Origin of the sequence: Myxococcus sp. AS-1-15, from assembly GCF_020037055.1 — a bacterium.
Taxonomy (GTDB): Bacteria; Myxococcota; Myxococcia; order Myxococcales; family Myxococcaceae; genus Myxococcus; species Myxococcus fulvus.
This window is the reverse complement of sequence record NZ_JAIQDF010000001.1, coordinates 173,015-230,685: the sequence shown is the minus strand read 5'-3', so window position 1 is coordinate 230,685 and position 57,671 is coordinate 173,015. Positions and strand designations below refer to the sequence as shown.

Sequence of the window (57,671 nt, the reverse complement as noted above, 5' to 3'; positions counted from 1 at the left end):
CGAGGCGCTGCGCGGGTGGATGGTCTCCCTGGGACGGACGATGAAGCGCCTGTCCTTCGTGTACACCGTGCCCGGCTACGCCGGAGAGGACCGCGTCTACATCCTGCGACGAGGCAGCGTGCGCGATGAGCGCCCCGCGCCCCGCACACCCCAGGAACACGAAGCGCTCGCCGCGCGCGCGCGGGAGGTGTTCGAGCGCCCCGAGCCCGAGACGCTCGGCCTCAAGGCCCACGAGGCGCAGGAGGTGATGCTCATCGCGCGCTGGTTCCACCTGCACCCCGAGGAGCTGGAGCACGGCGCCGCGCCTGGGGCCTGAGCACCGCCCATCGCGCCACGTCGGTTCGTATGCCCCCGTAGGACTCCACCCGCGGGATGGTGAGCACCGCCATCCCGGGTGTGGCGTTCACACGTCACGAGCGCGCGTCAGTCCCAGCGGCTATGACTGCGCCACTCCACACCCCTTGGGGGACTCATGAAGGCCCGACTCTCGATTGCCACCCTCGTGGCCGGCTTGCTGGTGTCGTCCACCGCCTCGGCGGCCATCACCGTGCGCTACTCCAACCGCGACTCGCGCGACTACACGTGGAGCGCGGTGTGCAGCGGCGTGAAGACCCACGTGTCCTTCGGCAAGAACCAGACGGCCTCCCTCACCATCCCGGGCTCCGGCCCCTGCACCATCCAGACGGACAAGGGCAAGGTCGTCCTCAAGGGCGGCGAGGACCTGGACATCAAGGACGGCGGCATCGTCGTGAAGTAGCCAGGCCTGTCTCGGAGGCCCAGGCCCCATAGCCTTTAGCTTAAATATCCGCATATTTACCCCCTAGAACCCACAATTAATCCCTGTGGAATTGAAATCAGCGGCCGCCCTACCCATACTGCATCGCGTCAGTCCTTGCTGGGGAGGCGCGATGAAGAAGTGGTTGGCAGTGGCCCTGCTGGTGGGTGTGGGCGTGGCGGGCATGCTGGTGACGCCGGCGGCGCAGACCCGGCAAGGGGGGCCCATCAACCCGGCGGACACGGCGTGGATCCTCACCGCCACGGCGCTGGTGCTGCTGATGACGCCGGGGTTGTCGTTCTTCTACGGCGGCATGGTGCGGCTGAAGAACGTCGTGTCCACGCTCCTGCAGAGCTACATCGCGATGGCGGTCATCAGCCTGCTCTGGGTGGTGGTGGGCTTCAGCCTCTGCTTCGGTGACAGCTTCCACGGCCTCATCGGCGACCCGCGCACCTTCTTCATGTTCAGCGGCGTGGGGGGCGAGACGCATCCGGACCTGGCGCCCACCATCCCCCTGCTGCTGTTCGCGCTGTTCCAGCTCAAGTTCGCCATCATCACCCCGGCGCTCATCACCGGCGCCTTCGCGGAGCGGGTGCGCTTCAAGGCGTACGTGCTCTTCATGGTGCTCTTCACGCTCTTCATCTACGCGCCGCTGGCGCACTGGACGTGGCACCCGGAGGGCTTCCTGCGCACGTGGGGGGTGCTGGACTTCGCGGGCGGCACGGTGGTGCACATGTCCGCGGGCTTCGCGGCGCTGGCGGGCGCGCTGGTGCTGGGCCGCCGGCACACGCACCTGGAGAACGCCGCGCACACGCCGGCCAACCTGCCCTTCGTGATGCTGGGCACGGGCATGCTGTGGTTCGGCTGGTTCGGCTTCAACGCGGGCTCGGCGCTGTCGGCCTCGTCGCTCGCCACGCTGGCCTTCGCCACCACCAACACGGCGTCCGCGGCGGCGATGCTTGGGTGGATTGCGTTCGATTGGCTGCGCGGCCGGAAGCCCAGCGCCCTGGGCGCGTGCGTGGGCGCGGTGGTGGGCCTGGTGGCGGTGACGCCCGCGGCGGGCTTCATCACCGTGGGCCAAAGCATCATGGTGGGCCTGGTCTCCAGTTTCGTGAGCAACTGGGCGGTGCACTTCAAGAACCGCACCTCGCTCGATGACACGCTGGACGTCTTCCCCTGCCACGGGCTGGGCGGCGTGGTGGGCATGGTGCTCACGGGCGTGCTGGCCAAGGACGTGGGCCTGGTGCACGGCGAGACGACGACGTTCCTCAAGCACCTGGCCGCGCTGGTGCTGGTGTCCGTCTTCTCCTTCGTCGGCTCGTACGTGCTCTACAAGCTGGTGGACCGCATCGTCCCTCTGCGGGTCCCCCGTGAGCACGAGGAGCTGGGCCTGGACCTGAGCCAGCACGGCGAGACGATGGGCGAGTCCACCGGGTTCGCCGCGCCGCAGGCCACGCCCGCGAGCACGCCGGCTGTCGTGGAGCCCTCGGCGGCGGCGCCCCGGGACACGACGCAGCCGCTGCCCGCCTGACGGGCTCCCACCGGGGACCGGGCCCTCGCGCCCGGTGCCCGACGGGACTGTTGACCACCGGCTGCGCCAACGCGCGGGTGTCCACCGCCGACCACGCATCCGTACGCTGTCCGACGCTCCCCTCGCCCGCCTCGCGATGGGCCAAAGCGCGGCTCCTAGTCTCCCCGCCGTTCGCGCGCGCCCTTCGTGGGTCGGGAGCCGCGCCAGTCCCGGGGGGACACCATGCGCCGAGGTATCGCGGTCCACGCCGCTCGAGTGCTGCTGCTCGTGGGACTCATCACGAGCCCCTCGGGCGCGAGCGCCTCCGGCCCGCCGACGCGAGAGGAGTACTTCCGCTTCGTCCCGCTCTCCTACCCGCGCATCGTCCGCCAGACGAGCGCGAGCCAGGCGCTCGCGCTCTACGGCGACCCGGCGGACCCCGGCTATCGCGACGAGGCGCCGCGCGACGGCATCGACGACGAGCGCTTCCGGGTGCTGCAAGCTCTGGCGGTGCGCTTCGCGCCCATCCTGGTGAAGAACACGTACACCTTCCCCATGGACCACAAGGTGTTCCGGGACCTGCCGGGGGGCCTCCTGCTGAGCCTGGACACGTGGGACCTCGCCAAGCCCGGCTCGGTGCTGATGCGCAGCGACTCCATCAACTTCTCCACGCTCGGCCACCCGTGTCCCGAGGACGGCGCGCCGGAGAGCCTGTTGAGGACCGAGTCGTCCGGCCGCGACGCGCGCGACGACTGCCGCCTCATCGCGCTCCTGAAGGAGTTCCACCCGGACCACCCCACCATCCCCCGCCTGCGCCAGGACGCGGTGGCCGCCGAGCAGGCGCCCTTCACCGTCATGTACCTGGACTTCCCCGGGTATGACCCGGACACGTGGCACGAGGCCTACGCGAGCCCGCAGCCGGGACAGATGGCACGGCGCTACCTGGGCACGGAGAAGGTCTACGCCCACCCGTTCCTCGCGGAGGTCCGCGACGCGGAGCGCGGCCTGCTCGGCTACGAGCTGTTCATCCAGTACTGGTTCTTCTACCCATTCAACGCGGGCGGCAACAACCACGAGGGCGACTGGGAGCACGTGAGCGCCGTCGTCACGCCGCTGTCCGCCGTGGAGCGCGTGCTCACCGCGGAGGAGCTGCAGCGCATCCTCTCGGGAGGCTGGCCGGCCGACGGCGCGGACCCGCTGGTGCTCAAGCGCACCGAGTACTTCTTCCACCACAACGCGATGGTCTTCGACTTCGCCCGGCCCAACGCGTACCTGCCCCGCAAGCGCTGGGAGGAGCTGATGGAGCTGCGCGGCGAGGACCGGCCCGGCGAGAAGAAGCTGCTGGCGCGGGTGCGCAGCTACGTCTGGGCGGACGAGGCGGAGACGCGCATCAACACGCACCCCATCGGCTACATCGGCGCGGACTCGAAGGGCCTGGAGCAGCTGCTCGCCTCGCCCGGCCCGCATGCGCGCGAGTCTCACGCCACCTATCCCTTGCCCGGCGTGTTCAAGGGCGTGGGGCCCGCGGGCTCCACGGAGGCGGTGCCCAAGCGCTTCGACCACCAGGAGTACCTCGGCGACCCGAAGCGGCCGCTCCCCGAGGGCGTGGTGCGCTACGACATGGCCGAGCGCATCGACCTGGTGCCCGACTGGGAGCGCGTCTACGACCTGGCCATCGAGGACCCGTCCGTCCGCCGCGAGTGGTCCTGGCTCATCCTCCCGCTGCGCTGGGGCTACCCGTCCGCGAAGTCGCCGCTGGCGGGAATCATCTCGCACTCGGACATGGGCAACCTGTCCATCACCGGCCCGGCCTTCAGCGAGGGCTGGAACCGGCCCGCGCCCAACGCGGGCTTCATCGGCTACGCGCCCGGAGAGCTGCCCTGGTTCTTCCCGCTCGACGTGCAGGACAACTTCTCCAACAACCTGGGCTTCCTCAACGGGCCGGTGGCCGTGCTCATCAGCCTGCCGCCGTTCGACTTCGTCTACCGCGTGCTGGGGTTGCCCGTGCGCGCGGTGGTGGAGAAGCACGAGCCCGTCTACACGCCCCAGGCGAAGCTGCCCCGGCGACGCGCGAGCGTGGAGGCCGGCGTCAGCGTGGGCCTGCTCGACAAGGACTTCGCGGGCCTGCTCCTCAATGACCGCCAGCTCGCCGAGTGGGCCCCGCAGCTGCTCGCCCTGGACCCGAGCATCGAGAACGCCTCGTCCGACTTCATCCAGCCGGTGGTGGACACGGCCGTGTCCGCCACGCTGAAGGTGAGCTTCTATCTGGGCGACCGCTTCACGTCGGAGAACACGCTGCTGCACTCGCGCAGCACGGTGGGACTCGACGTCCCGCTGGCGGACCGGCAGACCCTCTTCCAGCTGCGCTCCAAGCTGAACATGTGGGAGTACGCGGGCAGCATCCGCTACAACATCCTGCCCGGCGGCTTCCAGCCGTACGTCAAGCTGGGCTACGGGTTGACGTGGTACCGGCTCGAGGACGGCGCCATCAACGGCGAGCGGATGGCCAACCCCAACTCCTATTGGGTCCGCCTGCCCGGCTTCTTCCGCAACCTGTGGCCCAACACGTTCCACCTGGGCGCGGGCCTGGACATCATCCTGGTGCGAGGCTTCTTCCCCGGGCTGCGAGGCCTGGACGGTGGCATCCGCGCGGGCTACGTGCTGTCGCGCCACGAGCTGGGCATCCGGGACCTCGCGCCCCCCGTCGCGCTCGCAGGCCCCCTGAACGAGCCCGTGCACGTGCTGCGCAACACCTTCGAGCTGCTCGGCACGCTGAGCTTCTGAGCGCCGCGCGCGACTAGGGGAGCTCGGCCTCCGCATCGGAACGCGTGGAGGTGTCCTCGGTGTTCCGCCCGAGGCCCAGCGTGATTCCGACGATGAGGGTGGCGTGGAAGACGTGCAGTCGCTGCGTCTCGCTCGGAGGGGGCAGCCCCGTCAGCGCCAGCAACTCCGAGAAGCGCTGCGTGGACTGACGGCCCCACCCCAGGTCGGTGCCCACGGTGACGCGCGTGGTGCGCACGGGGAAATGCAGGCCAGTGGCCACGTGGTACAGGTCACTGGTCGCAAGCAGCGTGCTGGTGTTGGGCAGCTTGATGGCGGCGCTGAAGTCGGTGTGGACGCTCAGGAAGATGCGCAGCCGGTCCCCCACGCGGTGCTCGACGCCCAGCGCCGTGTTCACCACCGGCTCGGAGCCGTAGAAGATGTCGCTGTCGAGCACACGCTCCGGTCCCTCCACGGGGATGGGGTCGCTGTCGAGCAGGCGGAACACCGGCACGCGCGCGAACACCTCCACCGCCGCGTGCAGCGTGGTGCCGCCGAGCAGGACGTTGCCGCCCAGGCCCACCGACAGCGGGCTCTGGAAGCGCGCGCGGACGCTCGACTGGAAGTCGGAGATGCGCGCGGGTCCCTGGATGGGGAGCCCCTGCTGGCTCAGCGCGCGCTCCAGCCCCACCTCGCCCTTGCCCAACAGGCCCAGCCCTGGCGTCGTCACCGTCAGGCCCAGGGCCCAGCGCTCACGCTGGTAGCACACGCCCACCTTGGCGAGCAGGCGCAGGTGCTGGACGCGATAGTCGCGGTTCACCGCGGCGAGCACGGAGCCACCGTCCGCGCCGCTGCCCTGGGAGATGGCCAGGAAGTCCCCATGCTGCTGACGCCCGGCGAGGAACGGGGTGATTCCCACGCCCAGCGTCTTGCTCAACGGATAGGCCCAGCTCACGCCGGCCCACAGCTCCTTCACGCCGTGCTCCAGCCGCACGTCGGAGGACAGCTGCTCCAGCCCCTGGACGCCCAGCAGGTTGCTCCCGGAGAAGTCGTCACGACGCGTGAGCAGCGTCTCGAAGCCCTGGCGCGTCAGCAGCGCGTAGCCCATGCGCGCGCGGCCCAGCCACTTGAAGCGCAGGGGGCCCGCGATGAAGGCGGGCAGCGCGTCGAAGCGCGACGTCGTCAAATCACGGCCGGGCCCCAGGCCGTTGACCAGTGCCAGGCGCGAGTACTCGAAGACGTTCCCCGTCAGCTCCAGCTCCAGGTTGCTGACGAGCACCAGCGCGCCGGGGTTGTAATAGACGGCGCTGATGTCCGCGGGGTCACCCAGCAGCGCGCCGCCGAGCAGCCACGCGCGGTTGCCGAACTGCCGCGTCCAGTAGTGCGCGTCCTGCGCCCACACAGGGCTCGCGAGGAGGAAGGCGATGAGCAGCCATCCCCCACGCCATCGCGTCTTCATCCGAGCAAGCCCCGAGGTCCGCTCCCGCGAAGGGGAGACACGGCCCGCGAGCATGCGGTCCACGTGGGCCCGGGCCCATGGCCCCCGGGTCCCACGCACCTGTCATCCAGCGGGGCTCAGCCCTTCTTCGCGGCGGCGCGGCCCTTGCGCGCACCGCCCCCACGCGCCGACGTGGCCGCGGGCGCGGGGCCGGTCGTGGGAGAGGTCGGCTCCTCGCCCTCCGCCGCCTTCACGCGGCGCTTGAGTCGGCGAGGAGGCAAGAGGTCCGGCTCTCCCGGCACCTTCTGCGCGAGGAAGATGGCGGCATCCAGCTTGTAGAACGTCCTCGCCCGGTACCACGCCAGCGCGGACTCGTTGTTCTCCGCCACCTCCAACACCAGGTGCGTGCAGCCCCGCGTGCGCGCCAGGTGCTGGAGTTGATCCAACATGAAGCTGCCCACGCCGCGGCCCTGGTAGTCCGGGTGCACCGCGAGCTCCTCCACGAAGAGCGGCCGCATGCCGCGCTTCTCGAACCAGCGCGGGTTCACCCAGTTGTCGTCGCCGGTGGCCTCGAAGGCGCACTCGGAGTAGCCGACAATCTCGCCGTCCACCTCGTAGAGGAGCTGTTCGATCCACTCGGAGGTGTAGACCTCCATGAAGCGGCGCTTGGAGCGGGGACGCTGGTACTCCACCGTCTCGCGATTGACGTCGCGGAAGACGAGCTTCAGGAACTCCCAGGTCCGGTTGAGGTCACGGCGGTGGATGCGGCGGACCCGGACCTCAAGCGACTGCTGGGGCGCGACTTTCGTCATACAGGCTGCTTCCTTAGCAGGCTGGCGGAAAGCCACCAGTGCTTCTCATGGGCCGAGAGGCCCTCCGTCCGGAATCACGCCCCGGGAGGGTTGCCTCGCGGTGGGGTGGGAGGATGGAATGGGGTGGAAACTCCCCATTGAATCCCGTGCGAGCCACAACCCCATGAACCGACCGTCCGACGGTGACCTGTCCATCGATACGGTCCTGCGCAACACCTACAAGGTCGTCTCCATCCTCGGACGCGGCGGAATGGGCTCGGTGTACCTGGCCCAACACCTGCGACTGCCCGGCAAGCAGGTCGCGGTGAAGGTGCTGCGCGGCGGAGACCACCTGACGCCGGAGATCTTCGCGCGCTTCCGCCGCGAGGCCGAAATCGCCTCCCGGCTGGGCCACCCCAACATCGTCGAGGTGCTCGACTACGACACGCTGGAGGACGACACCCCGTTCCTGGTGTTGGAGTACCTGCGCGGCGAGAGCCTCCAGGCCCGACTGGAGCGGGGGCGGCTGCCGTTGTCGGACGTCTACTCGTTCACGCGGCAGATGGGCTCGGCGCTCCAGGCCGCGCACGGCGCGGGCATCGTCCACCGCGACCTGAAGCCCGCCAACGTCTTCCTGGTCCCCACCGACTCGGGCGGCGTGGTGGGCGAGCGGCTCAAGCTGCTCGACTTCGGCATCTCCAAGGTCCTCGACTCCGGCACGGTGCAGACCCAGGAGGCGATGCTCATCGGCACCCCGCAGTACATGTCGCCGGAGCAGGCCCAGGGCCGCAACAGTGAGATCGACGCGCGCACGGACATCTTCGCGCTGGGCGCCATCGTCTACGAGATGATGACGGGCACGCCCGCCTTCGGCGCGGGGGGCATCGCGCAGATGATCTTCCGCGTCGTCTACGAGCCGCCCCCGCCGCTCGCTCCGCTGTGTCCGGAGGCCCCGCCCCACGCCATCGCCGCGGTGGACAAGGCCCTGGCCAAGCGCGCCCAGGACCGCTTCCAGGACGTCGCGTCCTTCGTGGAGGCGCTCACCGGCAGCCCGCTGCACACGCTCTCCTCCGCCACCGGCTCCCACGCCGCGCTGCCGCGTCCCTCCGGCACGCCCTCCGGCGTCGCGCTGCCCTCGGAGGGGCCGCCGTCGCTGTCCAACACCCTGCCGCCGGGCAGCCTCCAGAAGGGCCCCGATACGGGCCGCCTCGCCTTCGACGACACCCTGGCCCCGGGCTCCTCGGGCAACCAGGGCGTGGTGCAGCCCGTGCGCGGCTTCGCGTCCGGCGGCACCGGACAGATGGGCGTCGCCCAGGCGCAGGCCGGCTTCGCCAGCGGCGGCACCGGGCAGATGGGCGTCGCCCAGGCGCAGGCTCCCGCTGGAGGCTTCGCGGCGGGCGGCACCGGACAGATGGGCGTCGCCCAGGCGCAGGCTCCCTCTGGAGGCTTCGCGGCGGGTGGCACCGGACAGATGGGCGTCGCCCAGGCGCAGGCCGCCACGCCCAAGGTCCCGCTGATGGACCCGCCGGGCCTGGACCCCACGCTCATCTCCCAGCAGGCCCCGTCGCTCCCTCCGCCCGTCGCGGGTCAGAGCCTGGTCGCCCCCGCGCCGGTGCCCTCCGCCGTGGCCCCGAGCACTGCGAGCCAGCCCGCGAAGAGTCGCGCGCCCCTGGCCGCCATCGCCGTGGCGGCGCTCGTCGTCGTCATCGCGGGCGGCTGGTGGGTGACCCGCCCCAAGGACGGCCCTCAGCCCACGCCGCCCGTCGCCACGGGCACGCAGGCCGTCACGCCGACGGCGAACACCGGCGCGCAGGGCACCACCCCGACGTCCCCGAACACGGGCACGCAGGGCACCACCCCGACACCTCCGCCCAACACCGGCACGCTAGCCCAGGGCACCGACACGCCCACCGGGACGACTCCCGTGCCGACGGGCACCACCCCGACGCCGGTGGACCCGCCTCCGGACGACCCCACGGGGGTGGCGACGAAGAACCCGCCCCCCTCCACACGTCCTTCCACCCGACCCGAGACTCCCGAAAAGCTGTCGGACGAGCTTCGCCAGCTTTTGGCGGACGCGGAGCGTGCTTTAAACGGGGGAGACACCGCGGAGGCCATCCGTCTGGCTCGGAGCAGCCAGCGGCGGGAACCCAAGGTCATCCCACTGGCGTCCTACTCGCTGCTCACCCGGGCCTTCTGCCGTCAGGGAGACCTCAGCAACGCCAAGGCCCAGTGGCCGAAGGTCTCCCGGGCGGAGCAGGCCCGGGTCCGGAAGTTCTGCAAGCAGCACGACATCGAGCTCTGACACACGGCGCCGTCCAGGAGACGGCCCCTTGATTCCCGAGGTGAATTTCTTGAGAAACCTGGTCGCGGTATTCGTCACCACGCTCGTGCTGGGGTCCACCGCCAGCCTCGCGGCGTCCCCCGTGGAGGCCGGCAAGGTGTTCGTCGGCCCCGAGGGCGAGGAGGTCGCCGTCGTTCCCCTCGCCCCGCGCTCCAACAAGAAGTACCTGCTGCGCGTGCAGGGCACCGGCTCCGAGATTGACGGCAAGGTGCTGCCGTTCGACCTGAACGACAGCAGCTCCATGAGCAGCGAGCAGCACAGCTACAAGACCCAGTGGCGCGGCCGTGGCTACACGGTGCTGTACATGCGCAACTCCAAGTACGAGCTCTACGTCCCGGGCCGCTCCAAGGAGATTCGCGTCACCTTCGACGAGAAGCGCAGCAAGGCGCTCGACGCCGAGGACGTCTATGACCTGCACCAGAAGCAGAAGAAGGACGGCACCGTCGCGAAGCTGATGGCGTTCGACCGCAAGGGGGAGATCGCCAAGCAGGAGAAGGACTACGTCACCCACGTGCAGGACGCGAACACCGCGTGCGGCACGTCGCTCTCCGCCGCCATCGACTGGACGTCCATCAACGACGAGCAGCTCAAGGAGCTGAGCATCAGCAGCTACTGTGAGGCGCCGCTCGCGTCGCTCAAGCAGCTGTGCACCGTCTCCAACGTCGCGAAGCAGACCGTCAAGGAGAAGCTCAAGCAGGTCAGCTGCCGCTTCGGCGATGCCCTGGAGCCGAAGGTGGAGGGCGACAAGCTCATCTGGACCACCTCCCGCGACGCGTCGAATCAGCAGGAATTCGCCACGAAGTTCTTCAAGACGAACCTTTAGTCCATGAGATTTGAGATGAACTTCCAGCGTATCGCCGCCGTGGCGGTGTCCTTCGCCTGTAGCGCGTCCCTGGCCTCCGAGAGCATCCAGCCCCCCTGGGGCAAGGAGGAGAACCTGGGCCAGAAGATGGTCATGGAGTCCACCGCCGTCTGCACCGACGGCAAGGGCCACTACGTCGTCGTCACCCCCGAGGAGGAGCGCGGCGGAGACCAGCTCTTCTACGGCGACGGCAAGCAGTTCGTGCAGGTCCCGTCCATGCCCTGGACCTCTGGCACCAGCTTCGTGGACCCGCGCTTCTTCAACAAGTCCGCCAACCCGAACTTCCGCGGCCAGGACTGGCGCGTGGTGTCGGAGGTGGAGTTCGACCGCAAGGAGAAGAAGTGCACCATGCGGTGTGGTGAGAAGAACATCCCGCTCACCGTGGTGGAGACGGCCCAGGGCGCGGACATCCTGCGCAAGGCCAGCTACGCCCCCAACCCGCAGGAGTTCGCCCCGTACGCGCTCCTGCGCGACACCAAGGGCAACTACTACTTCGTCGACAAGGGCATCAAGACGCCGGAGCAGAAGAACTACCGCGTCTTCATCGGTCCTCGCGGCGGCCTGAAGGCGCAGAAGATGACCAACGTCATCGCCGACTCCGAGGGCGAGATCTTCTCCACCAAGAAGGGCGACCTCCGCCTGGTGTTGGACAAGGCGAAGAGCTCGGTGTGGATCGAGAACAAGAAGAAGTCGCTCGAGCTGCGCCAGGTGCCCGTCGAGGAGAACCTGCCGCTCATCTACAACGACCTGGGTGTGTACGAGGGCATCCGCCTGGGCACGCCCTGCGACGACCAGTAGTCGTGCCTTCGGGGCCTGGACTCGTTCGGAGCCCAGGCCCCGGCAGCACCTCGGGTCGAGCGGCGGACATCCCGCCATCCCCGAGGAACCGTGGCGCCCCACGTGACGCGTCGTTAGGTTGCCGGCCCCGAACAGGAGGCCGCCCATGCGTCCGGATGAGATTCGATTCCTTCAGCAGTCCATCGAGGCCGCGCGTCGCGCGAGCAGCCGGGGTGACCAGCCGTTCGGAGCGGTGCTGGTGGATGCCCAGGGCCAGGTGCTGCTCGAGGGTGAGAACACCGTGGTGACGCAGCGCGACTGCACGGGGCACGCGGAGTCGAACCTGATGCGGGACGCGACGAAGCGCTTCACGCCGGAGGTGCTCGCGGGCTGCACGATGTACGCGAGCACGGAGCCATGCGCGATGTGCGCGGGCGCCATCTTCTGGGGCGGCGTGCGGCGGGTGGTGTTCTCGCTGTCGTCGGCGGAGTTCGCGCAGCTGGTGGGCACGGCCCGGGGAGGGCTGGCCATGTCGTGCCGCGAGGTGTTCGAGCGCGGCAGCAGCCCCACGCAGGTGGAGGGTCCCATCCCCCTGCAGGAGGCTCGCGACGTGCACACGGCCTTCTGGCGCTGAGCGGGGGGCGCTTGCGTGGCTCGTGGGGTTTGCGCGAGCCTCACGCCACCCTCGTGATACTGCCCCGCTACTTCGTTCCCCATGCCACCACGCCGCCGGTGCCAGTCCTGTCGGACGCGGCCTCGGTGGTCCACGTGGTGGACACGTTCCTGTTGGACTTCCACCACATGGCGCGGTCGGAGTGGGTCGTCGGACTCGACGCGTTGGGGGCGGTGCACTTCATCCCCGCGAGCGAGCGGAGCCGGCTGCCCGCCTCGGCGCTCGCGCAGCTCGCGCACCATGAGGTCGCCACGGGCCGCACGCCGCACAGCATCGCGGCGTCGACGGTGTATTTCTTCGAGGTGGAGCTGGTCGAACACCCCGCCGACGCGGAGGGGTTCAACGACCCGGTGTACCTGTACGGGCACCTGTCCGGTCCCTGGCCGAACACGTCCCCAAAGCGCGTGCCGGGGCAGCTCACCGTGACGCGCGGGGATGTGCTCGCGGGGCTGACGCGGCAGGCCCCGTACGCCTTCGAGTACGCACAGACGCCGGAGAGCACCGCCGCGCCGCGTGGCTATCACGCGCTGTTGCCGGGAGACCGTCCTGAGGAACTCGAGGAGGGCGGCGGAGCGGTGCTCGCGTGGCCCGTGGTGCCGCCGGAGCTGCAGGTAGGCAACGCCTCCAACGGGCCGATGGTGGCGCGCATCCTCCATGACGTGCTCACGCAGCTGAAGGAGGACGCGGAGGCGAACGGAGGGCCCGCGGCGCTGGCGAAGCTGGAGCTGCCGGTGCCGAGTCGGGCCATGGCCGTCGCGGAGCTGGAGCTGCGCGGCTACGAGGTGAAGGGCGACGTGGCGGTGCTGCGCCGTCAGCACCCGGGAGTGCTCACGCGCATGGCCGAGTGGCTGCGCGCGGAGAAGGTGCGGATTCCTCCCGAGGCGGGCGCGCCCGAGTTCCTGGAGCTGGCGAGCCAGGCGCTGGCGGTGCTTCCCGGCTGGCCCACGAAGACGGAGCGAGTGCTGCGCTCACAGGTCGGCGCCGGGGACCGGCTGCCCCCGGTCTCCGCGCCGGTGCCGGTGGCGCAGGTGCCGGCACGTCCCCTGCCCCCTCGGGCTCCAGCGCCGCCCGCGCGCCCGGATGAGTGGATGCGGGACTTCCTGTCCGCGCATGCCGCGCAGAAGCCCCAGGCGGCGAAGCCCCGGCTGACGAGGACGCGGCCCGTGGCGCCGCCGCCCGCGAGGGCTGGGACGCCTGCCTGGATGGAGGACTTTGGAGCTGCTCCGGCGCCGTCCGCCGCGCAAGGTTTGCGTGAGCCGGGCGAGTCCCCCGCGCCGACGAAGAAGCCCGACTGGATGACCGACTTCGAGGACTGAGCCCCCGCTTGCGCTGGACCTTCCGGCCCGTTGGAAGGTGATAGCGTTCGGCGCATCCAGCAGGGGGAACGATGGGTCACGAGAAGCCAGTCGAGCCGTTTTCGGATCTCCACGTCGAGGAGGGGAAGGTCCGCGCGGTGTTGCTGCATGACCCGACGGTGGAGGGTCTGGACGTCGCCATCTACATGGACGCGTCCGGCAGCATGGAGGAGGAGTACAAGTACGAGCGCCCCAAGCGCTCCTTCCTGGAGTGGCTGCGAGGCGCGCCGCTGAAGGACCCGGCCAACCAGGTGGAGCCGCAGGTCCAGTGGATGCTGGAGTACCTGGCCACCAAGGACCGCAACGGCCTCTTGCGCGTCGCCTACTGGGCGGCGGGCGCGTCGGGCAAGGACGTGGAGGTGGTGGGCGAGCTCAAGGGCGTGGACGTCCAGCAGTACCGGTTCCCGGGCGCGAAGAAGCCCGGCGGGCACACCTTCATGACGCCGGCGCTGAAGGACTACGTGCGCTACCTCAAGGAGCAGGTGAAGCACGGGGCGCGGCGCGGCTGCGCGGTCATCGTCACGGACGGCAAGCTGCATGACGCGGAGGAGGTGGAGCGCTTCTCCGCGCAGGTGGCGAAGGACATCGTCGCGGGGCGGCTGCCCCGGATGAACTTCGTGCTGGTGGGCGTGGGGGACGGCGTGGACGAGGAGCAGCTCGAGCGGATTGCCCATCTGGAGTACCCGGGCGTGGGGCACCTGTGGTGCCACCGCATCGCCGAGGAGATTGGCCAGGTCGCCGAGCTGGTCGCGGTGCTGGTGGACGAGAACATGACGGTGGCCGCGGGCGGCACGGTGTACGACGACCAGGGCCGGGTGCTGAAGACGTACGAGGGCCGGCTGCCGGCGGTGCTGGAGTTCGACGTGCCGGAGGGCGCGGAGAGCTTCACGCTGGAGGTGAATGGCCAGCGCTTCACGCAGCCGTTGCCGGACGAGGACCACCACTGATGGCCGGGCACGAGGTGGTGGTGCGTCCGTTCTCGGACGTGCATCGGATGGGGAACAAGGTGGTGGCCACGCTGCTGCATGACCCGACGGTGGAGGGGCTGGATGTCGCCCTCTACATGGATGGCTCGGCCAGCATGGAGGACGAGTACGGTCCTCGGGGTGTGCTGGCGAAGCTGGCGCCGGTGAAGAACCTGGTCGAGCCGCAGATGCGGTGGATGCTGGAGTACCTGGCGAGCAAGGACCGGGACGGGCAGGTGCGCGTGGCGTACTGGGCCACGGGGGACGGCAGCCAGTTGGAGGAGGTGGGGCTGTTGTCGGCGGTGCAGGCGAAGGACTTCCGCTTCCCGGGGCCGCGCGCCTACGGCAAGGCGACGGTGATGCTGCCGGTGTTGCGCGACTTCGTGGCGCACATGAAGCAGCAGGTGGCGAAGGGGGCGCGGCGGGGGCTGGCGGTCATCATCACGGACTCGCAGCTCTCGGATGGGGATGACGTGCGGGCGTATGCGACGCAGGTGGCGAAGGAGATTGCCGCGGGTCGCCTGCCGAGGATGAGCTTCGTCTTCGTGGGAGTGGGCGACCAGGTGGACGAAGAGCAGATGGAGGAGATCTCCCACGAGACGTACCCGGGCGTGGGCCATCTGTGGTGTCACCGCATCGCGGACCGCATGGAGGAGATGGCGGAGCTGGTGGCGGTGCTGGTGGACGAGACGATGACGGTGGCCGCGGGCGGCACGGTGTACGACGAGCAGGGGAACACGCTGAAGTCGTACGAGGGACGGTTGCCGGCGGTGCTCGAGTTCGACGTGCCAGCGGAGTGCAAGGCGTTCACCCTGGAGGTCGCGGGGCAGCGCTTCACGCAGCCGATTCCGGAGGAGCACGGGGACGAGGAGGAAGCGGCGCCCGAGCCGACGCGAGCGCCCGAGCCGGCTCCCCGGCGCAAGCACGGTGGTCATCGTCACTAGGGTTTCGAGCTTCAGGTTTCAGGATTCACGGTTCAGGAAGAACACGCCATGTCCGAGCAGAAGAAGAGCGGTGAGACAAGCGAGCACGTCCACGGTCCGGGCTGCGAGCACGACGCCGGACATGGCGACGCACCGTCCCGCGCGGTGGGCAGGCCCGCCGCGAAGCCCGTGTTCAAGTCGCTGAAGCTCGGGGGGACGAAGGACGCGGGGAAGCACGTCCACGGGCCTGGGTGTACGCATGACCACGGGGACACGCACTCGCACGGAGGCGAGTATCAACACGGCCCTGCACAAGGCGGGCATGACCACGTGCATGGCGCTGGCTGCACACATGACCACGGCCACCAGCACGGGGCGGGCAGTCGGCACAGCGACGGCCCTGCACACACGCACGGGGACACGCATCAACACGGACCGGGCTGCGACCATGACCATGCGCACGGCGGAGACAGCCACGCGCATGGCGACGGCCACGCACACGCGGACGGCGCCGCGTGCGACCACGACCACGGTGACGGGCATCATCACCACCACCCGAAGCCGAAGAAGATCCGCCCGCCGGGCTATCGCGCGGCGGAGGGTGGTGGCGTCGCGCTCCAGCTCGACCTGGAGGGGGCGCTGCCGGGAGAGATGAACGACCAGGGTCGCTTCCAGAAGCTGGAGGAGGCGCTGGAGGCGCATCACGGCATCCTCGATGTGCACATCCGCCGCGACCAGGGCTACGCGGAGGTCTGCCTCCACTACAACCCGAAGCTGGTGAACTCGACAGCCCTGCTCGCGACGGCACAGCGCACGAGCGCGCAGGTGGCGAAGCGATACAAGGACCACACCTGGTTCGTGCGAGGGATGAGTTCGGCGGACTCGGCCACGACCATCGAGCACGGGCTCACCAAGGTGAAGGGGGTGCTGTCCGCGAACGTGGCGTACGCAAGCGAGCGGCTCGTCGTCGAGTACGACAGCGAAGAGGTCTCGCTGAAGGACATCGAGTCCCGGGCGAAGTCCTTGGGCTACACGCTGGAGGTGCCGAGCCACGGGCACGCGTGTTCGCACCATGCGCACGGAGGTGGACTGGCGCCGCTCCTGGAGATGCCGCTGGTGGTGGCCTCGGGAGTGCTGCTGGTCGGGGGCTGGTTGCTCGGGCGCTTTGCCCCTGTGCCCGAGATGGTGCCGACAGTGCTGTGGGCACTGTCCATCCTGAGTGGCGGGTTCTTCGCCATCCGGGGCTCGGTGAAGTCACTGCTCCAGTTGCGCATCGACATCGAGACGATGATGGTGGTGGCGGCGCTGGGAGCGGCGGTGCTGGGCTCCTGGTTCGAGGGTGCGTTCCTGCTCTTCCTCTTCAGCGCGGGCCATGCACTGGAGCATCGGGCGATGGACCGGGCGCGACGCTCCATCGAGTCACTCGGGGCCCTGCGTCCCGAAGTGGCGCGAGTGCGCCGAGGCGCCGAGCTGGTCGAGGTCCCCGTGGCGCAGGTGCAGCGAGGAGACCGCGTCGTGGTGCGCCCGGGAGACCGGGTGCCACTGGACGGCATCATTCGGGAAGGAAAGAGCTCACTGGAGCAGGCCGCCATCACAGGCGAGTCGATGCCGGTCGCCAAGGTGCCAGGGGACGAGGTGTTCTCGGGCACGGTGAACTGCGAGGCCTTGCTGGAGGTAGAGGTCACCCGGCTGTCATCCGAGTCCGTGCTCGCGCGAGTGGTGGACATGGTGGCGGAGGCCGAAGCGCAGAAGGGCCCGAACCAGCGCTTCGCGCAGCGACTGGAGCGCACCGTCGCGCCGCTGGTGATGATTGGCGCGGTGGTGTTCCCGGTGGTGCTGGTGTTGCTGGGTACACCGTTGAAGGAAGCCATCCTCCGCGCGGTGTCCCTGCTGGTCGCCGCGTCGCCGTGTGCATTGGCCATCTCGACACCGTCCGCGGTGCTGTCCGCGGTGGCGGCCGCGGCGCGAGGCGGTGTGCTCATCAAGGGAGGCATCTACCTGGAGCTGCTCGGCAAGGTGAACGCCATCGCCTTCGACAAAACGGGCACACTGACGATGGGCAAGCCGAAGCTGCTGAGCACGGCGCCCGTGGCCGGAGTGACGGAGGAAGAACTGCTCGGCACTGCGGCGGCAGTGGAGGCCCTCTCAGCACATCCCCTGGCCCACGCGGTGGTGGAAGCGGCGGCTTCACGGAACATCAAGCCACCAGCTGGCAGTGACATGGAGGCCATCCACGGCAAGGGCTTGCGAGCCCGGATTGGCACGGATTGGGTGGACGTGGGTAGCCTCGCGCTCTTCGCAGGAGACGCCGTGCCGGCCGAAATCCAGACATTGGTGGACCGACTGGAGGAGGCAGGCCAGACGACGATGGTGGTGCGCAAGGCGAGCCGATACCTCGGCGTACTCGGGGTGGCGGACACGGTGCGAGCCGGAGCGCGGCAAGTCATCTCCACGCTCAAGCAGCAGGGCATCAGTCGCACGGTGATGCTGTCGGGAGACAACTCAAGGGTGGCGAAGTCCATCGCGGAGCAAGTGGGGCTCGACGAAGCCCGGGCACCGCTGATGCCGGCCGACAAGGTGACAGCAGTCCGAGAGATGGGGCGCACGGGCTCTGTGGCGATGGTGGGCGACGGTGTCAACGATGCACCCGCGCTGGCAGCGGCATCGGTGGGCGTGGCGATGGGCGGAGCAGGCTCGGACGCAGCGCTGGAGACGGCGGACGTGGTGCTGATGAGCGATGACCTGTCCCGCCTGCCCTTCGCGCTGAGCCTCGCCCGTCAGGCGACCTCGGTGATGAAGCAGAACCTGGTCATCTCCCTGGGCATCAGCGCGGTGCTCATCGTCGCATCCATCTTCGGGCTGACGAGCATCAGCTCCGCGGTGGTGTTGCACGAAGGCAGCACCCTGCTCGTCGTGGCGAACGGCCTCAGGCTGCTCGCCGTTCGCCCCAAGGTCCTGGGCTCCACGCCCCTGCCCTCGATGGGAATCGAGCCAACTCACTGAAGCTAGTACCTCGACACAGAGGCTTTGAAGGGTTCAGGCGGCAGCAGCGACCGCCGCCTGAGCCTGGGGATACGCCCGCCCAAGCTTGGCGCGGGCGCTCTCGACAGTGAAGCGCCAGCGGATGCGAGCACCCTCCTTGTTTCGCGTCCGCGTCCAGCGAGCCACCTCCCGCTTGAGAGCAGCTTTATCGGGAATGCGTCTGTCGAGACATTGGCGGTTGAGCACGCCGATTTCGATTTCCACCATGTTCAGCCAGCTGGCGTGCTTGGGGACGAAGTGGAACTCCAGCCGCTTCAGAATCCTGCGGGCCTCCTGGGGCGGGAAGGCTTCGTAGAGAGCGCCCGGGCTGTGCGTGGAGAGGTTGTCGAGCACCACTCGGATGGTGTCTGCCTGGGGGTAGTGCACGTCCACCAGCTCGCGCATGCGCGCAGCGAAGTCCTTGGCGGCTCGGTGGTCGGTGACCTCGACGTGGCGCCAGGGGCGGTGCGCATCCAGAAAGACGAAGAGGTTGGCGGTGCCGTTGCGCTGGTACTCGTAATCGTAGCGGCATGACTTGCCACGCTCGGCGGGCAGTGGCGCGCGCACTTCGCCAATGAGCTGGGTGGGCGTCTCGTCGAAAACCAACGTCTGGGCCCCTGACGCCCAGCCGCAGGCGCCCCAGCGGGTGCCGCACCAGAGGGGCCGCCCTCGGACGCGCTACTTCGATGCCAACGGGCAGCGCCCAGTGCTCATCGCTCAACTGGCGGCGCAACTGCCTCGGTCCGCATTCCACCGCGTGCAGTGGCGGCAGGGCAGCCGGGGCGTGCAGTCGTCGCGATTTGCCGCGCTGCGCGTACGCACCGCGGAGCGACATATGGAGCGGGCAGCGCCCAGCGAGGAAGTCTGGTTGCTGGTGGAGTGGCCGCGAGGGGAGGCAGGCCCGACGAAGTACTACCTCTCCTCGCTGCCGGAGGACACCCTGCTGAAGGAGTTGGTGCGCATGGCCAGGCTGCGCTGGCGGGTGGAGCGCGACTACCAGGAGATGAAGGGCGAGGTCGGCCTGGACCACTTCGAGGGCAGAAGCTGGCGAGGCTTCCATCACCACGCCACGCTCTGCATGGTGGCCCATGGCTTCCTCGCTCTGCGTCGGGCGCTTTCCCCGCGGAGGAAGCTGCGATGGACACTGCCCCAGGTGCGGCGGCAACTCCAACTCTTGCTGCTGCGCCGCATCGGCCACTGTCCTCTATGCTTGCGCCCGCTCCGCGCTCGCGCGGCTCCGCGTGGGCCGTCGCGCATGTGACCGGGTAGCACTAGAGACAGCATCAGAAGAAATCCAGCGCTTTTCCAACAAACCTCAACCTTCTCGACGACCTAAATGGCCACGTGAGGTATGACAGCAGCGTCTCCGATGCTCACGCTGCGCGGAATCGCATCAGTCTATTCAGAACACTCGTAAAAACTACCTTCCTACGCAAGCACTCATTACCACAATACGACTCATCAGTGCCCCATCAAATCGCCGACAACAAACACGCCCCAAAACCAAAAGACAAACGAAACAGGATGCGCGACCCCTGAACCACAAGCGCACGAATCACCACATCCTGTCTCATTCACCACCTCACGCACTCCCCCCCAGATTCACGCGCCTGGATATTCGACTGAAATTCCCACAAACCTCAGGGTAAGACCCTCAGGAAGCGTCGAAAAAATCAGCACATTCGCCCCCGCATCCCCTTCATCGCGAAGGAGCACCCTCCTGTTGGCCACCAGCGTCATACCACTTATAAAACTACAATCGCGGAGATAGACATGCGCCCTCACATCATGAACAGACTCTCCAGTAAGGAGAAGATGAGCGTAACCATGAACAATTCGATACTCAGAGAGATAAACATTAACAACCCCAACTTCCTCCAACTGCCGCCCTATTCTGCACAAATCCACCGTCATTTCATCCCCTCAAGAATAGCACTCCGATCGAGACCGGTCACCTTGCGCCCGTGAAGATAAAACTCCGCCCTATCAAAAAACGTCTGATTCAAAAGGACATGCGATATCTCAACCTCCGTAATAGCCTTATACCGCTCCCGAAGCACCGCGGACAACCCGCGCTCAACATCTTCCTTTCGCGGCAATTTCCCCTTCATGCCCCCCGCAGGAAACTGCTCAAGCCCACTGAGATTCACTTTGATATCTCTTTTCTCGAATTGAGAAACCATTCGCTGAACAATCTCCCCTTCAGGAGGCAGCGCCCCCGGATACTCATCCCAGTAAGTCGTCGCCCCCACTTTATCAGCAAATCGGCCAACTAGACCTGGATTATGGTTGAGCGACTTCGAAAGTCCCACAGCAATCGGTTTGGGCTTCGACGTAAGTGGCGTCAATAAGGCAGAGCCACCGGCTAGCATTCCCTCCAGGGCCTTCCCTTTAACGTACTCCTCTCCGGCAGACAGAGCAAACTGAGCCTCAAGTTCAGCTGCCTCCCCCATTGCGCTCGCAAACCTATCTCCAATGCGAGAGGCCTGCTTTGAGGCAATGGCGTCAGTGACAGCAAACCTAGCAGTCTCACCAGCGCTCTGTTTGAAAGATTCAACGACTTCTTCCACCTGGCTTCCAGCAGACCTTAGCTTTCGGACAATTGGCAGCCCAGACAAGTACTTACTCGTCCGACTTCCAGCATTTCCAAGAGCACGCCGCGCCTGTTCAACACGCCACTCCGTCGCACTGGTGTTGCACGCAAGCCAAAAACAAACCGTAGATTCTAGCTGCCCACGATCTTGAACAAGCTCCTGCAGTTTCGATGAAGCAGAAGCCCCTCTGTACACCTGAGAACTCTCGTGCAGCATATCTACGAGTTGCTCATCGCTAAGCTGCGCAAGTTCGGCACTGTAGAACTGCCCTTGGGCTTGCTTACCGAAGTCCGTCAACGACGTCGCCTCATGCCCATTCAGGTCAACGTAGCCCAAAGGGTTTGCACGGGCGTACACGTGCCGGTGCAGACTCGGAGCATCGCCCACATCACCCTCAAAACTATCTCGACTAATGAACCGCCCCACCTTGCCGTTGTAGTACCGGGCCCGGGCATAGGTAAGCCCCGTCTCCACGTCGTACTGATGTCCCGTGAAGCCAAGTTTGAACTCACCGGCCGTGGGCGTCGAATCCCCCCGGTAATTACCCCACGCGTCGTACCGTCGGACCTCCGTAACGAAGCCGCCCGTTCTGGCAGAGATGCCATCTGTCACACTACCCAAAACATCTGAGAGCAAGAAAGTCGGGATCCCATTCGGAGCATCACTGTCTTTGACCGCCAGCGGTCCCTTTGCATAGTGATAACGGCGCTGTGGCGCCCACGGACTCTGGCTTCCATCCACCTCCTGCAACACGAATCCATCATCCAGGACGTATGCGACGTTCTCGGAAGCCGTCTTCCGCCGGATGCGCTGAAGGTCCGTGTCGTAGTCGTATCGACCGAGTTCCACCCCGTTGTCGAACACCGCCGTCAACGTGTTCCGGACGTCCCACGCGAAGGTGCGCTCATTGTCCGGAATCTGCCCCTCAGCGGGACGCGTTGTCATTTTCGCCAGGTTGCCCGCCAGGTCGTACTCGTGCAGGACATCCAGCGCGGAGTTCTTCAAGTCCACGGACCAGCGTGGCCAGTCGACCCGATTGAACGTTGTGGCTACATCCCGAGTCAGCGCCGATTCCGGCACCGACTCGAATGCCTCGGGCCCAAGTCCGAGGCTCGCCACTGCCGACGTCGGAGCCTCGCGCTCGCCCGTGCGGTTTCCCACGAAATCCAACTGATAGAGCGTGGTCTTCCCGTCAGGCCCTGCAATCCCCGTGAGGCGGTTCAAGACGTCATAGCCATATGACGTCACTTCGACAGGGCCGCTCGTGTTCGTTTGAAGCGACTGGCGCGACTCGGCCTGTGTAAGGCGGTTCCCATTCGCGTCATACGTATACGCATAGTGACTGATCGTTCCCGACGAGCAACTCCCGCTACCAAAGCCACGCACCACCGACATCTGGGTGAGACGCCCAGCCACGTCATAGCAGCGGTGCTCTGTCACACCACTGGACCACTCAGTCCTCTTCAACAGTGAGTCGGGCCAGTAGTAGTAGTACACACCTCCGCTCGAAGGAAGCCCCGCGCTCTTCAACCGCCCCAGCGCATCGTACCCGTACACTGTCGCGACTCCATCCGGGTCCACCACACGTGTGCGGTGCCCCATGGCGTCGTACTCATACGCAATCTGCTTCCCGTCGAACTGGCGCAGTCGTGTCTTGACCCGGTCGAGCGCATCGAACGTAAACGTCGTCACTTCACTGACGTCGCCATTCGAGGTCTTCTTGAGCTGATTCACCTGCGTCGTATTGCCTTCGCCGTCGTACAGGAAGTTCTCGACCTCCAACGAGGGTAGTTCTCGAGGCAACGTATGCTGCGAGTAGGCCTTTTCTGTCAGCTGATTCAGCAACCCATGCGTGTAGACTGTCCGCTGCCCCTTAGGGTCAACCGTTGACGCCAGGTTCCCGTTCGCATCGTACGTGTACCGCCAGGTGAGGGTTCCCACATTGCTGAAGGGCGCGGCTCCGGCCTCGAACAGAGGAATGACGTTCTGGCGCCCACCCGTGATGGGCCTGTGGAGGTCGAGATGCTGATGCTCTGCCGTACGGAGATTCCGCGCATCATACTCGTAGGTCGTGAGATGCCCGTTGGCATCTTGCTTCGCTATGAGATTTCGCGCGGGATCATACATGAAAATATGGACAAGCGAGTTCTCGTCGTAGACCGTCAGCCTCTTTCCGAACTCGTCGCTCGAGAAAAGAGCAGACGGCACGCTCGATCGACATTCCTCGAACAGCGAGTCAATACTCATGCCTGCTGCGCCACCATGAGGCAGCGTGGGCTGAGCATTAGGCTTCACCTCGCATTCCAGGTTGCCCATCCCATCGAAAGTACGGATGGTGACTTCGTTGAGCGCATTCTCCTCACGAACCCGACGACCCAGGTCATCGTAGGAGTAACGCATATCGAAGGCGAACCCGATCACACGGGGGCCCTTCTTCTCAATCAGCTGCCCAGCAGCGTCATACTGGAATGTCGACGTCGCCGAATCCGCAGTCCCCGCGCCTGTCGTCTCAGCGAGCACACGCCCCGCGCCGTCATGGAGGCGCTCCGTCGCGTATCCGTTCGCATCCACGGAGCGCACGACATTGCTCCCCGCGTCATAGTTCCAGGACTCCTCGGCAACCGCGTCCCCTTGCCCTCGGACCACGCGAACCTTGCGACCAAGGCCATCGGAATGACTCACCGTGGGCACGTTCCGACGATTCACATACGTCTGCTTGCGCTCCGCGTCGCTGTAGCTCCAGGACTGGCTGTAGGCCGCGGACTGTCCGACGGACTCGTGATCGGTTTGGCTCACCAATCGCCCCACAGCATCGTACGAGAACCGCGTCACCTGTCCCTTCGCGTCCTTCTCCTGTCGCTTGTAGAGCGCGTCGAAGCGCGTCTCCCAGGCGTACCCTCCCGCGTCGATTCGGCGAACCTCTCGCTTGAGACCATCACGATAGAAAACATTCGGATTGTTCCGGGCGTCCAGCACCTCCTCCCGGACAAGACCGTCGAGCCCCGGGACATCCTGATAGTCCCTCTGGCTCCAGATCAGCCAGAAGCTGGCTTTGGAGAACTTCTCCTTGATCTCCTCGGTCCGCACACGTCCCAGCGCATCAAAGTTGAAGCGCCGCTCCAGACCGCGCGGGTCCGACGAGCCAATGACGTTTCCTTCGCCGTCGAAGGTCTGGGACTCCGACACATCCATCGGGCGAAGCACCATCGTCCGACGCCCCAGGGCATCATGAACCGTCTCTGTACGGCGCCCGAGCGCGTCGACCTGCGCCGCCACACGCCCGTAGGAGTCGTACTCCACCGTGCTCGTCAGATTGAGCGCGGGCCCAATCCCAGTCACGTCAGGCTGGCGAGACAACGGACCGCCGCTCGCGTCCTCCACCGTCTGGATGACTCGGCCCAATCCATCGAAGTACCTGGCCTGCAGGAAGCCTCGAGCATTGCGCGTCCACTCGACATGCGCGCCGTCATCGTGGACCGTCTGGGTCGTGTAGACGTGCTGACCCGACTCCTTCGCCACCGTCTCCACCGACGAGAGCACGCGGCTCAGACCATCATACGTCGCGCTTCGCATGCGGTGCTGGACACCACCGGCCTCCCACCGAACCTCCGTCACATTACCGCGGCCGTCGTAGCGCCGGCGCTCCACGCGCCCGGCCGCATCCGTCAGGACCGTGGCACGCCCCAACAGGTCGTATTCGACCGTGCTCGCGTGCCCGTTCCCATCCACCTGCCGAACCCGCTGGCCCTTCAGGTCATACGCGGACGTCAGCGTATACCGCACCGCCCCCGAGGACTCCGCCGCCCCCGGCACCTCGGGCGTCTTCTCCTCGATGACCCGATAGAGCGAGTCCAGCTGGTACGTCCGGTCATGGCCAGACAGGTCCGACTCCCACACCTTGTTGCCCACGGCGTCGTAAGCGAACCGAGCCACCGTCCGCGTACGCCCCACCTCGTCGGCACTCCCTCGATTGGCGAGAAATCGAGGCTCATCCTCGACCGACACCCTGACCCTCACCGGACGGTCTGCGAAGTCGTACTCAGTGGACGTCTGGACACCTCGTCTGTCCGTCACCGACGTGCGATTTCCCGCCTCGTCGTAGGCGAACCAGGTCTCCAGTGGAGCCGTCAGCCCACCACCGGACTCCCGCGTGACCACCCGTCGACCTGCCGCATCCAGATCGTGCGTCCGGACAAAGTCTTCTCCAATCTCCTCCCGCCAGAGCACGCCCCCCGGAGTGAACGACATCGCGCGAACCGTCCCTGGTCCCTGGGTGTTGAGCTGCTCCTCCCGAACCACGCGGTCAAGCCCATCCCATTCCTGGGTACGATGGCGACCCAGTCCGTCCCACTCCGCCAGCAAGCGACCCCGGGCGTCGTGCGAATAGTCCACCGACACCGTGGAGGCGCCATTCACCTGGAGCGTCTTCGACTGCACCTGCCCATAGACGTCGTAGGCGGTTGCGCGCTCCACGTGTCCATCCGCGCCAACCGATTCGACCCAGTCACCCGTGAGCGCGCGTGTCGGACACGACGCGTTCTCGACACCGCAATACTTCCACCGCAACACCACATCCTGAGGAGACTCCGACAGCGAGGACACCGCGTCCGCACACGTCCCCACGGAGGACAGGACCTGACGCGAAACCCGATTCACATAGCGACGCGTCTCCAGGATTCGCCCCGTGCCGAACGGCAGGAGGTCCTCGGGTGCGTCCCCTGTGGAGTCGACGCGAGACACCGTCGCATACCCCTCTGGATCCACATGACAGACGAGCACATTGAAGCTCGCGTCATAGCCCCACTTCTCCACCACTTCGGAGACCACCTGCCCCTGGGCATCCTTCACGCCCGCCGTGGCCGCCACACCGGCAGAAGACGCGAGAGCACTCCCCTCGATACGACGGGCAATCAGGTTGCCCTTCTCGTCATAGGCAAAGCGCGTCACCCGCCCCCGAGCGTCTTGCTCCACTTCTCGCGTCCGATGCTGGCGGTCCCACAGCGAAGCCGTCGTTGCCACCACTCCGTCGGACACCGGCCGCTCCAGCTCCGAGACACCACCCGTGGCAATCATCCGATATCGCGTCGCGGGTACCTCCGGTCGAGGCCCCTTCACCTCCGTGGAGAAGGTGGTGAGCGACTGCCCCAGCACGGTCCGCGATTCGGGCACGATGCTGTACGTGAACAGGGTCGTGGCCTCCTGCGGCGGCTGCGTTGAGAGCGTCTCCTGCACGGCCCTCACCCGCGTGTCCTTGTTCGTCAGGAACAGGTAGTCGCTCTCACCCGCCATCGGGGCGCTGGCATCATGGTAGGTGTAGCGAACCACCTGACCATCCGGCCCCGTGTATTGAGACATCCGCGTCCGCCCCACCTCGGCAACGCCGGTCTCGTAGGCATATGACTCCACCCTGGCCGGCGAGAAAGCCCCACAGCCCTCGTCGTAGCGCGCCACCTCAGTCAGCCGCTGCTGGTCGTCGTATTTGTACTGGACACAGACATTCAATGAGGTCAGCGCCGTGGCGTCCACGCTGGTCGCGTGATGCAACTGCACGCGATGGAGCTGAATGCGGCCCGACTGCCGCTGATGGCTCAACTGGAGCAAGCGGCCACTCGACTCGTCGTAGATGCGAGTCAGCGCCCTGTCCACGGAAGCATCGCCGTAGCGCAACGAGACCTTGTGTCCCGTCGGAGCGACGATGGACGTCAGCCGGTACCTGGCCGGGAACACCGAGGTGTCGAAGTAACCATGCCGATACTCCACGCCCGTCTTCGAGCGGAAGATGAACTCGCGACCAGCCCCCATCCCCTCGACACGCAAGGTTCCGTGGAAGCCGCGCTGGGGCACACACCCCACGCCCTCCCCCGTGCAGTTGAACGTTTGACCGCTGCCTTCACCTCCCACGACCACGTAGCGGAATCCGCCCCCCACGGGCAGCACGGCGCCCTCGTAGCCGTGAGACCAGCCCGGCCCCAGCAGCCCCTCCTCGGCCACACCCGAGGAGTACGTTCGCGTCCACGCCAGCCCGACACCTCGGCTCGGGGACTCGACATCCGTTGCCTGTCGCACCAGATGCCCATCCACGACACTGACGCCCTTGACGAAGGTATGGGAGACGGGAAGCTTGCCCATGCTCCCCACGAGCGTCGTCAGCGGCACGGCTTTGTGGAGGGGCTCCTGATTCGGATTCTCCGGAGCCAGTGTGACGTCCACGTCCTCGGTCCCCACCGAGCCCGGAGGCACATCCACCCATGCGAAGCCATCGAGCCCCTGGGTCACAGAACCGCTCAGGGGAATCACCTCGGTGATGCCCGAGAAATTCGTGCGCACCCTCGCCGAGGCCAGTTCCGTCCCCATCCGAGAAACCACGAGGCGCCCATCGATGTAGACCTTCACCCCCATCTTCGCGGGGAAGGCCATGGGGGACTGTGCATCCTCATCGGGAGGCTGACCCGGCGCGGGCTTCTGGGCCGAGACGAAATCCCAGGCGGGCAACATCCATTTCGCCGCCAGCGGAAGGCCCGCGACAATGAGGTCGGAGTCGGGCCGATGGACTTCGACCTCCTCGCTGGACTGCAGAACCTTCACGGGTTGAGCTCCGACGTAGTCCTTCGCGAAGACCTCGAAGCGAACCCGTCCACCTTGAGTTCCGGTCAAGATTGGAAGAATGAACTGAAAATTGCTCGCCTCGGGCAGCACGATGTCGTTGTCGGCATCTCGCTCATAACTCCCGACAGCCAACACAGCGTCTCCAGCAGCATGAGGCTGCACCGAAACTCGGACATAGACTCGGTCGGAGGTGCGATTCACTACCAACGCCCCCAAACCCGAGTCCGAGGTCAGCGACAGTCCCCCCGTCGGAACAATCTGGCCGCCAGGAAGGACGCGACGCGATGCGAGCGAGGGAGTCGTGGACGAGTTGACGCCATAGAGCGGACGGTTGCAGCACACCTGCTCAACCTGATTGTTGGCACGACGCTCGTAGACGAACCCATACGAGATGACCCGCTGCCAACCCTCAGGCAGCAGGTAGCGCTGACGAAAGACCACCGTCTTGTCGTCATCCAATGGATCCGAACCGACCTGACTGGGCGGCACGTCAACCGATGCCACCTGGACACTGCCCAGTTCGTCCAAGGTCTGGATGCGAACCATGACACCGAGCAGGTCGGGCTCATTGCCGGTCACAGGGACCCAGTCAGGAGTATTCAAGGGCCTCCGCAGGATCTGACTGACCATCTTCAGAGGAGAAGTCGTTTCGTAGGCTCCGTTGAAGTGGTGGTTGCTCGTGACCCGGTATGTATACGTCGCAGTGCTATTGACGTTGATCGAGATGGTCTTGCTGAGGGTGCCCACGGCCGCGGTGACGTAGTAGATCCCCCGGGTGGGCCCTGGGATGTAGCCGGGCCCCGCCAAACCATCGATGTCTGCCCAGTCATCCATCGCCATGAGCTGTAGCGGGCTGGTGGTATCCAGCATCTGGGGGCTCATCACCCCCTGAAACCGGAAGAAGCGCCCCGTCGTCATCGATTGGGTCCAGGACACCTTCTGATTCGTGCAGGGATTTCCGTAGCGATCGAGGATGCGCGCGAAGAGCGGCGTCCAAAGCTGAATCGCGGTTTCATGCAGGTCATTGAGGTTCGCCAGGCGATCGATGACCGCCGGAACGTCGGGCCGACCGACATGACCGAAGGGGGTTGACAGAGCGAAGGTCTCGGTGCCGTTCGTGGTCTCCGCCGTCACCAGGGTGTACCCAAGCCGCTGCATGTGGGGCGTACCCTGTCGACGAATGTGGTACCGGGCGATGTTCGTATCCGGGAGGACCCGGACCGATGCCAGGCCGTTCTCATCGGTGAGGACCGTGAGCTGCGTGGCAGGGGTCGTTCCCCCCGACACCGAGAGGAACCCTGGCACCGAAGGAGCGCCCCCCTTGAACGTCACCGGAGCCCCCAACACCGGCTCTCCGTTGGCGGTCGTCACGCGCACAGTGACGGGCTGCGGAAGTGGCTGACCGACAACACCTTCCTGAAAGTCGGTGGCGGAGAGCTTCTCGATGCGAGCGACCTGGCTCACATCATCGACAGTGAGTTGGGTCTCCCAGGCCAAGGACTTCGACCTCAACGCAAGAACTCCATCATGCGGATCTCCGTCCCGCAGCAGGAGCCATGCACGTGCGTAGCCGCCTTGCATGCGCTTCTCGAGGTCGTGGAGCCGCCGCTCGATCGACGCTTGAACGTCCGCGCGATAGGCACGCGTGGCCGCATCTCCGTCGCGCTTGGAATGGAGCTGCTGCAGGACCTCCTGCAACACTTCGCGCGACTTCTTGAGCGCACTCCTCTCGGAGTCCGACGGCCATGGAGAGTGCCAGAATCGCGTCCACCAAGGAGCCCGTTCGCCAAGGGCGTCATGGGACCTGGTCAATGCTTCGGAGAGTTCGGATTGAGCAACGTCTCGCTGCGACTCCCATACCGCACGAGCATCTTCATAGGCTCGCGTCCCGTCTTCCCCCAACTCCCTCGCTTCGGACCGCAGAAGCGGACTGGAAAGCTCGAACGGCGCGTCCTCTGCGACCGGCGGATAGGTCTTCACCCACGTCGGAGCCCTCTGCTCGGCGCGTGCGGTCATTCCCCCAAGGAGCACCAACGCTACAAGTACCCAGAGACCCGACATCATCGAGCCCCCCTGCCTATCTCTCGGTCCCAATGTCCACCCCAATCACTGACGTCTAGATTTCACACACCAGGTCCAGGCGGGCCATTCCGCACACACACCGATAGAGGCCCTGTCCTGGGTCATCAATTCGCGAAGGCGCAGAGAAGTGCGGAGCACTCCCAAGCTGACGACCCCCTTGCAATTGGCTTTCCAGGGAAGCAGAGGCATGTCGCCTCCAATCCCACACACAAGATAGGGGTCTTGCCCCTTGCTGCCGAGAGGCCCGGTCCAGCTCCGCACGCGCTCAATCGCCAGAGTGAGCAGCCACCGAATCGGTGTCCCGCAGCATGGACAGCCGTCTACCGCGAGAGACTTCGAACCAAGGCTCCTGGACGGATGGGGCCTCCCGCCTCATCCCCCCAGGGGTGGGGACGCATACAGTTCGATGCTCATGGTGGACGGGATTCATAGGCCCCTACGAGGGACCCGCATCCTTCCCACTCAGGACTGCAGGGCCTGGAGGATGGCCTCCCGCGAGCAGTGCGCATCACAGAGCTCTCGAAACGCAGCCGGGTCGGGAACCGCGCGGACGTAGACCTCCTCGGCAACGGGACTGAGGGTGTTGTACTGGGCGGAGAGAATCGTCGGCTCCACATCCGTGAGCAGGTCGGTCCCTCGCTCGAAGACTCGGATCTGGGGAGCATGACGGAAGCGGGCTTCCACGGTGGCATTGGGGAATACCACCCGGGTGTGATTCCCCTGGCCGCCCCACAGGCGCACAGTGGGTCACCTCCGCGGACCTTGGACGCGGGGACTTCACGGGGGATACCTGCATGCAACCTGTCGTCTGGGTCCTGGCACTCTCGAGCCTGCTGTCCCTGGGGCTCCTGGTTCGCACCACGCTGCGCCTGCGCGCCCTCCAGGCGCGCTTCAAGCCCATCCTCGACGTGGAGGCCGAGCGCCAGCGGGTCCTCTCCGCGCTGGAGCGCACCCAGGCCGAGTCCGAGCACATGCTCGCCACCGAGCGGACCCGCGTGGCGGCGGAACTGGCCCGGGAGCGCGAGTTCGCGGACACCGCCATCCGTGACGCCAGGGAGGAGGTGGAGCGCATCAACTCCTCCACGAACCACGCCATCCGGCTGGAGCGCACGCGCCTCGATGCCGAGGTCACCCAGGTCCGCGAGGAGAAGGCACGCCTGGAGACCCTCATCGTCACGCTGCGGGCCGAGCTGCAACCGCTCGAGGAAGAAGCTGTCCTGCGCTCCTACGGCCTCTACAAGCCCATCTACAACCTCTCCTCCTCGGAGAAGTACGAGCAGCGACTCGACCGCCTCCGCGAGGAACAGAAAGCCCTGCTCAAGAACAAACAGGCCGCGTCCTGTCGCATCCAATGGGAGGTCAATGGCAGCAAGGCCGAAGGCAAGAAACAGACGGACCGAACCCTCAGGCTCATCCTGCGAGCCTTCAACGGCGAGGCCGACGCCTGTGTCGCCAAGGTCACCTACAAGAACATCAAGGCCATGGAGGCCCGCATCCAGAAGTCCGCCGAGGCCATCAACGCCCTCACCGAGATTCAGCAGTGCTCCATCGCCGAGCCCTACGTGAAGCTGAAGCTCGCGGAGCTCCGCCTCGCCCACGAGTACGATGAGAAGCGCCAGGAGGAGAAGGAGGAGCAGCGCCGCATCCGAGAGCAGATGCGAGAGGAGGAGGCCGCCCAGCGCGAGCTGGAGCGCGCCAAGTTGGAGGCCGAACGCGAGGCCCAGCGCGACGAAGAGGCCCTGCGCAAGGCCCGCGAGGAGCTGGAGAAGAGCCAGGGCTCGGCGCAAGCGAAGCTCCTGGAGCGCATCGCCGAGCTGGAACGGCGCGTCGTCGAGGACCAGGAGCGCCAGCGCGCCATCTCCCAGGCCCAGCTCACCCGCACCGGCCACGTCTACGTCATCTCCAACATCGGCTCCTTCGGCGAAAACATCTACAAGGTCGGCATGACTCGACGGCTCGTCCCCCAGGACCGCATCGACGAGCTCGGCGACGCCTCCGTCCCCTTCGAGTTCGACGTCCACGCCATCATCCGCACCGCGGATGCGCCCTCGCTCGAAGCCGCCCTGCACAAGACCTTCGCCCAACGCCGCGTCAACCGCGTCAACGAGCGCAAGGAGTTCTTCCGCGCCACCCTCGACGAAATCGCCCAGGCCGTGCGCAAGCACCACGGCGACTTCGAGCTGACCCGACTCGCAGAGGCCGCCGAGTACCGCAAGTCACTCGCCATGAACGAAGAGGAGCGCGGCGGTGAAGCCACCGTCATCGCCCTCCCCGAACGCTCCGTCGCCTGACGCCCGACACGCGGGTTCCAGTCCCCCAGGAACACTCCGTCCACCACAGCCGCCGCACAGCCCGCAGTCGCGACGCAGTGCGTCCTCCACGGTGACGCGCGTCATTCCACCGCGCATGCCTGCTCGGTGTCCCGACAACCCCGTGCTCCTTGGCACGCCAAGAAGTCACGCGCCACACAGGGAACCGCGACGTCACAGTGGGACGGAAGTGGAAACGTGGCATGTTGCGCCCGCGATGGCTGTCAGCGTCTTCGACCTCTTCAAGATTGGTATCGGTCCCTCGAGCTCCCACACGGTGGGGCCCATGCGCGCGGCGCGCTCGTTCGTCGTGCGCCTGGCGGAAGGGGGGCATCTGGAAAAACTCACCCGCCTGAAGGTCGAGCTGTTCGGCTCGCTCGGCGCCACCGGCAAGGGCCACGGCAGCGACAAGGCCGTGGTGCTCGGCCTCCGCGGTGACACCCCAGAGGCCGTCGACGTCGAGGGCATTCCCGCCATCGTCGCCCGCTGGCGCACCGAGGGCCGCATCAGCGTGCTCGGCCAGCGCGACATCACCTTCCGCGACGGCGAACACCTGGTCATGCACCGCCGCCGCACCCTGCCCTTCCACCCGAACGGCATGCGCTTCTCCGCGTTCGGCGCCGACGGCGTGGAGCTGGCCTCGCGCGTCTACTACTCCGTCGGCGGCGGCTTCGTCGTCGACGAGACCGCCACCTCCGGACAGGACCCCCTCCGCCCGGACGCCACCCCGCTGCCCTTTCCCTTCCAGTCCGCCGCCACCCTGCTGGAGCTGTGCGAGCGCGAGCGCATGCCCATCAGCGCCCTCATGATGGCCAACGAGAAGACCTGGCGCTCCGAGGCGGACATCCGCTCGGGCCTCCTGCGCATCTGGGAGGTCATGCAGGCCTGCGTGCGCCGCGGCTGCGCGTCCACCGGCATCCTCCCCGGAGGACTCAAGGTCGAGCGCCGCGCGGGCTCCATGTACCAGCGCCTGCTCAGCCGCCCCGAGGCCGGCCTCACCAACCCGCTCACCGTGCTCGACTGGGTCAACCTCTACGCGCTCGCCGTCAACGAGGAGAACGCCGCCGGAGGCCGCGTCGTCACCGCCCCCACCAACGGCGCCGCCGGCATCATCCCCGCCGTGCTCCACTACTACTGGCGCTTCTCCCCCGGCGCGAACGAGGACGGCGTCGTGCGCTTCCTCCTCACCGCCGGCGCCATCGGCGTGCTCTACAAGGAGAACGCCTCCATCAGCGGCGCCGAGGTCGGCTGCCAGGGCGAGGTCGGCAGCGCCTGCTCCATGGCCGCCGGCGCCCTCACCGAGGTGCTCGGCGGCACCCCGCTCCAGGTCGAGAACGCCGCCGAGATCGCCATGGAGCACAACCTGGGCCTCACGTGCGACCCCATCGGCGGGCTCGTCCAGGTGCCCTGCATCGAGCGCAACGCCATGGCCTCCGTGAAGGCCATCAACGCCGCCCGCATGGCCCTCTCCGGCGACGGCCGCCACTTCGTCAGCCTGGACAAGGTCATCAAGACCATGCGCGACACCGGCCGCGACATGAAGGACAAGTACAAGGAGACCGCCCGCGGCGGCCTCGCCGTCAACGTGCTCGAGGTGGCCAACCTCAGCGTCGGCCTCCCCGAGTGCTGATCCACGCCCCCTGGTGAGGCCGAACATCGGCCTGATGTCTGCCGTCACCAGGGCGTGAGCCGCCCGCGCTCGCGCCTCCCAGCAACATCCAGGGTTTGCCCGCCGCCCTCCTCCCCGGAGGCGCTGGCACACGCGCTGCTATGGCCTCCCGGGTCGCCACACTCCTTCCCCCGAGGCCTCCGCCATGAGCATCGCGCCCCTGCAGAAGACCGCCGTGTCCGCCCCCCAGACCTCCGCGCTGCGCGGCGCGGAGACTGGCGGCTGCATCCGCCCCACCACGCCCCAGCGGTGCGGCACGGGCGGCCCCGGGCTCCAGCAGGACGGCTTCGACCTGGGCTCCCCCAACAAGGCCCACCTGGGCAAGCTGCTCGAGAGCACCCTCTCGGTGATGAACACGCTGGTCCAGGTCGTCTCCCAGCTGTCCGCCCAGGGCGGCGCGCAGGGACTCCAGGGGGGGCTGCAAGGCACCAAGCCCGGCACGTCCCCGTTCGACACCAGCGGCTTCTCCGCCGCGCCCGCGTCGAGCGGCCGTCCCCCGCTGGACCTCAACCCCACGCCGACGGGCGCCCCGGTCCTCCCGCCTCCGCCTCCCAGCATCGGCGACGCCTCCACGCCGCCCTCCAGCTTCGGCGCCTCCAACCCGCTGACGTCGTCCGGTTCCACCTCCGTGCCCACCGAGGGCTCGGGCAAGCTCGGCGGCAACCTGCCCCCGGGCCTGGAGAAGTTCCGGAGCGCCATCGAGTCCGCCGCCGCCAAGACGGGCGTGCCCGCGGAGATGCTCGCCGCGCAGATCTGGCAGGAGTCGCGCGGTGACCTCGCCGCCGTCACCACCAACGGCGGCAACGGGCTGACGGACACCGGCCTGATGCAGGTCAACCCCAACACGTTCAAGGAGCTGCAGGCGAAGCACCCGGAGCTGGCCGGCAAGGACCTGTCCGACCCCGCCACCAACATCCTCGCGGGCGCCTGCTACATGAAGGACATGAAGGAGCAGTTCGGCGGCTGGGACCTGGCGCTGCGCGCCTACAACTCCGGCCCCAACGGCGTGGACAAGAGCAACCCGGATGCAATCCCCGCCGGCACCGGTGACGCCACCTACGTGCGCAAGGTGAAGGACTTCATGAACATCCTCTCCACCGGCGAGGGCTCGCTGCCGGCCTGATTCCACGCGGCTCCCCGAGCGACCCGAGACACACGGGTCGCTCGTCACCAGGTCGAGACACGGCTCGGGGCCGCTCGTTCTACAGCAAGCGTCTGACATGCCCTGAGACCCCCACCTGGAGCACCCCGCACCTCCATTGTCCGACGTGGTTTCCCATCTCAGCGCGCGCTCGATACAGACGAAAAATCGCGCGAGATGGCAATGAATCGCGAACGTTCAGTCAGCGACTTCGATTGGAAATGAGCACGATGTCTGGGTTAGACATGGCGCCGCCGTGCCTGCCTTGCCCTGTCGTGCCATCCCCCCAAGGAGAAGTCCGAATGACACCCCCGAAGTCACGACCCGCGCGGGTCGCGAGCGTGCCGCGTGTCCCCACGCTGGCGCTCCTGGCCGCGGTGCTGCTCGTGCTGCCCGCCGCCGCCCGAGCCCAGCCGACCTTCACCCTGTTCACGCCCGGCTCCACCCCCGCCGTCGCGTCCGTCACCAATGACTTCTCCGCCGTGGAGCTCGGCGTGAAGTTCCGCTCGGATGTCGAGGGAGACATCCTGGGCATCCGCTTCTTCAAGGGCACCACCAACACCGGCACCCACGTGGGCAGCCTGTGGAGCGCCACCGGTCAGCGCCTGGCCTTCGCCACCTTCACGGGTGAGACGGCCACCGGCTGGCAGCAGGTGCTCTTCTCCACGCCGGTGCGCATCAGCGCCAACACGACGTACGTGGCCTCGTACCACGCGCCCAACGGCGCCTACGCGTTCAACAACGGCGGCCTGGCCGCGGGCCACGACGCCCCGCCGCTGCACGCGCTCGCCGGCCCCGCGAACGGCGGCAACGGCGTGTTCACCTACGGCGCCGCGGGCTCCTTCCCCGCCACCGCGTTCGGCAACTCCAACTACTGGGTGGACGTGGTCTTCCGCCCGGCCGAGCCCGTCACGCTCTGGCCCTCCAACCCCACGCCTCCCGTCGCCTCCGTCACCAATGACTCCGCCCCGGTGGAGCTGGGCGTGAAGTTCAAGACGAACATCACCGGCGACGTGCTGGGTGTGCGCTTCTACAAGGGCGCGGGCAACACCGGCACCCACGTGGGCAGCCTGTGGAGCGTCAATGGCCAGCGCCTGGCGTTCGCCACCTTCACCGGTGAGACGGCCACCGGCTGGCAGCAGGTCCTCTTCTCCACGCCGGTCACCATCGCCGCGGACACGACGTACATCGCGTCCTACCACGCGCCCGTGGGCGCCTACGCCTTCGAGCAGGGCGGCCTCTCCACCGGGCAGGACACCCCGCCCCTGTTCGCCCTGCCGGGCGCCACCAGCGGCGGCAACGGCATCTTCGCCTACGGCGCCGCGGGCACCTTCCCCGTCAACAGCTTCGAGAACTCGAACTACTGGGTGGACGTGGTCTTCCAGGCCACCGGCGCGCCGCCCCCGACGCAGCCGCAGGACGACGCCTACCGCATCTTCCCGCCCAACGCGCTGCCCGCCAACGCCACCTCCACCGAGACGCTGCCCGTGGAGCTGGGCGTGAAGTTCCGCTCGGACGTGGATGGACAGGTCAAGGGCGTGCGCTTCTACAAGGGCGCCGGCAACAACGGCACCCACGTGGGCAACCTGTGGAGCGCCACCGGCCTGAACCTGGCCACCGCCACCTTCACCAACGAGACGGCGGTGGGCTGGCAGGAGGTGACGTTCGCCTCGCCCGTGGCCATCACCGCCGGCACCACGTATGTGGCGTCGTACTTCGCGCCGCTCGGCGGCTACTCGTTCAACAACAACGGCCTGGCCAACGGTGTGGACGCGCCTCCCCTGCACGCCCTGCCCGGCGCCACCACCTCCGGCGGCAACGGCGTCTACACCTACGCCTCCGCGTCCACCTTCCCCAGCGGCAGCCACCAGAACACCAACTACTGGGTGGACGTCATCTTCGAGTCCTACGGCCCGCCGCCCCGTCCGGGCGTCCAGGGCGCCGGCCCCGTGCTCGTGGCCACCGCGCCGGGCAATCCCTTCACGGACTACCTGCGCGAAATCCTGGAGGCCGAGGGCATCGCGTCCTTCGCCACCACCGACGCGGGCAATCTGGGCGTCAGCGTGTCGCTCAATGACTACAAGGTCCTCATCCTCGGCGAGCAGCCGCTGGGCGCCGCCCAGGTGACGCTCATCACGAACTGGGTGAACGCGGGCGGCAGCCTCATCGCGCTGCGCCCCGCCGCCAACCTCCAGTCGCTGCTCGGGCTCAATGCCTCGCAGGGCACGCTGAGCAATGGCTACCTCCTGGTGAACGCCACCCAGGCGCCGGGCACGGGCATCACCGCGGAGACGATGCAGTACCACGGCCCCGCGGACCGCCGCACCGTCACCACCGGCACGCGCACCGTGGCCACGCTCTACTCGGACGCCGCCACCCCGACGACGTACACCGCCATCAGCCAGCGCACCGTGGGCAGCGGCACCGCCACCGCCTTCATGTACGACCTGGCGAAGTCCGTGGTCCTCACCCGCCAGGGCAACCCGGCGTGGCAGGGGCAGAACCGGGACGGCTCCACCATCGGCCCGGGCGCTCGCGCCAACGACATGTTCTACGGCAACGCGGCGTTCGACCCGCAGCCGGACTGGGTGAACATGGACAAGGTCCAGATTCCCCAGGCGGACGAGCAGCAGCGCCTGCTGGCCAACGTGCTGCATCAGACGAGCTCCGTGCCGCTGCCGCGCCTGTGGTACTTCCCGCGCTCGCACAAGGCCGTGGTGGTGATGACGGGCGACGGACACCCCAGCGGCCTCACCACCACGCGGTGGAACCAGTACCTGGCCGACAGCGCCCCGGGCTGCAGCGTGGCGGATTGGGAGTGCATCCGCGGCACCGTCTACGACTACGTCGGCGGGCTGACGGCCACCCAGGCCAACAGCTACGTGGCCCAGGGCTTCGAGTACGCCCTGCATGTGAATACCGGCTGCGCGGACTACACGGCCAACACGCTGGACCCGGCCTTCTTCACCCCGCAGCTCCAGGGCTTCTCGCAGGCCTATCCGCTGGTGCCCGCGCCCACCACCAATCGCACGCACTGCATCGCGTTCAGCGACTGGTCCACCCAGCCCAAGGTGTCGCGCCTGCACGGCATCCGCCTGGACACGAACTACTACTACTGGCCCCACGAGTGGGTGCTCGACCGGCCGGGCCTCTTCACCGGCACCGGTCTGCCCATGCGCTTCGCGGACCTGGACGGCACGCCGCTGGACGTCTACCAGCTCGCCACGCAGCTGACGGACGAGTCCGGTCAGACGCTCTCCACGCACATCGACACGCTGCTGGCCAACGCGCTCGGCACCAAGGGCTACTACGCCGCCATCAACGCCAACATGCACGTGGACTCGCACTCGTCCGTGGGCACCGCGGGCTCGGCGACCATCATCGCCGCCGCCAAGCGTGACGGCGTGCCCGTCATCACCGCGCGCCAGCTGCTCGACTGGGTCGACGCGCGCGAGGCGACGCAGGTGTCGTCGCTGGCCTTCACCGGGACGCAGCTGACGTTCAACGTCATCAACCCGGCGCGCAACCTGTCGCTGATGGTGCCCACGCGCGCCGCCAACGGCCGCAACCTGACGTCCGTCACCCGCGCCGGCGCCCCCGTCACCACCGTGATTCGCACCATCAAGGGCGTGAGCTTCGCGTTCATCGACGCCGCTCCCGCCGGCACGTACACGGCCACCTACAACTGATTCCTCGCGCCCTCCAAGGCGCCCGGGGCATGCGGGGCTCGACACGGTACGTCCGGGTCGGGCCCCGCTTCGTTTCCACCCCAGAGAAGCCCTGCGTTCGACACGGGGTGCCTTGTGCCGGCCGGCGGGGAGCCTCTATGACGCGCCCCCGGGTCGGCGCCCTGCTGGCGGCCGCCCGGACACAAGGACCGCACACCCCATGCTCAAGAAGCTGCTCGTCGGCCTCGCCGCCACCATCCTCATCCTGGTGGGCGTCATCGCCTCCCGCCCCGCCGAGTTCACCATCCAGCGCACCGCGACGCTGCCCGGCCCCTCGGACGTGGCCTTCGCGCAGGTGAACGACTTCCACCAGTGGAACGCGTGGTCGCCCTGGGCGGCGCTGGACCCGAACATGAAGACCACCTACTCCGGCCCCCAGAGCGGCGTCGGCGCGGGCTACGCGTGGACCGGCAACGAGCAGGTGGGCGAGGGCCGGATGACCATCGAGCAGAGCCGCGCCCCCGAGCACGTGCGCGTCAAGCTGGAGTTCATCAAGCCCTGGGCGGCCACGAACCTCACGGACTTCCACTTCAAGCCGGTGGCCGGCGGCACCGAGGTCACCTGGGCCATGAGCGGCACCAACGACTTCATGGGCAAGGCCTTCGGCCTGCTCATGGACATGGATGCGATGGTGGGGAAGGACTTCGAGAAGGGGCTCGCCAACCTGAAGGGCGTCGTGGAGGCGGAGGTGAAGAAGCGCGCCGAGGCCGAGACCGCGCGCGTGGCCGCCGTGAAGGCCGCCGAGGAGAAGGCCGCCGCCGAGGCCGCTGCCGCCGCGCCGGTCGTCGCCCAGCCCACGCCGTGAACGGCGAGGGCCGAGCGCGCCTCGGCCACGCTGACTCCCGACGCCTCCGTGCCCCCAGCGCGGAGGCGTCGTCGCGTCTGGCGTCCGGAGTGTCGACCTCTCGGCCCTCCTGAAGGCAGACATGGCGGGTGGTGAACGCTCGCGTGCCACGGGGCACGCGCCGTTCCCCTCTCATGCGGCGCGAGGCGTAGACCGCGAGCGCGCCAGGTGCCGGCGCGTTCCTCGCCGTCCGGGAGTTCTCATGCCGCCGCGAAAGACTCCGTCGAAGCCGAAACCGCCGCCTCCCAGCAAGAACGAGCAGTTGGAGCCCTACCGCATGCACCAGGAGGACACGGTGCTGACGACGGACCAGGGCATCCCCATCTCGGAGACGGACAACTCGCTGAAGGCGGGCCTGCGCGGCCCCACGCTCCTGGAGGACTTCCACTTCCGCGAGAAGATGATGCGCTTCGACCACGAGCGCATCCCCGAGCGCGCCGTGCACGCCCGGGGCGCCGGCGCGCATGGCTACTTCCAGGTCTATGAGTCCCTGGAGCGCTACACCCAGGCGCGCTTCCTCACGGACCCCAGCCTCAAGACGCCCGTCTTCGTGCGCTTCTCCACCGTGGGCGGCTCGCGCGGCTCGGCGGACACCGTGCGCGACGTGCGCGGCTTCGCCACCAAGTTCTACACGCCCGAGGGGAACTACGACCTGGTCGGCAACAACATGCCCGTCTTCTTCATCCAGGACGGCATCAAGTTCCCCGACTTCGTCCACTCGGTGAAGCCCGAGCCGCACAACGAGATTCCGCAGGCGTCCTCGGCGCACGACTCGCTGTGGGACTTCGTGTCGCTCGTCCCGGAGACGGCGCACATGGTGATGTGGCTGATGTCGGACCGGGCCATCCCCCGCTCCTTCCGACACATGGAGGGCTTCGGCGTCCACACCTACCGGCTGGTCAACGCCAAGGGGAAGGCGACGCTGGTGAAGTTCCATTGGAAGCCGGTGCTGGGGACGCACTCGCTCGTCTGGGACGAGGCGCAGAAGGTGTCCGGCAAGGACCCGGACTTCCACCGGCGTGACTTGTGGGACACCATCGAGTCCGGGAACTTCCCCGAGTACGAGCTGGGCCTGCAGCTCATCCCCGAGGGCGACGAGCTGAAGTACGGCTTCGACCTGCTGGACGCGACGAAGCTGCTGCCCGAGGAGCTGGTGCCGGTGCAGAAGGTCGGCAAGCTGGTGCTGGACCGCAACCCGGACAACTTCTTCGCCGAGACGGAGCAGGTGGCCTTCTGCGTGTCCAACGTCGTGCCGGGCATCGACTTCACCAATGACCCGCTGCTGCAGGCGCGCATCTTCTCGTACCTGGACACGCAGCTGACACGCCTGGGTGGACCCAACTTCGCGGAGCTGCCCATCAACAAGCCCGTCTGCCCGGTGAACAACCACCAGCAGGACGGCTTCGGGCGCCAGAGCATCAACACCAGCCGCGCGAACTACCACCCCAACTCGCTGGGCGGCGGCTGCCCCATGCTGGCCAACCCCAAGTCCGCCTTCGTCCACCGCCAGGAGCGCGTGGAGGGGCACAAGATTCGCGCGCGCAGCGGCAGCTTCGCGGACCACTTCAGCCAGGCCACGCTCTTCTACAACAGCCTGTCCAAGCCCGAGCGCGAGCACCTGGTGGCCGCGCTCGAGTTCGAGCTTGGCAAGGTGGAGCGCGAGGAGATTCGCGAGCGCGTGGTGAACAAGGTCCTGGTGAACATCGACCGGGACATGGCCGTGCGCGTGGCGAACGCGGTGGGCGTCGCGCCGCCCAGGCTCGGCAAGCAGCCGGAGAGCAAGCCCGTCTCCAAGCTGACGGCGTCACCGGCGTTGAGCCAGCTGAACACGCCGCATGACTCCATCATGACGCGCAAGGTGGCGGTGCTCGTCGCGGACGGGTTCGCCGGACGGGAGCTGTCGCAGGTGCGCAAGACGCTCGAGGGGCTGGGCGCCATCGTGGAGGTGGTGGGCCCCACGCTCGGCCCCGTCGCCAGCGCGGACGGCGGCGAGGAGAAGCCGGTGAAGACGTACCTGACGGCGTCCTCCGTCCTGTACGACGCCGTCTACGTGCCCGGCGGCGAGCGCAGCGTGGCCACGCTGAAGAAGGTGCCGCTCGCGGTGGACTTCGTGCGCGAGGCGTACGTGCACTGCAAGGCGCTGGCGCTGTCGGGCGCGGCCACCTCCATGCTGGACGCCGCGGGGTTCTCCACTCCGATGGCAAAGGGGCTGGATGACTCGCTGGGCGTCATCCGCAGCGCGAAGAACGAGACGCGGGGCTTCGGGCAGATGTTCGCCAAGGCCATCGCCGCGCACCGCCACTGGGCGCGCGAGGCGCCTCCGCCGGCCTGAGCCGCGTCTCAGCCCGGCGTCTTCCCGACGAACATGCCGAGCCCGAAGGCGAGCCCCATGAGCACGAGTACCAGCAGCATGGGGACGCCGCCCTTCGCGCGGGCCTGGACGGCCGGAGCCACCATCCGGGCCCCGGCCTGCTCCTCGGGGACGATGAGGCGGACCTTGATGACGGCCTTGGCGAGCACCTCCTCGACGTCGTTGAGGAAGCGCTCGTACTCCTCGGCCACCAGCTCCAGCGGCTCGCCGTGGTGGGACTCGTAGCGCTTCGCCACGGCTTCGTGGTTGCGCAGCTGGGCCTCGCGCTTGGAGACGTCCACCCAGCCGCAGACCAGGGACGGGCCGGAGCCCTTGCGCGGCACCAGGGAGATGTTCTGCCGCGCCAGCTTGCCGCCCGCGGTGCTGGGGCCCTCGGGCTCGTCGATGCGCAGCACGCGGTGCGGTCCGCGTCCGTACATCTTCTTGGACAGGGCCTCGCGCAGCTGCTCCGCGAGCAGCGCGGAGTGGTTGGCGAACATCGTCCGCAGCGCGGGGCCGTCCTCGGCCGCGGCGGCCACCTTGCCCGCCGCGGGCTCCAGGGGACTGAGACGTACGACGCCCGCCGCGAGCCCGCCGGAGGCCTGCGGCTTCTCGCTCCCGCGTGACAGCCAGTTGCTCGCGGGGACCTTCACCCGCTCCACGCGGGGAGGGCCACCGGGGACCTCTGTTTCGGGGGCTGGACCTCCGCGCACCTCCGTCGCGGGTGCCGAGCCTCCGCGCACCTCCGTCGCTGGCGCCGAGCCACCTCGCCCCTCCCCCGCCGAGCCTCCTCGCATCCCCACGGGAGCCGAGCCACCTCGCGCCGCCGGGGCCGCGCCCTCTCGCACTTCCGTCGCCGAGCCTCCGCGCATCCCCGCTGCCGGGGCCGAGCCTCCTCGCATCCCCGCCGCCGGGGCCGAGCCTCCGCCTCGAAGCTCCGTGGCGAAGGGCAGGTGCTCGTCCTCGACACCGCCGCTGGTGAAGAGCTGGAACTCCTCGTCGTCACCTCCGGCGTGAGCGGCGGACGCGTTGGTGTCCTCGTCCTCATCCAGGTCCAACTCCTGGATGCGCTCCCGCGCGCCGCGTGCATCCGCGCGGCCCCTGGGGTCCTCCGGTGGTGCACGGCCAGCGGTGCGTCCCTTCGGTGGCAGGTCACTCTCCGCGCCTCCTCGCGCGGGAGGTCGGCTGGGCCGGGCCTCGGTGACGATGGCCTCCTGGCCCCGGCCCGCGCGTGCATCGCCCGTGGAGGGGCTCCGATGGGAGCGGGCCTCGGTGACGATGACCTCCTGGCCCCGGGCCGCGCCACGGGCCTCGGGGCCTCGACCGGCGACACCTCGCGGCGGCGGTACGCTCTGCCCCTTGCGCGCCTCGGTGACGATGTCCTCCTGCTCGTCGACCAGGTCCTGGGGACCGATTCGAGTCTCGGAAGCGGGCGGGTCCGGAGGCGCCACGCGGGTCTCCTCCGGGGCGTAGGACATCGGGATGTCGCGCGTCGCGTCCTCGTCCTCGGGCGCGATGCGGGGCTCCTCGTTCCGGCCGGGCCCCGCGCCCCGCCTCTGTCCATTCGCCATGGGCCGCTCCTCGTCCGGGCGAAGATAGCCCGGCCGGGGCCGCTTGCGTCAGCGCGCGTCCTGCGTCTTTCGTCGATACACGTCCGGGTCCACGCGCTCCATGATTCGCTCCGGTGCCGTCAGCGCCGTGAAACCGTATTGCGCGTACAGCCCATGTGCATCTCTCGTCGCCAGCATGAAACGGCGCAGCCCCTGGAGGTCCGGGTGGGAGAAGACGACCCGCATCAGCCACTTGCTCAGGCCCTTGCCACGCTGTGACTCCAGGACGAACACGTCGGCCAGGTAGGCAAAGGTCGCCCGGTCCGTCACCACGCGGCAGCCGCCCACCTGCGCGCCATCCGCCGCGTACAGGCCGAAGGCCAGCGAGTGACGCCAGGCCCGCTCCACCGTCTCCCGGGGAATCTCCGGGCTCCAGTACGTCTTCGTCAGGAAGCCGTGCACCAGGTCCAGGTCGAGGCGGGAGAAGTCGTCGGAGATGACATGGCCATCCTCGCCCTTCACTTCGAAGACAGCGGAAGAGGACGGTACGGCGGAGTCCAACATGGGAAACGTGCCTCCCTGCGCGCGGGCAGCGCGTGCGACGGCGGTGGGAGCGCAGACCTAACGCATTCGCGTGCGCGCGACCATGTTTCACACTCGCGCCATGGCGGACCTGCACAGTTGGGTGCGAGGTGTTGCGACACAGATTGTCCAGCCGGCGGCAGGAGGACAAACCGCCCGGGACGCCCGGGATGTCATGCCATTGGCTTCCCTGGGAGGCCCCATCCGGTTGACGTGGGAGACCGGGGTGGGGACACTGCGTGCTTTCGTCCCACACCCTTCAGAGACAGGAACACACCATGGGTCTCGCAGAGCGTCGTCGCATCGTGGCCATCCGGGATTCTCATTCCCCGCGCTTCCAGTCGGAGCTCAATGCCGCCATCGGCTTCGAGATGCCATTCGAGATCGACACCGCCAGCTTCCCCGAGGACAAGACCGTCCTCGATTGCTACGACTACTATTACGAGTCGTACGGCCCGGGCCTCGTCGTCACCGTGATGAAGAGCATCTGCGCGGATGACCTCGGGAAGGAGGCCGCGAAGGCGAAGTTCAGCAAGATCGTCTTCCAGAACGTCGCCAAGAGCGCGGAGAACCCGGGCGACAAGAGCGTGGAGATCAAGGACAACACCCTCTTCGTGCGCGAGAGCTTCTACGGCTACTCGGACAAGCTCTACGGAGAGGACGACCTGCGCGGCGCCATCGAGGCGATTCTCTAGAGCGCCGCCCATGACCGAGGACGAACGCAAGCTCCGTGCGCTGTCGGCGCGGCCGCTCGCGGAGGTGCTGGATGACCTCGCGGCGCTCCAGAAGCGCGAGCTGCGCGGGGAGCAGGTCCGGCTGCCCCGCGTCACCCTGCATCTGCGCAGCGGGCGGGAGCTGAGCGGCACCATCCTGGCGCTCGCGCAGCTGCGCCAGGAGGTGTTCGTCCTCGTTCGCGGCGGCGCACCGTCGCGGAATGACGCGGGCACGGATGCGACGTACGTCGCGCTGGGGTCCATCGAGGCGCTCACCGTGCATGACGCCGCGGGCTTTGTCGGGACGCTGGCGCCCGAGGGCCTGTCCCCGCTCGCCGAGCCCGCACCCACGCGCCTTGGAGCGCGCCGATTGATGGAGGCCCAGCGCAAGGAGCTGGTGGCCCTGTTGGGCGGCGAGCTGAGCTGGGAGCCCGCCATCGACAAGACCGCGGACGGTGAGCCGCTCCGGGGGCTGGTCTTGCTCGCCAATGCCGTGGCTGGGGCACTCAAGGCGACAGCACAGGCCGAGCTCGGCCGCGAGACAGTGAAGGCGGGCATCCAGCGCGTCATCATCGAGGGAGGGCCCAGGCGCCTGGGGCTCGAAGGCGGCACCCTCCACGTCAGCGCGCCGCTCGAGGAGGACGACGTGCCCTCCGTGGAGGCGTTGACGACCGAAATCGAGACGTTGCTCTGACGTCGCGCTGACGCGGCACGCCAATCCACCTGGGACTGCGGGTGTGTCAGGCCATTGGCGTCCTGTCGGAGGACTGCGTGAAGATGTCGCCATGACTCCACCTACCGTGCATCCCGCGCAGCGCATCGTCGACCTGGGTTTTGGCTTCATCCTCTCCGGCGCGCTGTCCACGGCGGCGGAGCTGGGCGTCGCGGACCGCCTGGTCCAGGGGCCTCGGAGCGCGGCATCGCTCGCGGAGGAGCTGGGCGTGCATGCGCAGTCGCTCTATCGGGTCCTCCGGCTGCTCGCGAGCGTGGAGGTCTTCGCCGAGGATGAAGCAGGACGCTTCTCACTGACGCCCGCCGCGGAGTACCTGCGCACGGATGCGCCCGGCTCCCTGCACAGCGCGGTGCGCATGCTGACGCAGAGAATCTTCTGGGCCCCCACCGGCGAGCTGACGCAGACGGTGCGCACGGGGCAGACGCCGTTCGACCGCATCTTCGGCAAGCCCTTCTTCGACTACCTGACGAGCGACCCGGTCCAGGGGGACATCTTCCACCAGGGCATGTCCAGCCTCTCCGACATGGAGAACAAGGCCATCGCGGGCAGCTACGACTTCACGCCGCTGCGGCGCGTGGTCGACGTGGGCGGTGGGCACGGCGGATTCCTCATCGAGGTGCTCCAGGCGGCGCCCCAGGTGCGAGGTGTGCTCTTCGACCATGCGCACGTGCTCTCGGGATCGCGAGTCGCGCGGGCGGGGCTCGCGGAGCGGTGCGAGTTGGTGGAGGGGGACTTCTTCCAGTCCGTGCCCGCGGGGGCGGATGCGTACGTGCTCAAGCGCATCCTCCACGACTGGAGCGACGAGACGTGCGTCACGCTGCTGCGCCACTGCCGGTCGGCGATGGCGGAGGGAGGCCGCGTGCTCGTGGTGGACACCGTCATTCCTCCGGGCAATGGGCCGCACGGGGGCAAGGTGCTGGACGTGATGATGCTGGCCTCGCTTCCGGGGCGCGAGCGGACGGAAGAGGACTTCCGCGAGCTCTTCGCCCAGGCGGACTTGAAGCTCTCGCGCATCCTGCCCACGCCGACGGCGATGAGCATCACGGAGGCCGTGGCGGCTTGAGCCGACTCCGCGGACCGCGACGGCTCAGCGAGTGCGCAGCTCGCGGAACGCGAGGCCGTCCAGTTCCAGGGGATGTCTTCTATTGAAAGCCCGTTGCGCTCGAATGCATCCATCCGGATAGGCTCACGCCATGCCCCGGTCCACACAGGTCCACCCATGAGCCAACGGCCTTGGCTTCTCATCGCCATCCTGAGCAGCGCGGTCTTCGGAGTGGCCTACGTCGGCTTCGCGGACATCGGCACCGTGTGCGCCTGTCACGACGGAACCTTCTCGGATGGCCTGCGACTCCCGCTCGACGACAAGGACGCCTTCTGCGCCAGCAGATGCAAGGGCCCGGGCGGAGGCCGCTGGTTCCGCGATGGAGGTATGTCCCTCGCGGAAATCGAGGCAACCCGGGCCTCGCTCGGCTACGCGCCGTAGCCCGCGCCCTGCTCAGGCCCCCGGAGCCGGAGCGGCCTCCGGTCCACGCGGCAGCACCGACTGCGCCACCAGACTCAGCGCCACGACGAGCGCGCAGCCGATGACGTTGTACCAGAGGTAACCGATGTCACTGAGCATGAAGAGCCCAATCACTGTCGCCTGCGAGATGACCGCCGCGGTGAACACCGCATGCCCTCGCACGAACTTGAGGAAGAACGCGACCAGGAAGATGCCCAGCACCGTCCCGTAGAAAATCGAGCCCAGGATGTTCACCGCCTGGATGAGATTGTCGAGCAGCGACGCGAAGGTCGCGAACCCCACCGCCACCAATCCCCAGAACACCGTGAACAGCTTCGACGCGATGAGCACGTGCCGGTCCGACGCCTCCGGACGGAACACCCGCCGGTAGAAGTCCACCGTCGTCGTCGCCCCCAGCGCGGTGAGCTCACTCGCGATGGAGCTCATCGCCGCGGACAGGATGACCGCGATGAGCAGACCGAACAGCCCGCTGGGCAGCCACCGCTTCACGAAGCTGATGAAGATGTAGTCCGAGTCCTTCGTCTCCGCCCCCGGCAGCGCCCGCGTCACCAGCGCCTTGGCGTCCTTGCGGACCTGGCTCGCCTCTCCCGCCGCGGCACGCAGCGCCTCACGCACACCCGTGCGCGAAGCCTCGTCCTCCGCCGACAGGTACCGCTCCACCTGCGCGCGCTTGCTCGACTGCACCTCTTCCCACTTCGTCTCCAGCGCCGCGTACTCCGCCGCCTGCCCGGAGCCTCGCATCCGCTCGCCCAGCGTCTCGTTGAACAGCAGGGGCGGCGTGCTGAACTGGTAGAAGACGAAGACCAGGATTCCGACGAAGAGAATCAGGAACTGCATCGGAATCTTCAGCACGCCGTTGAACAACAACCCCAGCCGGCTCTCCGTGATGGAGCGCCCCGTGAGATAGCGCCCCACCTGTGACTGGTCCGTGCCGAAGTACGACAGCGCCAGGAAGAAGCCGCCCGTGAGTCCGGACCAGAAGTTGTAACGGTCCTGCACGTTGAAATCGAAGCTCACCACGTTCATCCGACCGAACGCGCCCGCCACGTCCACCGCGTCACCGAACGACACGTGCGAGGGCAGCCGCCAGAGGATGACCAGCGCGGCCACCACCATGCCGCCCATCATCACCACCATCTGCTGCTTCTGCGTCTGGCTGACGGCGGTGGAGCCGCCCGTCACCGTGTAGAGGATGACCAGCGCCCCCATCGCCACCACCGTGGGCTCCAGCGCCCAGCCCAGAATCGTGGAGAGGATGATGGACGGCGCGTAGATGGTGATGCCCGCCGCCAGCCCCCGCTGCACCAGGAACAGGAAGGCGCCGAACAGGCGCGTCTTCAGGTCGAAGCGCGACTCCAGGTACTGGTACGCCGTGATGACGTTCAGCCGGTAGTAGATGGGGACGAACACCGCGCTGATGAGAATCATCGCGAACGGCAGCCCGAAGTAGAACTGCACGAAGCGCATGCCGTCTTCGTAGGCCTGTCCCGGAACGGAGAGGAACGTGATGGCGCTGGCCTGCGTGGCCATCACCGCCAGGCCGATGGTGGGCCACTTCAGCTCACGAGTCCCCCGCAGGTACTCCTCCGTGCTCTTCGAGCCCCGCGACTTCCACAACCCCCACGAGACGATGAACACAATCGTCCCGACCAACACCCCCCAGTCGAGCAAGGTCACGAGTACACCCAGGTGAGCGCCGCCGACAGGACGACGAAGAGGACGAAGGAGCCGACCACCAGCAGGTAGATGTTGCGCCACGAGCCGAGCAGCGGCGGCGCGTCATCCAGCTCCGGCCGCTTCTCGACGGGCGCGGGTGACGAGGAGGGATTCACGGGAGGGCTCATTGCGCGAGGACGTTCGCCAGGAGGCGGTAGGCGCCGGGGACCCCGGCGGGGAGCTGACGGAAGAAGGCCAGGCCCGTGTAGACGAACACGCCCTTGCCATGACGCGCGACGAGCAACGAGCCCTTCAGCGGCTCCTCGCCCGCGTCGTTCATCGCGAACACCGGGCGGTACTTGTCGTCCCACTTCGACGCGAAGTACAGCCCGCGCTCCTGCACCCAGCCGTCGAAGTCCGCGGACGTCAGCCGGTTGGGCGCGCGCAAGAGCGGCTCGTCCGCCGACACCGGCGTCATCACCGCCGTCTCGTCCGTCACACGCTCGCGGCCAATCTCCAGCGGGTACGGCCCGACGAACGCCGACAGCGGTCCCACGCGGCTGTTGGTGTTGTACTGCACCACCAGGCGCCCACCCTGCTTCACGTAGTCGAGCAGTCGCTCGCGGTGCACCGCGAGGCGCGGGTTCGCGTTGAAGGCCCGCACGCCGACGAGGATGGCGTCGAAGCGCTCCAGCTTCTCCGCGTCCAGCCGCTCCTCGGGCAGCACCGTCACCTCGTAGCCCACCGCCGCCAGGCTCTCGGCCACCTTGTCCCCGGGGCCGGGGATGTAGCCCAGCCGCTTCACCTTCGTCGCCAGCGAGAAGGGAACCAGCGTGGCCTCCGAGTCCTGCCGCACCGCCAGGGGAGGCAGGTGCTCGTACGACACGGTCCGCACCCGCCACGACTCGGCGCGCCCGCCCACGTCGACGACGACGCGCAGGCGCCCCTTCTCCGTCGCGCCCTTGGGCGGCGTCACCTTGAAGTGCACGGTGCGCGCATCACCGCGCGTGGCGAACTGGAACGCATGCTCCGCGGGCTCCGAGCGCCAGCCCTTCGGCAGCTCCAGCCGCGCCTTGCCGCTCACGTCCCCACGCCCCGCGCCCAGGACCACGGCCACCGACTGCGCCGCGCCGTTGGGGAACATCACCCGGTCCCGCTCCAGCGTCGCGGTGACGGCGGGGACGACCTCGAACGCGCGGTACAGCTCCCCGCGCACCGGGTCCGTCCACACGTGCACCACCGGCCGCGTCACCGTGATGCGCCGCCCCGCGGCCTCATACACGAACGACACCGACAACGCCGGCCCCGCCTCGGGCAGCCCCGTCAGCGCGCGGTCCGAGTCGTCCAGCGCGAACAGGCCGCCAGAGGCGGGCTTGCGCAGCCAGTACGGCGTGGTGACGGCCGCGTCCTGCGGCAGGGCCAGCTTCTTCTCCAGCTTGAGCGGCGCGTGCTCCGCGAGCACCGAGTCCACCGCCACGCGCTCCCCACCCGGCAGCGTCACGCTCACCAGCTTCAGCGCCGCGGGCGAGCGGTTCAGCGCGTGCAGCGTCACCGCCACCGACGTGCCCGGCGTGCCCGTGGCCTCGGCGGCCCGCGCCTCCAGGAACAGTCCCGCGCACGCGGCCACCAGCGCCTCCGTCTCGCGCAGCTTCACGGCCTTCCACGGGTGCTCGTCCGGCAGCGCGGACAGCGCCTCATGCACCTTCAGCAGCGCGGGCACCGAGCGATACGGCGCGCGCGCGTCGAAGCCCTTCTGCGCCTCCTCCACCGCGCGGGCCACGCTCTCCGTGCCCTTCCAGCGGCGCCAGGACAGCTCCAGCCCCTCGAAGACGTCGGCCTTGGGGCGCGTGCCGTCCAGCGGCTGGAAGTACTCCAGCAGCGGACCGCGCTCGGCGGGGACCCCGAAGCCCTGGCTCTTGTGCTGGCTGCGGCTCTCCGCGGAAATCTCTCCCCACGAGCGCCCGAGCAGCGCGTCGTACCCGCCCACGTCCACCTTGAGATAGGCGGACATGTCCGCGTCCGGCTTCAGGCTCCACGTGGAGACGTTGTGCAGCAGCCGGTCCGCCTTCCACGGCTTCACGAGCGACAGCTGCTCCGGGAAGCGCGACGGGTCCGCGGCGGCCGCGAAGGCCTCGGCGGCAAGCAGCGCGGACGCGGTGTGGTGTCCGTGGTTGGGCGGCTTCGTGTTGAAGCGCGTGACGATGACGTCCGGCTGGAAGCGGCGGATGGCGAGCACCACGTCCGCCAGCACCGCGTCATGGCCCCAGATGCGCAGCGCCTCGTCGGCGGACTTCGTGTAGCCGAAGTCCCGCGCGCGCGTGAAGTACTGCTCGGCGCCGTCCACGCGGCGCGCGGCGAGCAGCTCATAGGTGCGGATGAGCCCGAGCAGCTCGTCCTGCTCGGTGCCGATGAGGTTCTGTCCGCCATCGCCGCGCGTGAGCGAGAGATAGCCCGCGCGCAGGCCGCGCTCTCCGACGAGCCAGGCGAGAAAGCGCGTGTTCTCGTCGTCCGGGTGGGCCGCGACGTAGAGCACGCTGCCCGTCACGCCGAGGCGCCGCAGGCCCGCCGCGATTTCTCCCGCGTGCGGTTGTCGAGGTGTCTGCGCGAAGGCCGTGGTCCCGATTCCAAGGCTCATGGCCAGCGTCATGCCGAAGGTGAGCAGGGTTCGCATCCGCCGCGGACCCTACAACAAGGACCCTCCTCACGCGCGCGCGGCCTTCATCCGCGATGACGCGGCCAGCCACGCTGGCACGTCGAGTGTGCGCCACGGTCCTTCTGCGTGCCGGAGCAAAGGCGACCTGTTATCACCGCGCACCGTGACGCCCTCGTTTCCCACCGCGTGGCTCCAGGGAGACCCACGCGCGCTCGCCTTCCTGCCCGACCGCTTCCGCCACCGCGCCGCTCGCGCGGAGGCCGCGGCCGCTGCCTCCACCCGCTCCGTCCCGCCCGCGCTGCTCGAGGTGCTGCGAGCCCAGAACGCCCGGCTGGCGCCGAGCCCCGCCAGGACCCGGCATCTGGAGGAGCTCGCCCAGCCCGGCACCATCGTCGTGGTGACGGGCCAACAGATGGGGCTGTTCCTCGGCCCCCTCTTCACGCTCTACAAGGCCGCCGCCGCCATCGTCGCGGCCCGAAAACTCCGGGAAGAAACCGGCCGCCCCTGTGTTCCCGTCTTCTGGCTCCAGACCGAGGACCACGACCTGCCGGAGGTCGACCACTGTTTCGTCGCGAGCCCGAGGGGCGCGCGCTGTCGCGTGTCGCTCGACCTCCCCGACGCGGCCCTCTCACGCGCGCCCATCGCCCACCAGAAGCTGGGCCCCGGGGTCCTCAAGGCCCTGGAGGCGCTGCGCGCGGAGCTGGGCGCGGAGCCCCAGGCCGAGGAGCACCTCTCCCTGCTCGAGTGGGCCTACCGCCCCGAAGCGACGCTCGCGGAGGCCTTCACCGAGGTGCTCTCCACCCTCTTCGCCGAAGAGGGGTTGGTGTTCCTCGACCCGAGGGACGCGCGCCTCGCGCCGCTGGCCGCGCCCATCCACCGGCGCTCGCTCGAGCACGCGGCCACCCTCTCCACCGCGCTCACCCAGCGCGTGGAGGAGCTGACCCGCGCGGGCTTCTCCGAGCAGGTCTACATCCGCCCTGGCTCGCCGCTGGGCTTCTTCTCCCCGGACGAGGTCGACGGCGCGCGCTACCGGCTGGACCCCGCGGGGCCCCAGACGTGGAGCCTCGTGGGCCACCCGCGCGGCGCCACCGTCACCACAGAGGAGCTGCTGCGCGCGCTGGAGCAGGAGCCTTTGCGCTTCACCACCTCCGCGCTCCTGCGCCCGCTGCTCCAGGACACGTGGCTGCCCACCGCCGCGTACGTCGGCGGCCCGGGCGAGGTCTCCTACTTCGCGCAGCTGGCGCCGCTCTACGCGCACGCGGGCCTGCCCATGCCGCTCGTGGTGCCGCGCGCGCGCTTCCGGGTGCTCGATGACCGCGCGCGCAGGCTGCTCCACAAGCTGGGCCTCACCGCGGACGAGGCGAGCCAGCCGCGTGAAGCGCTCCTGACGAAGCTGGCCACGCGCGACGCGGCTGAGCCCTTCGAGCCCGCGGGCGCCGTGGAGGCACGGCTGTTCGGCGCGTTCTCCGCCGAGCTGGACACGCTGGGCGAGTCGATGCTGAAGCTGGACCCGCGGCTGTTGGACGCGCTCAAGCGCACGCGCGGCACCGTGCGCGCGGCGGTGTCACGCTTGTCGGCCCGCTACGGCCGGGCGCTCGCGCTGCGCGACGAGGTCACCACCGAGCGCGTGGACCGGCTGCGCGCCATGCTGCTGCCGGAGGGCGCGCCGCAGGAGCGCATCCACGGCATGGCCTACCACGCGTGTCGCTTCGGCACGCGGGCCTTCACCCGCCAGGTGCTCGACGCCTGCATCCCCTTCTCCGGCGACCTCCAGGATCTGACGCCATGAGCGCGAGCGGCGCGACGTACGGGCTGGAGGCGCTGGCCTTCGGTCCCCACCCGGACGACGTGGAGCTGTTCTGCGGCGGGCTGATGGCGCGGCTCGCGAGCCAGGGCCACCGCACGGGCATCATCGACCTGTCGCGAGGGGAGAAGAGCTCGCGCGGCACGCTCGAGTCGCGCGCGGAGGAGACCCAGGCCGCCTCGCGGGTGCTGGGCCTAGCCGTGCGCGAGAACCTGGAGCTGCCCGACGGCTGGCTCAGCCCGTGGGCCGGCTTCGAGGCGCCCGAGGCCGAGCGCGTGCGCGCGTCCGCCGTCGCGCGCGTGGTGGAGGTGCTGCGCAGGCTGCGCCCGGAGCTGGTCATCGTGCCGTGGGAGGAGGAGCGCCACCCGGACCACGAGGCCGCGAGCGCCCTGGTGACGCGCGCGCTGTTCTTCTCCGGCGTGCGCAAGTTCGAGACCGAGCCCCCCGGCGCGGCCTTCACGCCCCGACAGGTCCTCTACTATCCGCTGCGCCACCTGGCCGAGCCGAGCTTCGTGGTGGACGTGTCCTCCGTCTACGAGACCAAGACGGCGGCCGTGCGCTGCTACGCGAGTCAGGTGGAACCCCGCCCGGGCGCGCCCGCGACGCTGGTGGGCTCCGCGCTGTCGCTCTCCTCCCTGGAGGCGAGGGACCGCTTCTACGGCGCCCAGGTCGGCGTGGCCCACGGCGAGCCGTACGTGGTGCGGGAGACGCTGGGGCTCGTCGACCCGGTGGAGCACTTCCGCCGGAATAGCTTCGAGAAGCCCCTGTTCTTCCCTCACCGCCGATGAGCCCTCCCCTCCGCATCGCCATCACCTGCTTCTCGACATTCGGTGGCAGCGGCATGGTCGCCACCGGCATCGGCCTGGCCATGGCCGAGCGGGGCCACCAGGTCCACTTCATCGCGCGCGAGCCGCCAGTGCGGCTGGCCGCCCTGCCCAGGGGCGTGTCGTTCCACGAGGTGAAGGAGAGCGACTACCCCGCGCTCCAGCGCTCCGGCACGTACCCGATTGCGCTGGCGTCCAAGATGATTGAAGTCGCCACCCAGGCGCACCTGGACGTGCTGCACGTGCACTACGCGGTGCCCCACGCCACGGCGGCGTGGATGGCGCGCGAGGTGTTGGGTGACCAGGCGCCGCGCGTCGTCACCACGCTGCACGGCACGGACACGACGCTCGTCGGCGTGCATCCCAGCTACCTGCCGATGACGCGCTTCTCCATCCTGAAGAGTGACGCGGTGACGACGCCGTCCGCCTTCCTGCGCGACGCGACGTGGAGCGGCTTCGGCATCCCCGACAGCTTCCCCATCGAGGTCATCGCCAACTTCGTGGACACGGAGGCGTACGCCCCCGCGCGCGAGCGCGCACAGCTGAAGGCCTTCTTCCCGGACCTGGGCGACGACGAGCCCGTGCTCGTGCACGTCTCCAATTTCCGCCCCGTCAAGCGCATCACCGACGTGGTGGCCGTCTTCGCCCAGGTGCACCGAGAGCTGCCGTGCCGGCTGGTGATGGTGGGCGATGGACCGGAGCGCGAGCCCGCGGAGCGGATGCTGCGCGAGCTGGGGCTCGCCCACCGCGTGGCCTTCCCCGGCAAGCAGGAGCGCTTCGTGCGGGTGCTCGCCGCGTCCGACGTGTTCCTGCTGCCCAGTGAGCAGGAGAGCTTCGGGCTCGCGGCGCTGGAGGCGCTCAGCTGCGGGGTGCCCGTGGTGGCCAGCGACGTGGGCGGCATCCCGGAGGTGGTGCGCCACGGCGAGACGGGCCTGCTGGCGCCGCTGGGGGACGTGCGCGCCATGGCGGGCCACGTGCTGGGCCTCTTGCGTGACACGGCGAGGTGGCGGGCCTTCTCCCTCCGGGCGCGCGCCGACGTCGTCGAGCGCTTCAGGCAGGCGCCGGCCATCGACCGGTACGAGTCGCTCTACCGGCGACTCGCGGGCGGAGCCCCCCGACGCTGAAGGAGGGCTCCACCGGGACGGAGGGCTACTTGTTCTTCCAGTCCGCCAGGGCCTTGGAGACCTGGTCCTTGTAGAAGAAGTTCGGGGCCTTCTGGCCCAGGTCCCACGAAATCTGCGCGGCCTTGCGGGCCTCCGCGTACTTTCCGCTCTTGGCGAGGATGTCCGCGCGAATCCACTGGTTGTACCAGTTGGAGTCGATGGCCACGGACGCGTCCGCCAGCTTCAGCGCCGCCGCGTAGTCCTTGGTGGACTCCGCCACGTAGCGGGCCGCCTGGGCGTGCTCACTGGCGCTCTGCGCCACCGCCTTCTCGATGTTCGCCTTGGCCAGCGTCGCGGTGTCCGCCTTGATGGGGACGGAGACGCGCAGCTTCTCCCACTCCAGGTCCAGCGACGTGGTGTCCTCGGTGGTGTTGCTGAACACGTACGTCAGGCGCTCGCGGCTGGGAATCGCCGCCGTGGTGCCGGCGACGGTGACGATGTCGTTGGCGGGCGAGTACTGGGCGGGCGTGGAGAACAGGCCCAGCTCCTTGTTCAGCATCACCTTCCAGCCCTTCTGCGAGGGCAGCGTGACGATGGAGTACGTGCCCGCGGGCACGGCCTTGCCACCGAAGGTGACGTCGTGGCTGAAGGTAATCTTGGTGGCCGCGTTCGCACCCGAGCGCCACGGCTTGTCCCAGGGCACCAGGTCACCCCAGACCTTGCGGCCCTTCACCGCCGGGCTGGAATAGTCGACGGAGATGGACGTGACGCCCACCTCCTGCGTCACCTTGGCGGAGGGGCTGGCCGCGGGCAGCTCCAGCTGGGCGGAGGCGGGGGCCGCGACGAGGGCCACCAGCGCCGAGAACAGACAACCGAGGGCAACGTTCTTCATCGTCCTCACTTCATCCTTTCTGGATTCTGCATCCAGGGTTCTTGAGGGGTGCGAAAGCGCGCGGAGTGTATAGACGAGTCCGGAGCCCACCAAACGCTTCACGCATGCCCGGACGCGTCATGCTCCGGGCGGCCCACCAGACACTCCGGTGCGTGGAGTATTCCCGTCGGACCCCGGGAGCACGAAGCTGCCGGGTGAGGACCTCGCATGAAGCTCACCCGGCTCACCGTCCACCACTACCGCGGCGTCGCCCCCGGCACGGAACTGACACCCGGGCCCGCGCTCAACCTCATCCTGGGTGAGAACGGCACCGGCCGCACGACGCTGCTGGAGCTGTTGTCCATCGTGCTCGGCTCGGACTTCTCCGGCCTCATCCACGAGCGCTTCGCGCTGGAGTACGAGCTGGCGTTCCCGGGCATGAAGCTGCACGTCTTCGCGCGCAACGACACGCGGGTGCCCGAGCGCACGGACGCGACGCCCCGACAGGGCGCGGGGCTGTTGCCGCTGCGCGTGCCCACGCACGAGCCGGGGCTGCAGCCGCTTATCGAGGTGGAGCTCTTGCTGTCATCGCCGTCGACGCGGCTGGTGCTGCGCGCGGACTCGGAGGGGCTCGACTGCAAGGTGGACGGGCAGAGCGCGTGGTCTCGCACCATGCACTGGTCGCTGTTGGACCGCTCGGTGTGGACGCTGCTGTTCATGACGGCGCAGTACATCGACGCGGGGCTCAAGGAGCGGCTCAAGACGCTCTTGCGCCGCACCTTCCTGCTCGCGCCCCAGCGCTTCGACGAGGCGCTGGGGATGTACGAGAAGCTGGGCGCCATCCGCTACGCGATGGAGGCGCACGACGGGGAGATCTTCCCGCTGGGGTTGATGGCGCTGCCGTCCTGGATGCCGGGGTGGCTCAAGGAGCGCGTGGAGCTGGAGCCCCTGGTGGACGCGCTGGAGCTGCGCCATGACGCGCTGGAGCGCTCGTTCCTCGCGCGCTTCGTGGGGCTGGCGGGGATGGCCTCCGGACGGCTGCGCGTGGAGGTGCTGGAGAAGCGCTCGTACGACAACGGCGGGCGCGTGGGCTTCGGCGGCTTCACCTTCCACTTCGTCCGCCGCGACGGGGGCGAGCTGTCGCAGGCGGAGCTGGGCTTCGGCCAGAAGCGGCTGCTGTCGCTCCTGTACTACCTGGACGTCAACGAGGACTTCGCCATCCTGGACGAGCCCGCCAATGGCCTGCACCCGCGTTGGGTGGAGGCCGCGCTCGGGGAGCTGGGCGGGCGGCAGGTGTTCCTCGCCAGTCAGAGCCCGCTGCCCCTGGAGCACGCGGTGTTCACTTCCGACGAGGAGCTGCGCGCGTCCCTCATCCACTGCGGCCCGGTGACTCACGAGGGCCAGCAGCGCATCGGCTGGGTCCATCCCACGCGGCAGCTCGCCGCGAGCCTGTTCGAGTCCCACCGCGGCGGCGCGCGGCCCCTGGGGGCCCTGCTCCGGGAACAGGGCGTGTGGTGAGGCCCAGGTCAGCTCCGGACAGGTGCGGCGAATTGTCGCGGCACCCTCCGGCCTCCAGATGATTGTCGCAGGCAAGTGATTGGGGTGCCCCCGGGGCTGCGGCAAAAGGCCACATCGGTGGCGCGCGGGCCGTCTGTTAACCCGGTGCTCCAGCGCAATCCCTTCCACTGGAGGCCCTGCTTGAAGACCTCACTCCCACTCCTGCTCGCGTCCGCGGGCCTGCTGGTCGGCACGGCCGCCCAGGCCCACATCGGCACCTCCGGGGCCGGCCCCGCCATCGAGGGCACGTCCTACGAGGTGCAGTTCACGGTCGGCCACGGCTGCAGCGGCGCGGACACCTGGCGGCTCCAGATTCGAATCCCCGAGGGTGTCACCTCCGTGCGCCCGCTGGACTCCCAGTTCGGCAAGGCGGTGGTGGAGAAGGACGCGAGCGGCAACGTGAAGTCCATCACCTGGACCCGCTCCTCCGCGGCCGAGGTGCTGGCCGCGGACACGCATGCGCACCGCGTCTCCTTGCGCGCGCGCATGCCGAACACGCCGTTCGCGATGGTGTACTTCCCCACCACGCAGACCTGCCGCGACGCCCAGGGCCAGGAGACGACGGTGGAGTGGGTGGGCACGTCCG

Annotated in this window: 38 protein-coding genes and 1 pseudogene (2 of these 39 running past the window's edge); 28 read left to right on the top strand and 11 right to left on the bottom strand. The window is 68.2% G+C overall.

Going from position 1 to position 57,671, the window contains the following annotated elements; all coding sequences use genetic code 11:
* From K8625_RS00885 to K8625_RS00870, 4 genes are all read left to right on the top strand, one after another.
* On the top strand, nt 1–316 hold the 3' end of the coding sequence (locus K8625_RS00885) for a GIY-YIG nuclease family protein (RefSeq protein ID WP_223748340.1). 740 nt of this gene lie to the left of the window's left edge; the window shows 316 of its 1,056 coding nt (coding positions 741–1,056); its start codon lies off the left edge, out of view; it ends in the stop codon at nt 314–316.
* Nucleotides 317–472: 156 nt separating this feature from the next.
* Entirely contained in the window at nt 473–757 is a 285-nt protein-coding gene (locus K8625_RS00880) for a hypothetical protein (RefSeq protein ID WP_223781578.1), read from the top strand.
* 151 nt (nt 758–908) lie between these two features.
* Entirely contained in the window at nt 909–2,306 is a 1,398-nt protein-coding gene (locus tag K8625_RS00875) for an ammonium transporter (RefSeq protein WP_223781577.1), read from the top strand.
* Between the two features lie 222 nt (nt 2,307–2,528).
* Complete coding sequence (locus K8625_RS00870) at nt 2,529–5,069, top strand: hypothetical protein (RefSeq protein WP_223781576.1); 2,541 nt, start codon at nt 2,529–2,531, stop codon at nt 5,067–5,069.
* A 13-nt stretch (nt 5,070–5,082) separates the two neighbouring features.
* Here K8625_RS00870 and K8625_RS00865 read toward each other — a convergent pair whose 3' ends face one another.
* Nucleotides 5,083–6,504: a hypothetical protein gene (locus K8625_RS00865; RefSeq protein WP_223781575.1), complete on the bottom strand. Its 1,422-nt coding sequence runs from the start codon at nt 6,502–6,504 to the stop codon at nt 5,083–5,085.
* A gap of 116 nt (nt 6,505–6,620) precedes the next feature.
* Nucleotides 6,621–7,295, bottom strand: a complete 675-nt coding sequence (locus K8625_RS00860) for a GNAT family N-acetyltransferase (protein WP_223748335.1) — start codon at nt 7,293–7,295, stop codon at nt 6,621–6,623.
* A gap of 163 nt (nt 7,296–7,458) precedes the next feature.
* On the opposite strand from K8625_RS00860, the gene K8625_RS00855 reads away from it, so the two are divergent.
* The 8 genes from K8625_RS00855 (at nt 7,459) to K8625_RS00820 (ending at nt 18,176) form a co-directional block, all read left to right on the top strand.
* Entirely contained in the window at nt 7,459–9,579 is a 2,121-nt protein-coding gene (locus tag K8625_RS00855; RefSeq protein ID WP_223781574.1) for a serine/threonine-protein kinase, read from the top strand.
* A 40-nt stretch (nt 9,580–9,619) separates the two neighbouring features.
* A complete protein-coding gene (locus tag K8625_RS00850; RefSeq protein WP_223781573.1) occupies nt 9,620–10,441 on the top strand; it encodes a hypothetical protein in 822 nt (273 codons plus the stop codon).
* 15 nt (nt 10,442–10,456) lie between these two features.
* Entirely contained in the window at nt 10,457–11,278 is an 822-nt protein-coding gene (locus K8625_RS00845) for a hypothetical protein (protein WP_223748332.1), read from the top strand.
* A gap of 145 nt (nt 11,279–11,423) precedes the next feature.
* Complete coding sequence (locus K8625_RS00840; RefSeq protein WP_141328066.1) at nt 11,424–11,891, top strand: nucleoside deaminase; 468 nt, start codon at nt 11,424–11,426, stop codon at nt 11,889–11,891.
* A 53-nt stretch (nt 11,892–11,944) separates the two neighbouring features.
* Nucleotides 11,945–13,246, top strand: a complete 1,302-nt coding sequence (locus tag K8625_RS00835; protein ID WP_223748331.1) for a hypothetical protein — start codon at nt 11,945–11,947, stop codon at nt 13,244–13,246.
* Nucleotides 13,247–13,317: 71 nt separating this feature from the next.
* Nucleotides 13,318–14,232, top strand: coding sequence for a vWA domain-containing protein (locus K8625_RS00830; protein WP_223781572.1), 915 nt, complete (start codon nt 13,318–13,320; stop codon nt 14,230–14,232).
* Entirely contained in the window at nt 14,232–15,194 is a 963-nt protein-coding gene (locus K8625_RS00825; protein WP_223781571.1) for a vWA domain-containing protein, read from the top strand. Before K8625_RS00830 ends, K8625_RS00825 begins: the two co-directional genes overlap by 1 nt.
* A 48-nt stretch (nt 15,195–15,242) precedes the next feature.
* Nucleotides 15,243–18,176 (top strand): heavy metal translocating P-type ATPase, encoded by a 2,934-nt coding sequence (locus K8625_RS00820; RefSeq protein WP_223781570.1) that lies wholly within the window; start codon nt 15,243–15,245, stop codon nt 18,174–18,176.
* A gap of 33 nt (nt 18,177–18,209) precedes the next feature.
* Here the strand turns inward: K8625_RS00820 and K8625_RS00815 are convergent.
* A pseudogene (locus K8625_RS00815) lies at nt 18,210–18,794 on the bottom strand (IS630 family transposase); the annotation flags it as partial.
* On the opposite strand from K8625_RS00815, the gene K8625_RS44365 reads away from it, so the two are divergent.
* Nucleotides 18,769–19,455: a transposase gene (locus tag K8625_RS44365; RefSeq protein WP_223781569.1), complete on the top strand. Its 687-nt coding sequence runs from the start codon at nt 18,769–18,771 to the stop codon at nt 19,453–19,455. The pseudogene K8625_RS00815 and the gene K8625_RS44365 overlap by 26 nt on opposite strands.
* 649 nt (nt 19,456–20,104) lie before the next feature.
* On the opposite strand, the gene K8625_RS00805 is transcribed toward K8625_RS44365, so the two are convergent.
* A complete protein-coding gene (locus tag K8625_RS00805; RefSeq protein ID WP_223781568.1) occupies nt 20,105–29,374 on the bottom strand; it encodes an RHS repeat-associated core domain-containing protein in 9,270 nt (3,089 codons plus the stop codon).
* 564 nt (nt 29,375–29,938) lie between these two features.
* A complete protein-coding gene (locus K8625_RS00800; RefSeq protein WP_141328052.1) occupies nt 29,939–30,181 on the bottom strand; it encodes a hypothetical protein in 243 nt (80 codons plus the stop codon).
* 89 nt (nt 30,182–30,270) lie between these two features.
* Here K8625_RS00800 and K8625_RS00795 point away from each other — a divergent pair, with 89 nt between their 5' ends.
* The 6 genes from K8625_RS00795 (at nt 30,271) to K8625_RS00770 (ending at nt 41,499) form a co-directional block, all read left to right on the top strand.
* Nucleotides 30,271–31,767: a DUF4041 domain-containing protein gene (locus K8625_RS00795; RefSeq protein WP_223781567.1), complete on the top strand. Its 1,497-nt coding sequence runs from the start codon at nt 30,271–30,273 to the stop codon at nt 31,765–31,767.
* Between the two features lie 235 nt (nt 31,768–32,002).
* Nucleotides 32,003–33,415, top strand: a complete 1,413-nt coding sequence (locus K8625_RS00790) for an L-serine ammonia-lyase (protein WP_223781566.1) — start codon at nt 32,003–32,005, stop codon at nt 33,413–33,415.
* 184 nt (nt 33,416–33,599) lie between these two features.
* The gene (locus tag K8625_RS00785) at nt 33,600–34,577 is read left to right on the top strand and encodes a lytic transglycosylase domain-containing protein (RefSeq protein ID WP_223781565.1); all 978 of its coding nucleotides are present in this window, start codon (nt 33,600–33,602) and stop codon (nt 34,575–34,577) included.
* Between the two features lie 320 nt (nt 34,578–34,897).
* Nucleotides 34,898–38,284 carry a DUF4082 domain-containing protein gene (locus tag K8625_RS00780; RefSeq protein ID WP_223781564.1) on the top strand — a complete coding sequence of 1,129 codons (3,387 nt, stop codon included), beginning with the start codon at nt 34,898–34,900 and terminating at the stop codon, nt 38,282–38,284.
* A gap of 199 nt (nt 38,285–38,483) precedes the next feature.
* Complete coding sequence (locus K8625_RS00775; protein WP_223781563.1) at nt 38,484–39,128, top strand: SRPBCC family protein; 645 nt, start codon at nt 38,484–38,486, stop codon at nt 39,126–39,128.
* A 241-nt stretch (nt 39,129–39,369) separates the two neighbouring features.
* A complete protein-coding gene (locus K8625_RS00770) occupies nt 39,370–41,499 on the top strand; it encodes a catalase (protein ID WP_223781562.1) in 2,130 nt (709 codons plus the stop codon).
* An 8-nt stretch (nt 41,500–41,507) separates the two neighbouring features.
* Here K8625_RS00770 and K8625_RS00765 read toward each other — a convergent pair whose 3' ends face one another.
* Complete coding sequence (locus tag K8625_RS00765) at nt 41,508–43,088, bottom strand: hypothetical protein (RefSeq protein WP_223782057.1); 1,581 nt, start codon at nt 43,086–43,088, stop codon at nt 41,508–41,510.
* Nucleotides 43,089–43,136: 48 nt separating this feature from the next.
* A complete protein-coding gene (locus tag K8625_RS00760) occupies nt 43,137–43,631 on the bottom strand; it encodes a GNAT family N-acetyltransferase (RefSeq protein ID WP_223781561.1) in 495 nt (164 codons plus the stop codon).
* Nucleotides 43,632–43,927: 296 nt separating this feature from the next.
* Here K8625_RS00760 and K8625_RS00755 point away from each other — a divergent pair, with 296 nt between their 5' ends.
* From K8625_RS00755 to K8625_RS00740, 4 genes are all read left to right on the top strand, one after another.
* Nucleotides 43,928–44,344, top strand: coding sequence for a hypothetical protein (locus K8625_RS00755; RefSeq protein ID WP_223748320.1), 417 nt, complete (start codon nt 43,928–43,930; stop codon nt 44,342–44,344).
* Between the two features lie 10 nt (nt 44,345–44,354).
* Nucleotides 44,355–45,056 (top strand): hypothetical protein, encoded by a 702-nt coding sequence (locus K8625_RS00750; protein ID WP_223748319.1) that lies wholly within the window; start codon nt 44,355–44,357, stop codon nt 45,054–45,056.
* Nucleotides 45,057–45,147: 91 nt separating this feature from the next.
* On the top strand, nt 45,148–46,158 hold the full coding sequence (locus K8625_RS00745) for an acetylserotonin O-methyltransferase (RefSeq protein WP_223781560.1): 1,011 nt from the start codon (nt 45,148–45,150) through the stop codon (nt 46,156–46,158).
* A gap of 156 nt (nt 46,159–46,314) precedes the next feature.
* Nucleotides 46,315–46,578: a hypothetical protein gene (locus K8625_RS00740; protein ID WP_223781559.1), complete on the top strand. Its 264-nt coding sequence runs from the start codon at nt 46,315–46,317 to the stop codon at nt 46,576–46,578.
* Nucleotides 46,579–46,590: 12 nt separating this feature from the next.
* Here the strand turns inward: K8625_RS00740 and K8625_RS00735 are convergent, their stop codons facing one another.
* Genes K8625_RS00735 through K8625_RS00725 form a run of 3 tightly spaced genes read right to left on the bottom strand, consistent with a single transcriptional unit; the run spans nt 46,591 to nt 50,944 of the window.
* Complete coding sequence (locus K8625_RS00735) at nt 46,591–48,294, bottom strand: sodium:solute symporter (RefSeq protein ID WP_223781558.1); 1,704 nt, start codon at nt 48,292–48,294, stop codon at nt 46,591–46,593.
* Entirely contained in the window at nt 48,291–48,449 is a 159-nt protein-coding gene (locus K8625_RS00730) for a hypothetical protein (RefSeq protein ID WP_223748556.1), read from the bottom strand. Before K8625_RS00730 ends, K8625_RS00735 begins: the two co-directional genes overlap by 4 nt.
* 8 nt (nt 48,450–48,457) lie before the next feature.
* Nucleotides 48,458–50,944: a PIG-L family deacetylase gene (locus K8625_RS00725; RefSeq protein WP_223781557.1), complete on the bottom strand. Its 2,487-nt coding sequence runs from the start codon at nt 50,942–50,944 to the stop codon at nt 48,458–48,460.
* A 145-nt stretch (nt 50,945–51,089) separates the two neighbouring features.
* On the opposite strand from K8625_RS00725, the gene bshC reads away from it, so the two are divergent.
* The 3 genes from bshC to bshA are packed head-to-tail and all read left to right on the top strand — an operon-like array spanning nt 51,090 to nt 54,678.
* Nucleotides 51,090–52,715, top strand: coding sequence for a bacillithiol biosynthesis cysteine-adding enzyme BshC (gene bshC / locus K8625_RS00720; RefSeq protein ID WP_223781556.1), 1,626 nt, complete (start codon nt 51,090–51,092; stop codon nt 52,713–52,715).
* Entirely contained in the window at nt 52,712–53,518 is an 807-nt protein-coding gene (gene bshB1, locus K8625_RS00715; RefSeq protein ID WP_223781555.1) for a bacillithiol biosynthesis deacetylase BshB1, read from the top strand. Before bshC ends, bshB1 begins: the two co-directional genes overlap by 4 nt.
* Nucleotides 53,515–54,678, top strand: a complete 1,164-nt coding sequence (gene bshA / locus K8625_RS00710; protein ID WP_223781554.1) for an N-acetyl-alpha-D-glucosaminyl L-malate synthase BshA — start codon at nt 53,515–53,517, stop codon at nt 54,676–54,678. The genes bshB1 and bshA overlap by 4 nt, the downstream gene beginning before the upstream one ends.
* Nucleotides 54,679–54,703: 25 nt before the next feature.
* Here the strand turns inward: bshA and K8625_RS00705 are convergent, their stop codons facing one another.
* Nucleotides 54,704–55,549 carry a DUF2911 domain-containing protein gene (locus K8625_RS00705; protein WP_194869242.1) on the bottom strand — a complete coding sequence of 282 codons (846 nt, stop codon included), beginning with the start codon at nt 55,547–55,549 and terminating at the stop codon, nt 54,704–54,706.
* Nucleotides 55,550–55,756: 207 nt separating this feature from the next.
* On the opposite strand from K8625_RS00705, the gene K8625_RS00700 reads away from it, so the two are divergent.
* Both K8625_RS00700 and K8625_RS00695 read left to right on the top strand, forming a co-directional pair.
* Nucleotides 55,757–57,046 (top strand): AAA family ATPase, encoded by a 1,290-nt coding sequence (locus K8625_RS00700; protein WP_223781553.1) that lies wholly within the window; start codon nt 55,757–55,759, stop codon nt 57,044–57,046.
* Nucleotides 57,047–57,226: 180 nt separating this feature from the next.
* Nucleotides 57,227–57,671 carry the 5' portion of a DUF1775 domain-containing protein gene (locus tag K8625_RS00695; protein WP_223781552.1) on the top strand. It continues 278 nt past the right edge of the window, so the window shows 445 of its 723 coding nt (coding positions 1–445); the start codon lies at nt 57,227–57,229; its stop codon lies off the right edge, out of view.

Bases quoted from the DNA above. Each gene is read 5' to 3' on its own strand.
- K8625_RS00750 (WP_223748319.1), top strand. From the start codon at position 44,355: ATGACCGAGGACGAACGCAAGCTCCGTGCGCTGTCGGCGCGGCCGCTC.
- K8625_RS00790 (WP_223781566.1), top strand. From the start codon at position 32,003: ATGGCTGTCAGCGTCTTCGACCTCTTCAAGATTGGTATCGGTCCCTCG.
- bshB1 (WP_223781555.1), top strand. From the start codon at position 52,712: ATGAGCGCGAGCGGCGCGACGTACGGGCTGGAGGCGCTGGCCTTCGGT.
- K8625_RS00840 (WP_141328066.1), top strand. From the start codon at position 11,424: ATGCGTCCGGATGAGATTCGATTCCTTCAGCAGTCCATCGAGGCCGCG.
- K8625_RS00725 (WP_223781557.1), bottom strand. From the start codon at position 50,944: ATGCGAACCCTGCTCACCTTCGGCATGACGCTGGCCATGAGCCTTGGA.
- K8625_RS00745 (WP_223781560.1), top strand. From the start codon at position 45,148: ATGACTCCACCTACCGTGCATCCCGCGCAGCGCATCGTCGACCTGGGT.
- K8625_RS00865 (WP_223781575.1), bottom strand. From the start codon at position 6,504: ATGAAGACGCGATGGCGTGGGGGATGGCTGCTCATCGCCTTCCTCCTC.
- K8625_RS00785 (WP_223781565.1), top strand. From the start codon at position 33,600: ATGAGCATCGCGCCCCTGCAGAAGACCGCCGTGTCCGCCCCCCAGACC.
- K8625_RS00830 (WP_223781572.1), top strand. From the start codon at position 13,318: ATGGGTCACGAGAAGCCAGTCGAGCCGTTTTCGGATCTCCACGTCGAG.
- K8625_RS00775 (WP_223781563.1), top strand. From the start codon at position 38,484: ATGCTCAAGAAGCTGCTCGTCGGCCTCGCCGCCACCATCCTCATCCTG.
- K8625_RS00770 (WP_223781562.1), top strand. From the start codon at position 39,370: ATGCCGCCGCGAAAGACTCCGTCGAAGCCGAAACCGCCGCCTCCCAGC.
- K8625_RS44365 (WP_223781569.1), top strand. From the start codon at position 18,769: ATGAGCTGGGTGGGCGTCTCGTCGAAAACCAACGTCTGGGCCCCTGAC.
- K8625_RS00780 (WP_223781564.1), top strand. From the start codon at position 34,898: ATGACACCCCCGAAGTCACGACCCGCGCGGGTCGCGAGCGTGCCGCGT.
- K8625_RS00820 (WP_223781570.1), top strand. From the start codon at position 15,243: ATGTCCGAGCAGAAGAAGAGCGGTGAGACAAGCGAGCACGTCCACGGT.
- K8625_RS00795 (WP_223781567.1), top strand. From the start codon at position 30,271: ATGCAACCTGTCGTCTGGGTCCTGGCACTCTCGAGCCTGCTGTCCCTG.
- bshA (WP_223781554.1), top strand. From the start codon at position 53,515: ATGAGCCCTCCCCTCCGCATCGCCATCACCTGCTTCTCGACATTCGGT.
- K8625_RS00740 (WP_223781559.1), top strand. From the start codon at position 46,315: ATGAGCCAACGGCCTTGGCTTCTCATCGCCATCCTGAGCAGCGCGGTC.
- K8625_RS00855 (WP_223781574.1), top strand. From the start codon at position 7,459: ATGAACCGACCGTCCGACGGTGACCTGTCCATCGATACGGTCCTGCGC.
- K8625_RS00875 (WP_223781577.1), top strand. From the start codon at position 909: ATGAAGAAGTGGTTGGCAGTGGCCCTGCTGGTGGGTGTGGGCGTGGCG.
- K8625_RS00700 (WP_223781553.1), top strand. From the start codon at position 55,757: ATGAAGCTCACCCGGCTCACCGTCCACCACTACCGCGGCGTCGCCCCC.
- K8625_RS00845 (WP_223748332.1), top strand. From the start codon at position 10,457: ATGAACTTCCAGCGTATCGCCGCCGTGGCGGTGTCCTTCGCCTGTAGC.
- K8625_RS00825 (WP_223781571.1), top strand. From the start codon at position 14,232: ATGGCCGGGCACGAGGTGGTGGTGCGTCCGTTCTCGGACGTGCATCGG.
- K8625_RS00860 (WP_223748335.1), bottom strand. From the start codon at position 7,295: ATGACGAAAGTCGCGCCCCAGCAGTCGCTTGAGGTCCGGGTCCGCCGC.
- K8625_RS00765 (WP_223782057.1), bottom strand. From the start codon at position 43,088: ATGGCGAATGGACAGAGGCGGGGCGCGGGGCCCGGCCGGAACGAGGAG.
- K8625_RS00880 (WP_223781578.1), top strand. From the start codon at position 473: ATGAAGGCCCGACTCTCGATTGCCACCCTCGTGGCCGGCTTGCTGGTG.
- K8625_RS00705 (WP_194869242.1), bottom strand. From the start codon at position 55,549: ATGAAGAACGTTGCCCTCGGTTGTCTGTTCTCGGCGCTGGTGGCCCTC.
- K8625_RS00755 (WP_223748320.1), top strand. From the start codon at position 43,928: ATGGGTCTCGCAGAGCGTCGTCGCATCGTGGCCATCCGGGATTCTCAT.
- K8625_RS00870 (WP_223781576.1), top strand. From the start codon at position 2,529: ATGCGCCGAGGTATCGCGGTCCACGCCGCTCGAGTGCTGCTGCTCGTG.
- K8625_RS00760 (WP_223781561.1), bottom strand. From the start codon at position 43,631: ATGTTGGACTCCGCCGTACCGTCCTCTTCCGCTGTCTTCGAAGTGAAG.